General features: G+C 61.7%; 67 protein-coding genes. 39 read left to right on the plus strand and 28 right to left on the minus strand.

What is annotated here, in order from left to right; all coding sequences use genetic code 11:
- The 28 genes from Q7C30_RS04245 to Q7C30_RS04380 all read right to left on the minus strand — a co-directional run.
- Positions 1-351, minus strand: a 351-nt coding sequence (locus Q7C30_RS04245) for a phage protein NinX family protein (protein ID WP_317870771.1), incomplete at its 3' end; no start/stop codon positions are given.
- Complete coding sequence (locus tag Q7C30_RS04250; RefSeq protein WP_317870772.1) at positions 348-860, minus strand: helix-turn-helix domain-containing protein; 513 nt, start codon at positions 858-860, stop codon at positions 348-350. The genes Q7C30_RS04250 and Q7C30_RS04245, both read right to left, overlap by 4 nt.
- On the minus strand, positions 857-1108 hold the full coding sequence (locus Q7C30_RS04255; RefSeq protein ID WP_317870773.1) for a hypothetical protein: 252 nt from the start codon (positions 1106-1108) through the stop codon (positions 857-859). The genes Q7C30_RS04250 and Q7C30_RS04255 overlap by 4 nt, the downstream gene beginning before the upstream one ends.
- The gene (locus tag Q7C30_RS04260) at positions 1105-1599 is read right to left on the minus strand and encodes a hypothetical protein (protein WP_317870774.1); all 495 of its coding nucleotides are present in this window, start codon (positions 1597-1599) and stop codon (positions 1105-1107) included. Before Q7C30_RS04260 ends, Q7C30_RS04255 begins: the two co-directional genes overlap by 4 nt.
- An 85-nt stretch (positions 1600-1684) precedes the next feature.
- Positions 1685-1909: a hypothetical protein gene (locus Q7C30_RS04265; protein ID WP_317870775.1), complete on the minus strand. Its 225-nt coding sequence runs from the start codon at positions 1907-1909 to the stop codon at positions 1685-1687.
- Positions 1906-3063, minus strand: a complete 1158-nt coding sequence (locus Q7C30_RS04270) for a hypothetical protein (RefSeq protein WP_317870776.1) — start codon at positions 3061-3063, stop codon at positions 1906-1908. The genes Q7C30_RS04265 and Q7C30_RS04270 overlap by 4 nt, the downstream gene beginning before the upstream one ends.
- 18 nt (positions 3064-3081) lie before the next feature.
- A complete protein-coding gene (locus tag Q7C30_RS04275; RefSeq protein ID WP_317870777.1) occupies positions 3082-4092 on the minus strand; it encodes a DNA cytosine methyltransferase in 1011 nt (336 codons plus the stop codon).
- A 54-nt stretch (positions 4093-4146) separates the two neighbouring features.
- Positions 4147-4716 carry a hypothetical protein gene (locus Q7C30_RS04280; RefSeq protein ID WP_317870778.1) on the minus strand — a complete coding sequence of 190 codons (570 nt, stop codon included), beginning with the start codon at positions 4714-4716 and terminating at the stop codon, positions 4147-4149.
- A gap of 90 nt (positions 4717-4806) precedes the next feature.
- Positions 4807-5016 carry a hypothetical protein gene (locus tag Q7C30_RS04285; RefSeq protein ID WP_317870779.1) on the minus strand — a complete coding sequence of 70 codons (210 nt, stop codon included), beginning with the start codon at positions 5014-5016 and terminating at the stop codon, positions 4807-4809.
- A gap of 82 nt (positions 5017-5098) precedes the next feature.
- The gene (locus tag Q7C30_RS04290; RefSeq protein ID WP_317870780.1) at positions 5099-5710 is read right to left on the minus strand and encodes a hypothetical protein; all 612 of its coding nucleotides are present in this window, start codon (positions 5708-5710) and stop codon (positions 5099-5101) included.
- 57 nt (positions 5711-5767) lie between these two features.
- Entirely contained in the window at positions 5768-6127 is a 360-nt protein-coding gene (locus tag Q7C30_RS04295) for a hypothetical protein (RefSeq protein ID WP_317870781.1), read from the minus strand.
- The gene (locus Q7C30_RS04300) at positions 6102-6467 is read right to left on the minus strand and encodes a hypothetical protein (protein ID WP_317870782.1); all 366 of its coding nucleotides are present in this window, start codon (positions 6465-6467) and stop codon (positions 6102-6104) included. Before Q7C30_RS04300 ends, Q7C30_RS04295 begins: the two co-directional genes overlap by 26 nt.
- A gap of 81 nt (positions 6468-6548) precedes the next feature.
- Positions 6549-6737 carry a hypothetical protein gene (locus Q7C30_RS04305; RefSeq protein WP_144188858.1) on the minus strand — a complete coding sequence of 63 codons (189 nt, stop codon included), beginning with the start codon at positions 6735-6737 and terminating at the stop codon, positions 6549-6551.
- Between the two features lie 8 nt (positions 6738-6745).
- Positions 6746-7231 (minus strand): single-stranded DNA-binding protein, encoded by a 486-nt coding sequence (locus Q7C30_RS04310; protein WP_317870783.1) that lies wholly within the window; start codon positions 7229-7231, stop codon positions 6746-6748.
- A gap of 8 nt (positions 7232-7239) precedes the next feature.
- On the minus strand, positions 7240-7857 hold the full coding sequence (locus Q7C30_RS04315; RefSeq protein WP_317870784.1) for a YqaJ viral recombinase family protein: 618 nt from the start codon (positions 7855-7857) through the stop codon (positions 7240-7242).
- Complete coding sequence (locus Q7C30_RS04320; RefSeq protein ID WP_317870785.1) at positions 7841-8614, minus strand: ERF family protein; 774 nt, start codon at positions 8612-8614, stop codon at positions 7841-7843. The genes Q7C30_RS04315 and Q7C30_RS04320 overlap by 17 nt, the downstream gene beginning before the upstream one ends.
- Before the next feature lie 9 nt (positions 8615-8623).
- Complete coding sequence (locus Q7C30_RS04325) at positions 8624-9700, minus strand: hypothetical protein (protein WP_317870786.1); 1077 nt, start codon at positions 9698-9700, stop codon at positions 8624-8626.
- 158 nt (positions 9701-9858) lie between these two features.
- Positions 9859-10038, minus strand: coding sequence for a hypothetical protein (locus tag Q7C30_RS04330; protein WP_317870787.1), 180 nt, complete (start codon positions 10036-10038; stop codon positions 9859-9861).
- Positions 10035-10256 (minus strand): hypothetical protein, encoded by a 222-nt coding sequence (locus Q7C30_RS04335; RefSeq protein WP_317870788.1) that lies wholly within the window; start codon positions 10254-10256, stop codon positions 10035-10037. Before Q7C30_RS04335 ends, Q7C30_RS04330 begins: the two co-directional genes overlap by 4 nt.
- Positions 10253-10444 carry a hypothetical protein gene (locus Q7C30_RS04340; protein WP_317870789.1) on the minus strand — a complete coding sequence of 64 codons (192 nt, stop codon included), beginning with the start codon at positions 10442-10444 and terminating at the stop codon, positions 10253-10255. Before Q7C30_RS04340 ends, Q7C30_RS04335 begins: the two co-directional genes overlap by 4 nt.
- Positions 10441-10848 (minus strand): hypothetical protein, encoded by a 408-nt coding sequence (locus Q7C30_RS04345; RefSeq protein WP_317870790.1) that lies wholly within the window; start codon positions 10846-10848, stop codon positions 10441-10443. Before Q7C30_RS04345 ends, Q7C30_RS04340 begins: the two co-directional genes overlap by 4 nt.
- 20 nt (positions 10849-10868) lie before the next feature.
- Positions 10869-11075: a DUF551 domain-containing protein gene (locus tag Q7C30_RS04350; RefSeq protein ID WP_317870791.1), complete on the minus strand. Its 207-nt coding sequence runs from the start codon at positions 11073-11075 to the stop codon at positions 10869-10871.
- A complete protein-coding gene (locus Q7C30_RS04355) occupies positions 11072-11332 on the minus strand; it encodes a hypothetical protein (protein ID WP_317870792.1) in 261 nt (86 codons plus the stop codon). Before Q7C30_RS04355 ends, Q7C30_RS04350 begins: the two co-directional genes overlap by 4 nt.
- A gap of 401 nt (positions 11333-11733) precedes the next feature.
- The gene (locus Q7C30_RS04360) at positions 11734-12000 is read right to left on the minus strand and encodes a hypothetical protein (RefSeq protein ID WP_317870793.1); all 267 of its coding nucleotides are present in this window, start codon (positions 11998-12000) and stop codon (positions 11734-11736) included.
- A 719-nt stretch (positions 12001-12719) separates the two neighbouring features.
- Positions 12720-12974, minus strand: coding sequence for a DUF1654 domain-containing protein (locus tag Q7C30_RS04365; protein ID WP_317870794.1), 255 nt, complete (start codon positions 12972-12974; stop codon positions 12720-12722).
- 159 nt (positions 12975-13133) lie between these two features.
- Complete coding sequence (locus tag Q7C30_RS04370) at positions 13134-13898, minus strand: DUF1828 domain-containing protein (protein ID WP_317870795.1); 765 nt, start codon at positions 13896-13898, stop codon at positions 13134-13136.
- Positions 13895-14416 carry a hypothetical protein gene (locus Q7C30_RS04375; protein ID WP_317870796.1) on the minus strand — a complete coding sequence of 174 codons (522 nt, stop codon included), beginning with the start codon at positions 14414-14416 and terminating at the stop codon, positions 13895-13897. Before Q7C30_RS04375 ends, Q7C30_RS04370 begins: the two co-directional genes overlap by 4 nt.
- A 79-nt stretch (positions 14417-14495) precedes the next feature.
- Positions 14496-15230, minus strand: a complete 735-nt coding sequence (locus Q7C30_RS04380) for a S24 family peptidase (RefSeq protein ID WP_317870797.1) — start codon at positions 15228-15230, stop codon at positions 14496-14498.
- Positions 15231-15333: 103 nt separating this feature from the next.
- Here Q7C30_RS04380 and Q7C30_RS04385 point away from each other — a divergent pair, with 103 nt between their 5' ends.
- From Q7C30_RS04385 to Q7C30_RS04575, 39 genes are all read left to right on the plus strand, one after another.
- Positions 15334-15567 (plus strand): hypothetical protein, encoded by a 234-nt coding sequence (locus Q7C30_RS04385; protein WP_317870798.1) that lies wholly within the window; start codon positions 15334-15336, stop codon positions 15565-15567.
- Between the two features lie 2 nt (positions 15568-15569).
- Positions 15570-15881 carry a transposase family protein gene (locus Q7C30_RS04390; RefSeq protein WP_140174336.1) on the plus strand — a complete coding sequence of 104 codons (312 nt, stop codon included), beginning with the start codon at positions 15570-15572 and terminating at the stop codon, positions 15879-15881.
- 1 nt (position 15882) lies between these two features.
- Positions 15883-16866: a phage replication protein gene (locus Q7C30_RS04395; protein WP_317870799.1), complete on the plus strand. Its 984-nt coding sequence runs from the start codon at positions 15883-15885 to the stop codon at positions 16864-16866.
- Positions 16856-17659 (plus strand): hypothetical protein, encoded by an 804-nt coding sequence (locus tag Q7C30_RS04400; protein ID WP_317870800.1) that lies wholly within the window; start codon positions 16856-16858, stop codon positions 17657-17659. Before Q7C30_RS04395 ends, Q7C30_RS04400 begins: the two co-directional genes overlap by 11 nt.
- On the plus strand, positions 17659-17853 hold the full coding sequence (locus Q7C30_RS04405) for a hypothetical protein (RefSeq protein ID WP_317870801.1): 195 nt from the start codon (positions 17659-17661) through the stop codon (positions 17851-17853). Before Q7C30_RS04400 ends, Q7C30_RS04405 begins: the two co-directional genes overlap by 1 nt.
- On the plus strand, positions 17853-18260 hold the full coding sequence (locus Q7C30_RS04410) for a hypothetical protein (protein ID WP_317870802.1): 408 nt from the start codon (positions 17853-17855) through the stop codon (positions 18258-18260). Before Q7C30_RS04405 ends, Q7C30_RS04410 begins: the two co-directional genes overlap by 1 nt.
- A complete protein-coding gene (locus tag Q7C30_RS04415; protein ID WP_317870803.1) occupies positions 18257-18388 on the plus strand; it encodes a hypothetical protein in 132 nt (43 codons plus the stop codon). The genes Q7C30_RS04410 and Q7C30_RS04415 overlap by 4 nt, the downstream gene beginning before the upstream one ends.
- Positions 18385-18579, plus strand: coding sequence for a hypothetical protein (locus Q7C30_RS04420; protein ID WP_317870804.1), 195 nt, complete (start codon positions 18385-18387; stop codon positions 18577-18579). The genes Q7C30_RS04415 and Q7C30_RS04420 overlap by 4 nt, the downstream gene beginning before the upstream one ends.
- Positions 18576-19046, plus strand: a complete 471-nt coding sequence (locus tag Q7C30_RS04425; protein ID WP_317870805.1) for a hypothetical protein — start codon at positions 18576-18578, stop codon at positions 19044-19046. Before Q7C30_RS04420 ends, Q7C30_RS04425 begins: the two co-directional genes overlap by 4 nt.
- Positions 19043-19345 (plus strand): nuclease domain-containing protein, encoded by a 303-nt coding sequence (locus Q7C30_RS04430; protein ID WP_317870806.1) that lies wholly within the window; start codon positions 19043-19045, stop codon positions 19343-19345. The genes Q7C30_RS04425 and Q7C30_RS04430 overlap by 4 nt, the downstream gene beginning before the upstream one ends.
- Positions 19342-19701, plus strand: a complete 360-nt coding sequence (locus tag Q7C30_RS04435) for an endodeoxyribonuclease RusA (RefSeq protein WP_317870807.1) — start codon at positions 19342-19344, stop codon at positions 19699-19701. The genes Q7C30_RS04430 and Q7C30_RS04435 overlap by 4 nt, the downstream gene beginning before the upstream one ends.
- Positions 19698-20288, plus strand: coding sequence for a hypothetical protein (locus tag Q7C30_RS04440; protein ID WP_317870808.1), 591 nt, complete (start codon positions 19698-19700; stop codon positions 20286-20288). Before Q7C30_RS04435 ends, Q7C30_RS04440 begins: the two co-directional genes overlap by 4 nt.
- 159 nt (positions 20289-20447) lie before the next feature.
- The gene (locus tag Q7C30_RS04445) at positions 20448-20696 is read left to right on the plus strand and encodes a hypothetical protein (protein WP_317870809.1); all 249 of its coding nucleotides are present in this window, start codon (positions 20448-20450) and stop codon (positions 20694-20696) included.
- 186 nt (positions 20697-20882) lie between these two features.
- The gene (locus Q7C30_RS04450; RefSeq protein WP_317870810.1) at positions 20883-21485 is read left to right on the plus strand and encodes a hypothetical protein; all 603 of its coding nucleotides are present in this window, start codon (positions 20883-20885) and stop codon (positions 21483-21485) included.
- Positions 21486-21534: 49 nt separating this feature from the next.
- Positions 21535-21909: a putative holin gene (locus Q7C30_RS04455; RefSeq protein WP_317870811.1), complete on the plus strand. Its 375-nt coding sequence runs from the start codon at positions 21535-21537 to the stop codon at positions 21907-21909.
- Positions 21910-22191, plus strand: a complete 282-nt coding sequence (locus Q7C30_RS04460) for a phage holin family protein (RefSeq protein ID WP_317870812.1) — start codon at positions 21910-21912, stop codon at positions 22189-22191. It abuts the gene before it with no gap.
- 48 nt (positions 22192-22239) lie between these two features.
- Positions 22240-22848 carry a putative metallopeptidase gene (locus tag Q7C30_RS04465; RefSeq protein ID WP_317870813.1) on the plus strand — a complete coding sequence of 203 codons (609 nt, stop codon included), beginning with the start codon at positions 22240-22242 and terminating at the stop codon, positions 22846-22848.
- A gap of 31 nt (positions 22849-22879) precedes the next feature.
- A complete protein-coding gene (locus Q7C30_RS04470) occupies positions 22880-23401 on the plus strand; it encodes a DUF2280 domain-containing protein (RefSeq protein ID WP_317870814.1) in 522 nt (173 codons plus the stop codon).
- Positions 23376-24656: a terminase family protein gene (locus Q7C30_RS04475; protein ID WP_317870815.1), complete on the plus strand. Its 1281-nt coding sequence runs from the start codon at positions 23376-23378 to the stop codon at positions 24654-24656. Before Q7C30_RS04470 ends, Q7C30_RS04475 begins: the two co-directional genes overlap by 26 nt.
- Positions 24653-26452 carry a phage portal protein gene (locus tag Q7C30_RS04480; protein ID WP_317870816.1) on the plus strand — a complete coding sequence of 600 codons (1800 nt, stop codon included), beginning with the start codon at positions 24653-24655 and terminating at the stop codon, positions 26450-26452. Before Q7C30_RS04475 ends, Q7C30_RS04480 begins: the two co-directional genes overlap by 4 nt.
- A 7-nt stretch (positions 26453-26459) precedes the next feature.
- Entirely contained in the window at positions 26460-27587 is a 1128-nt protein-coding gene (locus Q7C30_RS04485) for a DUF2213 domain-containing protein (RefSeq protein ID WP_317870817.1), read from the plus strand.
- A gap of 9 nt (positions 27588-27596) precedes the next feature.
- Entirely contained in the window at positions 27597-28076 is a 480-nt protein-coding gene (locus tag Q7C30_RS04490; RefSeq protein ID WP_317870818.1) for a hypothetical protein, read from the plus strand.
- A gap of 1 nt (position 28077) precedes the next feature.
- The gene (locus Q7C30_RS04495; protein WP_317870819.1) at positions 28078-29037 is read left to right on the plus strand and encodes a DUF2184 domain-containing protein; all 960 of its coding nucleotides are present in this window, start codon (positions 28078-28080) and stop codon (positions 29035-29037) included.
- A gap of 10 nt (positions 29038-29047) precedes the next feature.
- A complete protein-coding gene (locus Q7C30_RS04500) occupies positions 29048-29431 on the plus strand; it encodes a hypothetical protein (protein ID WP_317870820.1) in 384 nt (127 codons plus the stop codon).
- Between the two features lie 43 nt (positions 29432-29474).
- Entirely contained in the window at positions 29475-29633 is a 159-nt protein-coding gene (locus tag Q7C30_RS04505) for a hypothetical protein (RefSeq protein ID WP_317870821.1), read from the plus strand.
- 36 nt (positions 29634-29669) lie between these two features.
- Positions 29670-30191: a DnaT-like ssDNA-binding protein gene (locus tag Q7C30_RS04510; RefSeq protein ID WP_317870822.1), complete on the plus strand. Its 522-nt coding sequence runs from the start codon at positions 29670-29672 to the stop codon at positions 30189-30191.
- On the plus strand, positions 30188-31189 hold the full coding sequence (locus Q7C30_RS04515) for a phage minor head protein (RefSeq protein ID WP_317870823.1): 1002 nt from the start codon (positions 30188-30190) through the stop codon (positions 31187-31189). Before Q7C30_RS04510 ends, Q7C30_RS04515 begins: the two co-directional genes overlap by 4 nt.
- Position 31190: 1 nt before the next feature.
- Positions 31191-31574 (plus strand): hypothetical protein, encoded by a 384-nt coding sequence (locus Q7C30_RS04520; protein ID WP_317870824.1) that lies wholly within the window; start codon positions 31191-31193, stop codon positions 31572-31574.
- On the plus strand, positions 31574-31993 hold the full coding sequence (locus tag Q7C30_RS04525; RefSeq protein ID WP_317870825.1) for an HK97 gp10 family phage protein: 420 nt from the start codon (positions 31574-31576) through the stop codon (positions 31991-31993). The genes Q7C30_RS04520 and Q7C30_RS04525 overlap by 1 nt, the downstream gene beginning before the upstream one ends.
- Entirely contained in the window at positions 31990-32403 is a 414-nt protein-coding gene (locus tag Q7C30_RS04530) for a phage tail terminator-like protein (protein WP_317870826.1), read from the plus strand. Before Q7C30_RS04525 ends, Q7C30_RS04530 begins: the two co-directional genes overlap by 4 nt.
- A 65-nt stretch (positions 32404-32468) precedes the next feature.
- Positions 32469-33632 (plus strand): phage tail tube protein, encoded by a 1164-nt coding sequence (locus Q7C30_RS04535; RefSeq protein ID WP_317870827.1) that lies wholly within the window; start codon positions 32469-32471, stop codon positions 33630-33632.
- A gap of 70 nt (positions 33633-33702) precedes the next feature.
- The gene (locus tag Q7C30_RS04540; RefSeq protein WP_317870828.1) at positions 33703-34176 is read left to right on the plus strand and encodes a hypothetical protein; all 474 of its coding nucleotides are present in this window, start codon (positions 33703-33705) and stop codon (positions 34174-34176) included.
- Positions 34177-34307: 131 nt separating this feature from the next.
- Positions 34308-34436: a hypothetical protein gene (locus Q7C30_RS04545; RefSeq protein ID WP_317870829.1), complete on the plus strand. Its 129-nt coding sequence runs from the start codon at positions 34308-34310 to the stop codon at positions 34434-34436.
- Between the two features lie 78 nt (positions 34437-34514).
- Positions 34515-34919, plus strand: a complete 405-nt coding sequence (locus Q7C30_RS04550) for a superinfection immunity protein (RefSeq protein WP_317870830.1) — start codon at positions 34515-34517, stop codon at positions 34917-34919.
- 59 nt (positions 34920-34978) lie between these two features.
- A complete protein-coding gene (locus tag Q7C30_RS04555) occupies positions 34979-38383 on the plus strand; it encodes a phage tail tape measure protein (protein WP_317870831.1) in 3405 nt (1134 codons plus the stop codon).
- Positions 38384-38402: 19 nt separating this feature from the next.
- Positions 38403-38987, plus strand: coding sequence for a hypothetical protein (locus tag Q7C30_RS04560; protein ID WP_317870832.1), 585 nt, complete (start codon positions 38403-38405; stop codon positions 38985-38987).
- A complete protein-coding gene (locus Q7C30_RS04565) occupies positions 38987-39589 on the plus strand; it encodes a hypothetical protein (RefSeq protein WP_317870833.1) in 603 nt (200 codons plus the stop codon). The genes Q7C30_RS04560 and Q7C30_RS04565 overlap by 1 nt, the downstream gene beginning before the upstream one ends.
- Positions 39590-39591: 2 nt before the next feature.
- Positions 39592-39990 carry a hypothetical protein gene (locus Q7C30_RS04570; RefSeq protein ID WP_317870834.1) on the plus strand — a complete coding sequence of 133 codons (399 nt, stop codon included), beginning with the start codon at positions 39592-39594 and terminating at the stop codon, positions 39988-39990.
- Positions 39987-42629: phage tail protein (locus tag Q7C30_RS04575; protein ID WP_317870835.1), on the plus strand; the 2643-nt coding region annotated here is incomplete at its 3' end. The genes Q7C30_RS04570 and Q7C30_RS04575, both read left to right, overlap by 4 nt.

Below are 42629 nucleotides of genomic sequence, written 5' to 3' on the forward strand. Positions count from 1 at the left end.
AGCCATGAGAGCGCTGTCGCAATGCTCCGTGGTGTATTGATCTCCCCCCTTGAAGTAGACATCTGCGTACCATCGCTCAGAGCATTCAGTTCCCTCATGGCCATCGTGAGCCTCGGGAACAAGCGCCACCTGGTACTTCGACATCAGCGGCCCGCCCAGCGCCCAGGCTTCCCACGGGTTGTACCGCTTGCGGCGCTCCGTCACTTCGCCCCGGTAGATGGAGAACACGAGCCAGCCGTTGCCGTAGTGGGGCGGTTCGAGGTGCAATTCCAGACCTTCAGCTATGCCCACCGCCCAGCCCAGGGCCTCGCCGGTCAGGTCGGCTGTCTTTACTTCGATCAGGTCGGTCATGGCTGCACCGCCTGCCAGAATGGCCCCTTGTTGGTAACCAGGCCCTTACGCTTAAGGCGCTGGCATGCCTTGCTGATCGCCTCTCGAGATTCGCGAATTGCCCCGCACATGGCGTGCGCCGTCGAGCCCTCGATGCCAAGCAGGTGCACCAGTACACGCTCATCAGGCCCGCCATCGATCATGTTTTCGGCGTACTTGGCTGCCACTGTGGCGATAGCTAGGCGCAGAGCATCGCGGCGTGCCGATGGCTCATCAGCATGCGGAATCTCGCACGCCTTGTACCCGGTGTATGGCACGAAGGCAGTTGCGCGAGCGAGGCTGTGAAGGGAGCAGATGTCTACCTTCAGCTTCGAGATGATGAGCATCGTCTGCCGATCATCCTGCATAGGCAGCCAAACTTCCCGGCCTGTCTCAGGGTCGTCGTAATAGAAGGTGTCGCTACCGCGCCGGTACTCCAGCTCGAAGCCCATGGCCTTGGCCGACAGCTTGATGATGTCGTCTTCTTTCACAGCTCATACCTCTCATCAATCCAGCGCCCAGGCGCCAGAGCGGGTGTAGGTTCGGGTTGGGTTTCGTGCGGGGAGAGCTGGCGCTCGTTGCCGGCCTGCAGTTGGCTGTCGGGGATGCAGCTGATGCCGACCCCATTCAGCAGGTAGCAGGTGACGCCGCGCTTGCTGTCGTGCTGCACGTCGATGACGTTCTCGATTGCGCTGGCGCCGGTGGCCAGCAGCAGGAGGCAGAGGGCGAGGCGGGTCATTTGCGCAGGCCCTCGTCCGGGTCAAAGCCGAAGCGGCGGCAGAGCGCGTGCGCCACGCCAGAACCGCAGCAGAAAGCATCCTTCATGAGCACCCATCGTGGCTGCTTCATTCTGGTGGTGCCCCGCACCATGCGCACCGCAGTGCGGAGCAGGTCGTCTTCGGTGAACTCGCAGCCAGAGAGCGTGATTGTGCGGCTCTTCCCGTTCAGATGCTCGAGCGCTGCCCGGAACTGCTCGATGTACTCTTCCTGGGTTGATCCCCACCGGTTGACCAGGCATTCATCATCAACCGGGAAGCCTTCATCTTCCGGCTCATCAGACGGCGTGCCCGGTACCATCAGGAACTCACTCTCGACAGCTTGGAGCAGGTCGGAGAACCGTTTTGTGTTCCGGACATTGGTCTCCAGCACGCTGACCGGGTGAGAGTGGTGCAGGCCGAATACGTCGTAGATTCGCGCCAAGTCGGGATGCAGTTGGCTTTTTTCAGGCATGACTTCGTCCTTTGCCGCCATATCGCGGCAGTGAAGAGGGGAGAGGGGTTACAGCGGGGTGGAGTACAGATGTGCTCTTGGGCAGTTAGGCTTGTGCACGCATGAATGCCGCCATGTCGCCCATCTGCTCGACAATGAAGCGCTCTTCATCAGCGGCGGCTGCGGTGATTCTGTCCTTGCGTTTACGGCAGAGCAGGCAGTCGACTTTGGACCAGTCGCCTGACAGCTCAGGGGATTCGCCCAGCCAGGTACCGCATGGGGCCTGTTCGATATCTTCCAGGTCGGTGAATGGAGCGAAGTGTGTTTTCACGGCTTCACCTGCGGCTTGCGCTCCAGGGCGGCTCGGGCTTGCCAGGCCTCCCAGCGATCCTGAGTCGCCTGCCACACATAGCGGTCGCCATCCATTTCAAAGTCTGCGCTCTCGAAAACGTGGTCAACTAGGTAGTGAGCCTCAAACTCCGCCCGCTCGTCGATCTCAACCGGCGCGCTCGGCTCTGCTCTTTCGCGTAGGGCGGAATCTGTTCGCTCGTTGAGGCTGGCGCACTGCCTGAGCGTCATGTTTTTGCCATGCCGCCATTCGCGCAGCAGCGCATCCCGCTCGGCCAGCTCGGCTTTCAGTTTCTGATTAGCCTTGTCCCAGTTGGAAATGTTGATATTTGCGTTATCCAGCCCTTCGCGCAGGCGATCACGGTCTGTCGTAATGCCCGACAGCTCAGCGCGCAGCCTCTCAATCTCGCCAGGCTCTGCGCTGGCGGATAGTGCGGAGTCATACTGCTCAAGCAAGGCGCCCAAGCCTCGATACAAGCGATGTTCTACATTCTGGGTGCCCTTAGCAAAAGCCTGCTTATCAATCGCCCTGGCCTGCTCAACCACGTACTTCGCGTTTTGCAGCAGCGCATGCGCCTCGGCCAGCTTGCGCTCAAGGTTTGCGCCCGCCTTGATAGCTTCTTCCCACTTCGCGGCCCAGCTATTTGCTTGCTCGCGCAGTCTCTCAACCTCGGCAGGGTCGCCGTGGGTGAACAGTGGGGTTAGGTCGCGAACACCCACTTCTTTCTGGTTTGGTGCCTCAGTTTCGATAACCTCTCGCCAAACATGCCCAAGCGCTTGCACATACACTCGGGTTTTGTAGCGCCAAGCCACCGGATCGCCCCGACCTGCTGGCGCTGGGCGGGTGTACAGCGGCCCCAGCTTGGCGATCTCGTCGAGGCAGGCATTCCAGCCATAACCCCTTGCTGCATCCATTGGGAGTGGATAAGCCGATGGGTTTTTCCGCGCAGGCAGCACCACCGGCTCGCCCTGGTGCTGCTGGGCCGCTTCATAACCAGCACTGAACAGCTGGAATTCAAGCGCGGTCGCCGGCTCTGCAAAGCTCAAGCTGTCTGTGACGAGCTCGCTTGAGTCGAGACCGCTGGGATTGAGCCTGATGAACAAGTCGCGCAGGGTGGATCGGTTTTCTGTGGGCATGGGGATACCTCGCCGGAGTTATAGAGATTCGAGATAGGCGGCTATGAAGTGCGCCGCCGCTTCAACATTGATGGCGTTTCCGTAGGCGCGCAGTCGTCCCACTCTGCCGGCAGCCCCATGAGCCAGCGGGAATGTGCTGGGTTCAACTGGCCGCCACTTTCCATCCCGGCAGAAGAGCCAGTCAGCATCTGCCCACAGGCCGTTAACCGGGCCGGGCCACAGGTTGCAGCTGTGTCTTGCAGCCTCTCCTGAATCTTCGTGCCGTTCTGGCGATACCAGCTCAGAGAATCCTGCGGCCTGGGCTGGCGATCGTTGCATGTGTTCGGCGTCGGCCAGCCGCTTAGCACTGCTGCGTGATTCAGCGTGATGTTCTGCGTCGTGAAGTCCTGCGACGGCTTCCTGTTCGAATCGCATGCCGTTGGGCTTGGCCAGCCCACCAACATTGCGAAGTCGTTCAGATTCGACCCGTGACGCGTCTCGCCCATGGCTCGAGCAGCTTGTCCGCCACCTGTGCTGTCGCTGATCTGCGGCGTTGGCCACCCAGTACGATCGGTCTCGGATGTGCGGAGCACCGACGCCCGCAGACGGGAACGCAATAGCCCCGAAGGCATAAGCCATGGCTTCCAAGTCAGCTTGTACAAGGTCGAGCCAAGGCTCTGCGTCCTTGCTTGCAACCTGCTCTCCAAAGACGATTGCAGGCTGGCGCTCGCTGATGAGCCAATGGAAGTGCGGCCACAAGTGCCGCTGGTCATCAAACCCAGCTCCCGCGCCTGCCGCGCTGAAAGGTTGGCACGGACAGGAACCGGTCCAAACAGGTCGATCATCTGGCCAGCCGGCTCGGCGAAGGGCGTAGGACCAAACGCCGACGCCGGCGAAGAAGTGGCATTGGGTGTAGGGCTTGAGGTCATCGGGGTGTACGTCCTCGATCGAGCGTTCGTCAACGTCGCCTGGCGCGATGTGGCCTGCGGCAATGAGGTTGCGGAGCCACTGCGCGGCATACGGGTCGATCTCGTTGTAGTACGCTCGCATGGGCGTTCCTCGCCGGGGTGGCGTGACTGAGTGAGAAGGGGCGGGGGAAGCGGCTCAATCGCCGCAGAAGCAGTCGATGAGGTCTGCGTCTTCAGCGAAATCCAGGTCCAGGGTTATCTGTCGGCCAAGCTGGTCGGCCATCCAGGCCAGCGTTTTGTAGTTTGGGCGGTCACGGCGGAACACTTGGCCGGTGCGCTCTTCCGCCTCGATCCACCAGCGGGCCGCGTCAGGATTCTCGATGATGGTCCGGATGATCTTCTCGGGTGACTTGAGGAAGCAGAGATCGCAGTTGCCCAGGTCGGAGTCTATGCCCAGGTCGAACAGTTGGCGCGCCCAGAAACTGTTCACATCGGCCTTTAGCACGCCGGCGTGGTACATGGGTGTCACGTTCTCCCACCGGTTACCGCCTTTCTCGTTCGCCGCCATCATGCGGTGGTAGCGCCGCGGCTCGTCTGCCCGGATGCCGATGATCGCGTCCCAAGAATTCAGGCCCAGCACATCACGCATGTACCAGGTGCTTGCCTTGATCTTCATCCGGTCGGTGCACATCCGGTTGACCGGGTTCGGCAAGATGGGTGGCTCGCCTTTTTCCTCGCGGCGGTAGTCGGTGTAGTACTGCAGCATGAGGTCGAAAGGCTCGCCATTACGGCTGGCCGTCTCATGGCTGATGACTTTCCAGCTCAAGCCTTGGCCATAAACACCGTCGAACTCCAGTCAGGTGATTGGCACATTCCAGTGGAGCTGGCACTCTCGGATGAAGTCGAGCGTTTCATCGCGCTCCTTGCCAGTGTTTTGAAAGGTGACGTGAACCCCTTCGGGCAGCTGGCCGCCGTTCGCTTCGAGGATGTGGTACAGCATGTACCCGGAACTGCGTCCGCCACTGAAGCCGATCTGCGCCGGCCCAGTGATCTGGTAGGGGTTCATGGGCAATCTCCATTGCAGGCGCCGCCCTCGCCGGGCAGGCGTTATCGTTGAATAGGGGAAGGCGCTGGAGTGCAGCGCGGGGTTAGGGGCGGTTGTCGTGATCGCAGTGACGGCAGTCTTTGTAGGATGGCGAAGGCACAAATCGACCGCATCCTCCACAGTTCTGGACGCTTGCCGGTGGCCGCCGCTTCACCTTGGTTAGGACAATGCCGGTGCCCGTCAGGGCCTCTCTGATATCAACGTCCCGCTTGTGCACCAGGCGCCGGGCCTTTGCCTGGAGGTAAGCCACTGGCCAGATCACTGCTTCCTCTGGGGTGTTGCCGATCGCCTGGGCAGCCTCAAGTGTGAGGCGGTGGGCTTTCTCGAATCGGTAGGTATGGCCAATGGGCCACCTGGCCAGGGCAATGTCGTTCCCGTTCCAGTGCCCAGGGATCTGCAGGACAACAGTGCAATCCCGGCGTAACTGCTCACGGGCTTCGTCCAGGCTGATGTACTGATGGTCTACACCGAGGTGCGCGCGGGCGTCGACGTAGTCCTTCGGCCATGGAATGTCGGTATCGCGGTGGCTGCAGGCCTGCTCCTGGGTGAAAAGCTCGGCCTTGTCGAGGCTGGTGGTGTACCCGCCGCCCAAAGCCCAGAACATCAGACCATCGCCAACATCGGTGCGACTGTCCTGCAGGTAGAACTGGGTCATGGCTTTCTCCATGCATGCGCCGCCCTCCGTGGCCGGATGCGGCAAGATTCGGTGGGTTCAGCCGTTGCCGAGCAGCAACAGGCCGGTGTCGTCTGGGTCGTCGCCCAGCATCAGGTCGGGCGCCCGTAGCTCGCGCCCGATACGGAACTGGTCGAGCCGCCGCGCCACAAAATCCGAAACAACGATTGCGTGGCGCGGCGCGCTGAGGAAGTGGCGGGCCGCTTCAGGCCCTAATTCATGGATGCGGTGGATCAGCAGCGTCATGGCCTCGCCGTTTTCCTCCACTTCGGCCCAAGCCTTGATCTCGGTCAGCGCCTGCTTGGTTCCTGGCCGGACCTTTAGGCGAAGATCCTCGACCTGAGCCCTCGCTTCCTTGTCGCGCCGCACGTAGTCACGCTGCTGCTGAGTCTTTGCCATCATCGCCTCCATTGCGCACGAACGCGGTGCCCGGGGCGTACTCCAGCAGGTCGCACACCCGGTTGATGATCTTGAGCGCGGCGTCGAACACTTTGGCGTCGTCCGGCTCGCGGGCCAGGCGCTTCATGTTCGGCTGGTGCTCCAGGCACACCTTGTCGACCAGGCGCCGGGACAGCCTGCGCAGGTGGTCGGCGCTGTCGTGGATGCGAAGGCTCAGCGCGAAGGCCAGAGCCACATCGTCAGGCCGGTACTGGCCGCCGCTGCGCGTGTTGTACAGCTTCTTCACCGGGCGATTCAGCCAGCCCGGCAGGGTTACCACTCCGGAAGGTGCTTTTTTCATGTGGGTGCTCTGTGAGGCCGCTGCGCGGCAAGTGGAACTGCTCTTGCCGCCGGCGCTGGCGGACCAAGGTGATGATGCGCTTCATGCGGCGCGCGCCGAGGCCAGTTGGTCGTCGATCTCCACTACCTGCTGAGTGAGGTTTTCGATGGTCGCGGCGCCGCGTTTGCGCTGGGCGCTGCTCCACTGGCTGCTGCGGTAGAAGAGCAGAGCGAGGTGGCGCTGCAGTTCCTGGCGTCGGCTGATGAGCGCCATGGCTTTGGTAATGGTCATGGCTCCCCCTAGAATGGAATGTCGTCGTCGAAGCTGTCGAAGTCTTGGGCTTGCTGGCGATGCTGTTGCGCCTGCTGGCTCTGCCGACTGTCCTGGCGCTGCTGCTGTGGCTGGGGTTGGCGCTGTTGCTGACCGCCACCCTGATTGTCTGGTCGGCCTCCCAGCAGCTGCATCGTGCCGTTGATGTCGACATGCACCTCGGTGCTGTACCGCTTGATGCCGTCCTTCTCCCACTCGCGCGTCTTGAGCTTGCCCTCGATGTAGCACTGCGAGCCTTTACGAATGTACTCGCAGGCGATCTCGGCGACCTTGCCGAACAGTACGACCCGGTGCCATTCGGTTTTCTCAACCTTCTGGCCGGTCTGCTTATCGGTCCAGGCCTCGCTGGTGGCCAGGCTCAGGTTGGTGACCGCGTTGCCGTTGGGCAGGTAGCGGGTCTGGGGGTCCTGGCCGCAGGTGCCGACCAGAATGACTTTGTTTATTCCGCGGGCCATGAAGCCTCCTATGCAGCGATGCCGAGAACACGGTTCATGCGTTCTTCGAGGATTTCGTAAAAGGTCTTCACGCGCTCCGAGAGCTTGCGAATCATCGGTTCGTCCCGGTAAGCGCGCTTTACGAAAAGCGGCATGCCGGGCCAGTAGCAGATGAAGTCGATCCACTCGCGCTCCGAGACCCACAGACCGCCTTGGCACTGGGCGACATGCTCTTTCGGGATCTCGCCACCCAAGATCACATCGACCTGAAGCTTCGGCAGCTTAGTCTTGATCTCGGTCAGGCCCTTATCGCCGACCAGGGCATCTGGTGAGTAGCCGATGCCGTGGTTGAGGATGATCCCTACCTCAGTCGTTTCGACCTCTTCGCTGTCGCGGTAGAGGTTTCGGGCGACTCCCTCCAGTTCATGGCCTCGCTCGGTGTGCCGGTTTCCGCTGAACGGGTCTGCTGCTTCACCAGTGATGCGCTCGCCGATCAAGGTGTTCATGTAGGTGAAAGCGCCTGCGCCAAAGCCTGCTTCGCCCTTGCCGTTCACCAGCAGGCAGTCCAGCTCGCTGCAGGTGATGATGCCAAGGCGCAGGTCAAGCCAAGCTTGGGAGCCTTGTTCTACGTCACTGATGATTTGCATCGGGCGCCCCCTGTGCGGTCTCGTTCTGCTTGGCTGACTTGGAAAGCATGCCAAGAACTTGATCGAACGCTGACTTCTCGACCTCTGCAGGTGAGCCGTGGATGTTGGCGAATGCCGCCTTGGCTCGGTCGCTGCATCGCTCCAGCAGATTTGCCAACTGAGTAGCTTGCAAGGAGGTCACAGTGGCTTTAGGGACTGCGGCGTGCCCGTCGTCGTCTTCGCCACGTGTAGTGAGATTGAGAAGGGCGCTCATGACGTAGCGCTTCCCGTAGCTGGTAGACGATCCAACAGCCTGGACGGCGTTCTTGCTGCCGCTGGTGTCAAGCGGCAGCAGCATGGTGGTGCTTTCGCGATGCCCGGCCCTGTGCATCAGAATGCCGGTGACGCTCAAACCGCCTGGTGTGTTCTCGACCTTGAACGTGATCGCGAACCCATGGATTTGCAGAATCGGCTTGATGACATCGTTGATGTCTTCGAAGGTGGCGTAGTCGCTGCGCTTCTGACCGTTCACAACGATGGCACCGCGCTCGGCGATGCTTGGGATATCGCTCTGCATGGCCGCCATTGCGGCGTTGAACTCAGCCTCTGCATCGCGGGCCTGCATGCGCTCATGCATGGCCATGAGGCGCTCAAGTTTGTCGATGTCGCAGGTAGGGTCGGTAGCGGCCCGGCTGATGACGGCCAAGATGCTGCTATCGGCCGGGACCGGCGCGGCCACCTGGCGGCGCTGCTCCGGCAGAATTATCGTGCTGCTCATGGGAATGCCTCAGTAGGTGATGGTGATGTTCGGGATCTTGCGCTCAGCGATCAGCGTGATGGCCTGCTTGGCGCATTCCTCGGTCATGCCGCCGGCGATGAAGGCATCCAGTGCTGCGCGGTTGATATTGCGGCGGTGGTTCTTGTCGCGCTCGCGGGCCTCTTGCTGGCGGACGATCTCGGCAGCGGCGGCATCGGCCCGGCGGCGCTCGTCCTGGAGTGCACGCTCGGCGGCCTCCTGGGCCCGCCGCTCGGCGTCCTGGCGCTCTTGCTCCGCGCGCTGCTCGGCGGCGATGCGATCTGCTTCGGCTTGCTCAAGGGCGCGTCGCTGGGCGGCGGCTTGGTTGATCAGTTCCTGCTCACGGCGGGCGGCGGCATCGCGCTCGGCTTGCTGCTGCTGGGCAACCCGTTGGCGCTCAGCCTCCACGGCCGCTTCCTGCGCCAGGCGGATGCGGTCTTGCTCGGCGCGCTCGTCGGCCTCGCGGCGCAGCCGAGTCAGCTCGGCTTGCTCGGCTTCGTACTTCTGCCGCGCCACCAACGCTTCACGCAGCGCGGCCAGCACCTGGTCTTTCACCTGGCCAGCCTCGGCGGCGAACTCTTCCCAGGTGTCGCCCAAGACCACAGCTTCAACGCGGCCGATCCGCGCCAGCAGCTCCTCAGCGTCCAGCATGCCCATCTCGACGCCCTGAGCCTTGATGGCCGCAACGCCTTGCTCATGCCGAGCAACCCGTGCGTCTTCTGCCGCCTGCCAATCATCCAGAGGCTTGCGCACTTCCTTTTGCCAGGATTCGAGAATGTCCCAAACCCGCTTACGCTCAGCATCGATGCGGGCCGGCACCTTCTTCTGCTCGGCAGACAACTCCTTGCCCTTGTTTTCGATTGCCGTCTTGGTGCGCGCAACCTCGTAGGCCATGGATGCGATTTCCTTGCGGCCCTTGACTGTCTTCAGGTCGGGCACCACGGCCAGGAACTCGTCGATCTTCACGCGAATCTTGTTCAGCCAAGGCTCAAGGCCTTTTTCGGCGCTGTACACCGCCAGAGCTGTTTCCTGCGGAGGGGCGACGATCAGTTCTTTTTCTACGGACATGCGAATCTCCCGCGCCATCCTTGCGGTGGGCGCTGATGTGTTGGTCTACTGAGTGATGCGCTCAGCCAGAGCGCTGGCGAGCATGAAGGCGGTACAGAAGGCGAGGGTGAGGAACGATCCGCGTCAGGCGGCGATGCGGCTGGCGCGCTGGTAGCGGGTCATTGCTGAGTCACCCATGGATGCTTAGAAAGGTGGGTCATGACCTCTTTCTGCATGATCTCCGCAAGAGCATCATCAGAAGGCAGGCAACCAGTCGTGGCTATGTTGATAGCCAACGACTCGCGCACAGCGTCATCGCGCAAGAAATCAATATGAAGAAGCAGGCGGACCTCGCTCATGCCCGCACCTCATATCCAACCGTCCACTCGCCGCACATCCACCAGCTACGGCTTACCGCTTCGGGGTTTTCAATGAAGGCCTCGGCTGCCGCTCGCTTTGCTTCGAACAGAGTCGGCCCTTTGAACAGCATCAGGACGCGGTCGCTTGGTAGCGCCATCGCCTCGGGCAGCTCGGCGACCTGCTCATCGATGAGCGTTGGGAAAAGTGGAGTAGTCACGCAGCCTCCTTGCGCCCAGCAACAATCTTGTTGAGGCGCCCGCAGTAGTGGTTGAACTCTTCGATGGTGATGCGTCCGTCGCGGAGCATTTCCGTCAGCTGATGGCTGATGATTGTCGAGTAGCTGATTGGCGTACCCGGGTGCACCAAGGCATCCAGCTGCTGATCAATCAAGACGTGCGGACTCATGGCTCGCATGCCTCGTAGGCCTGGGCCTGTACTCCGGCGGCGGCGAATGGCGTCAGCAGATCGCGCGCCAGCCGCTCTAGTACTGCGTCAGGGCAGGGCGCGGCCATAACCTCGTGGTACACGTTGTGCGAATCGCTCGCATCGCGGCGCCGTGCGGCCAGCAGAAGCCTGCCCACGGCGCTAGGACTCGTGATGCCTGGCGATGCGTGCTCGTCCACGGCCTGAGCGAAGCGCTCGTATGTGACTCCGCGAGTCTCGCTGCCAACCTGGAACGTTGCATCGGCGCCACGCAGAAGCTGGTGGAACATGTCCTGAATCCAGATCTCCCGAGCCCCGGCCCGATCGCTCACCGCTGGAGGCATCCGGTTGTCGTACTCAAACTGTGCTGCTCGAAGTGCGCCCATGGTCGCCTCCAGGTGGTGGGTTACTCGGTGGGAAGGTCAGGCAATTCATGCCAGTGAGTGATCGAGATATCGCAGCGGTCGCCGTCGATATAGCGCCACGGGCGAATCTCGTTACCGCAGGTCATCGCAAAGAAAGGGCCGTAGTTGCGCTTCTTGCCTATCCGGCAGGCCAGGACGTGCTTGCGAATCGGTGGGAGCGAGTCTTTCACGCTGATCCAGCCGCTCATGGCTTCACCCGGGCGGCGAGCATGGCGTCGGCCAGTTCGTAGGCAGCTTGGGCAATCTCGTTAGTCTGGCGCCCCCAGGTGTCCGGGTGAGCACAGATGCCCTGCAGGGCCTTGGATGCGAAGTGGTCGCGGAGGGTCAGGCCGAAGAAGGTGCCGTGGCCGCCATACTCGCTGGCCGAAACTGGGAAGGCAGGATTCTCCCCGTCCTCAAGAGCGGCGTTGTATCGCTGTTCGGCGCTTTCAATCTGGCGATCCATTTGAGCTGCCATGTAGTCCATATTCTGAGCCTCGGTACGACCGCATTGGCCAGGAGCCAGGCGCGGGTGACCAAACCCACCGTGAAAGGTGGCCTGGCGCCTGCCAATGCGGTCGTATGTGAAGGGAAGGGGATGCGGGGTGTATCGGTGATGCGATTTGGTAGACGGGCTCACTAGAGCGACCTCCATCCTCCACGGATGGCGAGCTAAGCCTCAATGCCAGCTAAATAGTAGGGCGGTGTCGACCCCGCCTTCCGTTCACATGGCACTTACGCAACCCCTGGCGCCATCGCGAATGACCGCTTTAGGGTTAACACTGCTCCACCGTCTACCAAATCGCATCCCGATGCACCCTGCGATGGGGTGCAGGGCATCGGGCCGTCTTTCCTGCTGTCAGGGAGTCAGGCAGAGAGGCCAGTCGGAATCTTTGCCAAGGCCTCAACTACCAAAATGCGTGCCTTGTCTTGATCGATCATGACGAACGCTTTTTCAGCCTTCGCCCAGCTGTCATCCTGCTCATCAGGCTTGAAGGTCACCGCGATAGAGCAAACGCCGAACCCGTCAGGCAAAAAGTAGGTCCGAACCTCTGGCCCTTCATCGCCATCGTCGAGCTTGACCAGCACCTGGCCCAGGTCTTCAAACTCAAAGAGCTTTGCAAACTGGCTCATCTATCTGCCCTCCAGGGCGGTTGATTTCCCGGATACCACTCGCTGAATGGCACCTGGTGAAATCCCGGCCTCGCTACTGGCGACAGGCCGGGGTGTTGCGTCAGCGGTGATCGTCGTTTCGGTTGGGCCTACCTTTCGGCCAATGCGCGGTGACATCGACGGCCCTGCTTTCCGCTGCCTGTCATGGGACGGGCGCAGCCTTCAGGCTTGCTGCGCCTCACGGGTGAATCTCTTGGTTACTTCATGAGTTAAACCTCCGTTGCTCGCTCACTGGGCAGGCAGTGGCCACCTATCAGAAATTGGTGTTGCTCCCATTACCGCCGGGGTGGCGGGGCGCATTGCATGCCCGGGTCGTTCTCACGGTTAAGGCGTTTCACCTTCGTCAGCCGTACAGGGTTGTCCCTGTCGTGGGCAGCCTTTCGGGGCTGTCTGATCGCCGGTCGCCGGTAGAGGCAATGCGGTCTGTTCACCAGTTCCAGAGCTGGCATGGAGATCGAAATTTATTGCTCGCGCTGTACCGTTGCCGGGATCGATCTGCGAGGTTCCCATCGATGTGAAAGAGCGGTCGGCTCGAGGGCCTGGCGAGGGGCTGTGTGGCTTGCCGTCTCGATGGATTAAAGTTACCGCACGGTAATAATTCAGGTCAACACCTTTTGGTAATAAATTTCACGCGCCCACAAAAAAGCCCGCGCTAGGCGGGCAAAAGAGGGAGCCTGAAATCAGTCTTCGGCAGGCACAGTCCAGCTCAGCAGCACCGATCCGTCAGCGCGGTTCTCCAGCGCAACGTTGTCATTCTCGCCAACCTCATCCAAGAAGCGCTCCCAGTCCTGGGTGGACTCGTGCTGCTCCCTGCCGATCAGGACCGATCGATCTTTTTGCGCGGCAGGCGAGTTGATGATCTTCTGGATGCGCGCGCCCATCATTTCGTAGTGCGTCGGCGGGTCAGGGGCTTTGGATTTTGCTTGCTTGGCCATGGCTGAGCCTCCATTTTACTGTATGTATAGACAGTAATTTATCTGGAGGTAGCTGGCAATACTGGGTTGAGTACATTTGTGCTCCTTGAGCGAGCAGGCATAAAAAAAGCCCGCTGATGCGGGCTGGTGTACGTAGACCGAAAGCGTATCGGAACTCTTTCAGGCGGCAAGAGAATTTATGTCATCGACAAGCTGTGCAGGAGTCCTAAAGACCACCACGCTAGCGCTCTCAGCCAATGCTGACGCGGCTCTACCCAAGTCCTCTGGATTGGCCGACTCGAGAATCACAAGACGCCGGGCAGAAGGAGCAGCGTTTTTGAGATCGACCATTTTGCCGAGAGTGCTGTAAACGGAAAGCCAATGAGGTCGGTCATCCTGCGCACTAACCGTCTGGATGATACGAGGGCTTCCCGATTCAACATCAAGGGCAAACTGAAATTTCAGCTCATGCCCGCTTGCCCCAACCACCTCATAGTCGCGCTTCACGCGCTTCGGGAAACCGGCGCGCAGCGCCTTGGAGACAATCTTTTCGAACTTAGAAACGGGAGCCGGACGCCAACCATCGCAGGCTTGGCTTATCTGGCTGGCGGCCTCGATGAAGCGAGCCATGTAGTATGGCACCTCATGTTCGGAGCAAGAGACGTGCAGCTCTCCCTGATCAGACAGCGCGATGTGGCAATCTGCAGCTATGGCTGCCAGCTTCGCTGCTTTGTTCGCGTTAGGACTCACGCCCATTGTCATCGCATGGAATATGGTGTCGGCGTTATCCGTGATTCTCACGCGTCCCTGACCCATGTCCTGCACGTAAGCCCCTATTAAAGTGCCATCGAAAGCAAGAGAAATAGGGCTCTCCAGGTAGATGAGGCCGCCATTGATATGCGTACACGACAGCCCAAAAGCCTCCGTCATTTGTGTGCAGTTCATATCAGCCTCATCTGTTGTGGATTCTGCTCGACTTTCGGATGGTTCAGCACCTCAGGCGCACCTTTGATATTGGCACGCTTGAGAAAGGCCTGCCACAGATCGGAGACGGGCTGCTCATCAATCGGCTCAATGTACCCATAGGATGCTTCCGGCACAGGCAAGTGAATGTGAGGATGGGATACTCTCTGCATGAAATAGGGTCTGCCCACTCCCACCTTGTTGACATGACCGGCAATGCCGTTCACGTCAAGGCCGAAGATTCTCGAATTGTTTACCAGTAACGTCATGTAAAACTTGTCGGGGACGTCCTCAATCAAGCTCATTTTGTAGTCAAGCTGAAGGAACAGGCCCTCCGGACGGACGCTCCCCACCCTGAGTGCGGCCCTAAATTTGAAGCTTGCTGGGGTCTGCTTGACCGTGGTCATGACCCATTTTATTGAGTCTCCCGACTCCCAGTGTTTTTCAGCTACGAGTCCAGCCATGGCTTCGTCGTAGGAGATCTTCGATGGCTTACCCATTCACGCTAAGCTCCGCACAACCATTCCTTTGACGCCCATCTGAGCGCGGTGTTAAGCGTCCATGACGCGGGCAAACTTTTCAGAAGCTCCGGCCGGTCCACCAGTAGATGATCTGAGCCAGTACAGTGATGTCCGCCTCGCGGTCCCCAGGCACCTCAATCGGCGGGTACTGCCCGTTGTCCGAGATGATCGTCAGGCCGTCCAGGCCCCGCTGTATCCGCTTGATCTGCAGCTTTCCGCGCATGAGGAAGAAGTAGATGGCGTCGTCCTCGACGGTGGTGACCCCAGCATCGACCAGCACGGCATCGCCACTGCGGATCGTCGGCGCCATGCTGTCGCCCCGGCCTGAGATCAGCTTCAGGTTCTCCAGCTTGGTGTAGGTCAGGTTCTGCCGTACCCAGTTCGCATCCAGGCTCATGTGCTCAACAACCATGTTGATGTCAGGCGGCTCCGAGCCTGGGCCCATGGAGCCCTCTACGTCGTAACGGGGAACGTCCACCAGGTTGCGGTAGCTCTTGATCTTTTGTGCCAGCGGCGCGGGTAGGCCTTCGATACTGATAGTGTCCGTAGCCAGATCAAGCGGCGCGTCCAGCGCATACCTGGACAAACCGAAAGTCTCTTCAATATCCCTGGCGAAGCTCTCGCCAATCGTCTTGGCGCCTGGGCTTTCGGGCTGCGCCAAGCAGCGAGAAATGAAGTTTTGGGGCTTGCCAAGCTTGGTCGCCAGGCGCGATTGCGCCCCACGGACGCCAGCTCCGTACTCTTTGTCCATCAGCTTCTGCAGGTTGTGCCTGCGCACATCACGTAATTCCATTGCGCGATTCTCTATGGCCATTACTTTTCGGTAAATGACCATCCGGTGTTGATTTAAAGGTTACCGAGCGGTAATAATCTGCGCATCACAGAGGAGATTCGTGATGCGAACCAAGCACACCAAGTTGTTGGAGTGGCTGAAAACCGCCTCGGACGCGGATGTCGAGCAGACTGGCACCAGCCGGGGCTACCTGAAGCAAATTGCGTATGGCAACAAGCAGGCGTCGGCGATGCTGGCCTCTTCCCTTGAGCGAGTGAGTAACGGGATTCTGACCCGTAAATCCCTGCGCCCAGAGGATTGGGACGTCATCTGGCCTGAGTTGCAGTGGGTGGCCTGATCATGTCTGAGAGCCAATTAAGCCTCAGCGAAGGCGATATCGCCCGAGAGATCGAGACCCTGATCTTGCAGCGGGTTGCACAGGTCAGCCAAAAGCGCATTGCCCTGGAAACGGGTTGCAGTGAGTCGACCGTTTCCCGCTGGAATGACGGCGAGTACCAGCGCTGGGCGAAAGTCCAGGCGATGCTTGGGCTGCGCGTTGTTCCGCAGACAGCCGTGGTTGTAACGGCTGAGTACCTGTCCGCATTGGAAACCATGGCCAGGATCGGGCTGAAGGCTGAGAAGAAGCGGCCAGGCCCGCTGGGGTGGGACTGACATGCAATTCACCGTCACGATCAACCAGGCGAAAGCGCTGGACTGGGGATTGAATGCCCAGCAAGCGTTGCTGTTCGCGTTCGTCTACGAGTGCCCAAGCTGGGCCAAGTTGGTCAAGACGGACAAAGGCGATTTCTACGCCTTGAGCAAGGCAAAAATCGTCGAAGAGCTGCCGCTGCTCACCGACAAGCCGGATACCGCTTACCGCCTGCTGAAGGCGATAGCAGGGGCCGGCCTGATCAATCTCTCCAGCACCAACAACATCACGCTGGTGCAGCTCACAGCGAAGGGTAAGGAGTGGAACAAAAAGCTGGACGGGTCGGAAAAATATCCGATCAAAAAAAAGAAGGTCGGAAAAAAATCCGAGCCAGCACCTCGGAAAAAAATCCGAGCAGGGTCGGAAAAATCTCCGAGCAAGGTCGGAAAAAAATCCGAGCCTGGGTCGGAAAAATCTCCGACAAATCAGGATACCAGTAATCAGGATACCAATCAGGGTACCAGTCACAGTGTGCAGGAGGCCCCGGCTGCGCCGTCGCAACCTGCCGCGCTGACGCTGGTTTCATCGGCCGCGCCGCGCTGCGAAATTCCAGCCGACATGCCAGGGCCGAAAGATCCGTCCTGCAAAACCTTCAAGGCCTGGGCCAACTACGCCATGGCCTACCGCAGCCGCCACGGCGCATGGCCGGTGTGGAACGCCAAGGCCGGCGGGCAGATTGGTCAATTGGTCGACCGCCTGGGTGTCGATGTCGCCCACCACGTCGCGGCGTACTTCGTCCGGATCAACGACAGCAAGCTGGTCAACCGCATGCACAGCCTTGGTGACCTGCTTCAGAACGCCGAGGCCTACCACACCCAGTGGGTGACCAATCGCCAGATGACTGGGACCACTGCCCGTCAGATCGAGAAAACCCAAGCCAACGTCAGCGCTGCCGAGCAGGCGCTGCAAGCGCAGCGAGCCAAGAGGGCTGCAAGCCATGCTGAGTGAAGACCAGCAAGACCAACTGCTGCTGTCCCTGTTCGCCACTGCCGAGGTGATGGGGCAGCAGCTCACCCAGGGCGCAGCACTGCTGATGGTCGAAGACCTACGCGAGTACAGCGAACCCGTTCTGAGCGGTGCGCTCCGCAACTGCCGCCGCGACGGTGGCCGGCTGACGGTAGCCGCGATCCTCAAGCACGCCCAGGCGGCTGACGGCCATCCGGGCAAAGACGAGGCCTGGGCCATTGCTCTATCGGCCAGCGACGAAAGCGAGACCGTGGTGATGACCGCCGAGATTCGCCAGGCAATGACTGCGTCCAGCCCGGTGCTTGAGGCTGGCGACAAGGTCGGCGCTCGGATGGCCTTCATGAGCGCCTACGAGCGCTTGGTCATCGCCGCAAGGGCTGACGCGACTCCAGCCAAGTGGGAAGTCTCCCTGGGTTACGACCCTGCACGTCGCGTAACCGCTATCGAATCCGCTGTGCGCTCGAAACTGATCAGCCATGAGGCTGGCGCGAAGCATCTGGCTCACCTGCAGATCGCGCCACCCAGCGAAGACGGATTAGCCATTGCCGGGCTGATCACTGGGCAGGTTCGGGCAAAGGCCAGCCCCGAATTACGGCAAAAGCTCGCCGAGGTCCGCTGCATCATCGAGGCCGCACAGGCGAAGAAAGACCGGGAGCGCGGCAAGGATGCACAGCGCCGTCGGGTCGACACCTATTTGCGGAAGCGTCAGACGCGTGCCGCCATCGCTCAGTTAAAAATCAAGCGCGGGCCTGTGGCCGGCAAGGAGTGCAAGTAATGCGCAAGTTCAATCCTCGCGGCATCAAGCCCTGGATGATCCGCCACCCAATGCTGGCCCGCATCTACCTGCTGGCGCTGCTGCCGGTGATGCCAATTCTGTTTGCCGCGGTTGTGCTCTGGCAGAACCGCAGTGACTTTTCTGAAATTTCCCGCGCCTGCGAAGCGATCTTCCTTCCTTGGGAGAAGCACTGATGGACACCAACAAGATGCGCGAGCAGTTCGAAGCGGCGTTCGTGGCCAAGTACGGTTTCGGGCGCCTGGCAGCCTCGGCCAACGCTGATGCGCACGCCATGTACGAGGCCGCGAAGTGGGCCTGGCAGGCCTCCCGCGCCGCTACCGGCTGGCAGCCGATGGATTCCTGCCCCAAGCATGTAGAGGTTCTGTTCTACCGCGAGGATTGCGGCGTGATCTGCGGGCAGCTCACCTGCGTCGACACGTTCATGACGGACAACGATCGAGAAAGCGGGGATTACAGCGAGGAGGAGCAGTACAGCGAAGACGCATGGTGCTACGGCCCAGATGGCGTTGAGCGACTGGATGGTGATCTTGTGCCAACGCATTGGATGCCTTACCCGACAGAGCCTGAGGTGACCCCATGAAGCGCGTATGGACCGTAATCGTAGGCCCCAAGGCATTCCAGATGGTGCTGATGGAGCAGAGCCTGGACCAGGCAGGTGCGCTGCGTGAGGCGCAGTTGATCTGGCCTGAGTGTGAGGTGCAGCCATGAGCATCGACAAAGCCAAAATCATTAAGGCGTTGACCGGCAAGGATCAGCCATACAAATCGCCATTTGCAGAGGGTCTTGAGGCCGCTTCATTCGGCACGGCATGGACCCAATGCCCGTACGCCGGCGCGAACCAGGGCTATGAGCGTGGCGAATGGCTGCGTGGGCATGGCGCTCACGGGAGGTTCGCATGAGCGAGAAGATCAGCGTCAACAGCCAGTCCAAGCTGTCCGAAGCCGTGACCATGCTCACCCGCATGTTCCGCGACAAGAAGTTCGTGGTGGTCAGCCTGCGCCCGGGCAAGGACCGCACCCTGGATCAGAACGCGCTGTGGTTTGCGTTTTACAAGCGCATCGCGGAGATGACCCAGATCGGCGATGCGGCCGACGCCCGGCGCTACTGCAAGCTGCACATCGGCGTGCAGATCCTGCTCAACGAAGACGCCGAGTTCCAGCAGGCCTGGTACCGGGTCATGCGCCACCTGCCATACGAGGAGAAGCTGGCGATGATGGGGGAGTGCAAGCTCTTCGGCCCGGATGGGTTCCCGGTGACCAGTCTGTTCAACCGCGCCCAGGGCGTGGCGTACACCGACCGCATCCTGGCCGAGTTCACGCCTAAGGGTGTTTTCTTTGGCGACCTGGTGGGCGAGGTGGCGGCATGAGGGTCGTGAGCAAGAAGGTTCGCGAAAGCGCCCGCGGCCAGGACTGCACAGTCCGCATCCCCGGCATCTGCAACTTCAACCCCGAAACTACCGTGCTGGCGCACCTGCCATGCGGCCAGAAGGGCATGGGCATGAAGGGCTTCGACACTGTGGCGGTCTACGCGTGCTCGGCCTGTCACGACGTGCTCGACGGGCGCGGGCGGGGCGAGGTGGATTGGTCGGACATGCCCAGGGCCATCGCGGAGACGCATGAGGCCCTGATCAGCGCCGGGCTGATGACAGTCAAGGGGGCGGCATGAGCGATCTGACGCTTCCATGGCCACCGGCCGCATGCAGTCCCAACGCGCGCGTGCACTGGTCGAAGAAGAGCAGGGCAGCCAAGGCCTACCGCGCGGCTTGCCATGCTCTCGCCAAGCAGGCCGGCCTACATCCGCCCGAAGGCCAGGCGCTGCTGGTGGTCGAGTTCGTGCCGCCCGACCGGCGCCGGCGAGACGACGACAACCTGCTGGCCATGTTCAAGGCTGGCCGCGACGGACTGGCAGACGCCCTAGGCATCGACGATAACGTCTTCACCACAATTTTCAGGGTGAGCAAGGAAACCACCAAGGGCGGCGCTGTGCGCGTCCGTATCGAGCCGATGGAGGCCGCAGCATGAAATTGAACAGTGCACGTCAGGCCTGGCACGACTGCTACTACTCGGCCTGGGACAGCCAGGGCGCCTTTATCGAAAACCTGGGCCTGCTGGGCGCCATGGTCCAGACCACGGAGAAGCAGCGCAAAGCGAGCCACGCAGTTCACCAGGCGCTGGCCGGGGGAGTGCAGGCCGCAATCTTCAAGCTGCCCGGCAGCCTTCGCGCCTTCGGCAATTTCATGTACGCCCCGCAGAGCAGTGATAACGAGCGCGAGATCGCGGAGGAATGCGTCTTCTCGCTGGCGGCGGCCAGGGCGGGACGCATGACTGCCGCCAAGCGTGAGCGGTGCGAGTACGTGGCCAAGGGCGTGATGTTCCGGTACCGCCGGATGCATCAAGGCGGGCAGTCGTCGGCGCAAGATCCGTTCGAGAGCCCCGAGTGGTTCAAGCGGTGGATCGATGAGGTTTATGGGGTGGCTCTGCCGTCCTGTGCCTGGGCCAGGGATTGGGAGCCTTTCGTGCAGATCTGTTTCGAGGTTTGCGAAGACCTGGACAAGCGAGCTTTGTCGCCAGTAGCGGGGGCGATCTACCGGATGAATGAGGCCGCTTGAGGGCCTATTGCGTTCCCGCACGCCTAGTGATACCGTATCGCCATTGTTAGAGTTTTGCCTACGGCAAACAACCACTAAACCCGGCCCTTGCGCCGGGTTTTTTCGTTACAGCAGGCGCAAGACTGATAGGCCCAACCTGCACAATCCAGAGGACCAATCATGTCGAACCGCATGCGCTGCAAAATGATCTGCCACGAGGTAACCGCTAACGAACACAGTCAGGGCAAGCTCTGCACTGTTGGTCTAGGTGCTGTGTATTCCAGCGAGCCAGATACTGAGGATTCGATCTACGGCAAGCACACGCCGTACGGCCACTTCCGTGCTGGAATCGTTACCGAGGTGGCCGAGAAGATGGTGGTAGGTAAGGCCTACTACGTCGACATCTTCCCGGCAGATTCAGAGGGCTAGTCAATTCAGCATGCCGGAGATCAGCACCGGCCATCTGCACCAGAGCATGGCGCGTCGAGCGTCTGCGAAGCCTGGCCCACTTGAGGGCCGCAGCGCTTCAAAAAGACTCGACCGAACTGGGGGAGGAGCCCGGTGCCAATTCCTGAGCCTCGGCACATGCCGGGGCTTTTTTCGTCCGGAGAAATCATGAAAACTTGGCCCGAACTTTTCCGCACCGTCGAAGAGCTCCGCGCTGAGCTGATGTCGGTCAGGGCGGCCACCGCCAAGCTCGAAGCCGCCCTCGCCGAACGCACTGACAGGATCAGTAAGCTGTTCAGCGGAAATGGCGCTTTGGAGGTGAATCTCAAGACTGGCGAGCTCAAGCTAGCCAGCGTCGAGGCCTCTGCTCCCGAAGCAGGCGAGCTATGCATTGATCCAGGCCAATCGGTTCCGCCACTGCGTATGGGCAAGGTCACCTTCTACGGTGAGACCGCCCGCCAGATCCGCGAGGCTCAGGAAGTTCTCCGGGTCGCTGGTGCTGGCCAGCTCGAAGTGGTGAAGCGGGCGAACGAGCGAGACGAGCCGTTCGTTGTGGTTGATGATCAGGTGTTCCTCGGCCAAGCGTCGATCAAGACCGCGACCATCGAATCCGGCAAGAAGGTCATGGCCGGGCTGATCGGCGAGAGCGACCTCGTCGATCAACTGCTCAAGGAGATCGAGGCCATCAGCGCGGGCCGTGACCATGCCGAATGCTGCCGCCAGGTCATCCGCGAAGAGCTCAAGCCTGGCGGCATGTTGCATCGCGGCTGACGCTGCGCACCCGCCCCGGCGGGTTTCTTTTTTCACTGGAGCACCCCCTATGGCCGAACCGAGTACCGGCGCCCTTGCAGTGACCGGCGTACTTGCCAGCGTCGGCCTGGGTGCTGCCTTCCCGCAGTTGGATCTGGCCACCCTGGTCGGGTCGTTCGGCGGGGCTTTCTTCTACGTTGTCTTCGCCAAGGACATGAGCACCTGGCGCCGCGTCAGCTACCTGCTGACGGGTTGGATTGGTGGCTACTTTGGCGCCGCCGAGTTGATGGGCTGGGCTTGGACGAAGACAGCAGGTTTCAGCGCCTTCGTGTGTGGCGCTCTGTGCGTAATCACATTCTCTGGCCTCATCGAGTGGATGCAGACCGGCCAGCCGCCTCGGTGGTGGGCCTGGTTCTTCCGCCTCCGGGCCAGGAAGGAGGGTTGAATGGCTGCTGTTATCCAGGCCGCATTGTGCGCCGTCATCTTCGTGTCGATCGGCCTTCGCTACCGGCCCTATCCCGACGCTCGATACAAGCTGGGAGTGTCCCTGATGGCCTGGGCCGCATGCGCGGTCACCGGCATGCAGTGCGTGAGCCTGATCGGACGCATGGTGCTACATGACGAGTTCGCCGACGTGTCCTGGTTCAACACCGCGTTCTACCTGCTGGCCGCCATGCTGGTGTGCCGGGCGAAGGGGAACGTGGCCAAGATCGTGCGGGTTGATTGATCCGCGCCACAAAATCGACATGCGCCGTTTCGTGGCGCGGGAGTGAGCATGAGCAGACCGACCCCTCCGGCTGATCTGCTCGACCACGTCTTCCTCACCTTGCGACCGGCACCAGAGGTCTGGGATTGGATCAACGCCGAGATCCTGGCCGACACCGGCAGCCTGCATAACCCCGACCATGCCCATCTGCTGGATGCCAACGTGCAGGTGCTGTGGGCATCCCAGTCATTCGCCAAGCAAGGGCGCACAGTGCTGGGTCAAGCCGAGCAGGTGATGTTCCGGGCCGGTGGATGGCAGAAGGCACGCCAGGAACAGCAGATGCGGGAGTGGTTCGGCGAAGAGCCTCAGTTCCTCATCACCCTGGCGGCGGACTACTGCGCCCAGTGCACCGATGCCGAGTTCTGCGCCCTGGTCGAGCATGAGCTCTACCACATCGCACACAAGACCGATAAGTACGGCGCACCGGCCTTCGGTGAAGACGGCATGCCGAAGCTGGAGATGCGCGGACACGACGTCGAGGAGTTCATCGGCGTGGTTCGCCGCTACGGTGCAAGCCACGACGTACAGCAGCTCATCGACGCTGCAAGCCGGCCGCCTGAGGTGGCCAAGATCAACATTTCGAGGGCCTGCGGAACCTGTCTGCTCAAGTCGGCCTGATGTGAGACAGGCATGAGACGGAATCCAACCTATGGCAGCCCTGAAAAGCGATGTGAAAGCCTTCATCGTTCAGGCTTTGGCGTGCTTTGACACGCCCACCCAGGTCTCACAAGCCGTTAAGCAAGAATTCAACATCGATGTGACCCGCCAACAGGTGGAGCAGCACGACCCAACAAAGCGAGCTGGCGCCAACCTGGCAGCCAAGTGGCGGACCCTGTTCGAGGACACCCGCAAGCGTTTCCGCGAGGAGACGGCAGAGATACCAATCGCCAATCGCGCCTACCGCCTCCGCACCTTGGGCAGGATGGCGGAGAAGGCTGAGAACATGCGCAACCTTGCCCTGACTGCCCAGCTGCTGGAGCAGGCAGCCAAGGAGGTCGGCGACGCCTACGTCAACCGCAAGGTCGAACCAGACAAGTCACTGGACGACGAGATCAAGCGGCTGAACATCCAAAAGCTTCAACGCGAACTGGCCGACCCCGACAAGGATGTGCCAGAGCCTAAGCAGGTAATCATTGGGGTTGAAGATGCAAGCGACCCTGAAGCTGAATAAGCCCCAGTTCGATTTCATTAGTCACCCGAAGAAGTTCTCTGCGTTCGTGGGTGGCTACCGTAGCGGCAAGACCTTTGTCGGCTGCGTGCGGCTGTGTATCAACGCTCTGGAACACCCGAGAATTCCTCAAGGCTACTTCGCGCCGACCTACCCGCACATCGCGGACATCTTCTACGACACCATTCCTGTCGTTGCTGAGGCGTTCGGGCTTGTGGCGGACATCGTGCCCAGCAACAAGCGCGTGCATCTGAGGGACCGTCGCGGCCGCTTACTGTCCACGATCATCTGCAAGAGCATGGAGCACCCGCACAAGATCGTGGGCTTCAACATCGCTCATGCCCTGGTCGACGAAATCGACTGCATGCCGATCAAGAAGGCTGACAGCGCGTGGAAAAAGATCATTGCGCGTATGTCGACGGTCTGGCCCAGCAGGACCGAGAACACCATCGACGTGACCACCACGCCGGAGGGTTTCAACTGGGTCTATCGCAAGTTCGTCAAGGAGTTGGCTGCTGACCCGGCACAGAAAGAGTTCTACGGCATCGTGCACGCTTCCACGCGGCAGAACGCCAAGAACCTTCCGAAGGACTACATCCCATCGCTGCGCAGGTCTTACCCGGCCAACTTGGTCGACGCCTACATCGACGGCCTGTTCGTCAACCTGACCTCGGGCAGCGTCTACCCGAACTTCTGCCGGCACAAGAATCACACCAACGCCACGATCCGGCCTGGTGAGCAGCTGCATGTGGGTATGGACTTCAACATCAATCGGATGGCGGCAACGATCCACGTTATCCGCGATGGCCTGCCCCTGCTGCTGGAGGAAGCCACAAGCCTATTCGACACCCCGACGATGATCGCCGAACTCAAGCGGCGCTTCCCCGGCCACAGCATCACGGTTTACCCCGATGCCAGCGGCAAGAACCGCAAGTCGGTCAACGGCAGTGAATCCGACCATGCGCTGCTGCGCGCGGCCGGCTTTCTGGTGATGGTGAACCCATCCAACCCGGCGGTCCGTGATCGCGTGCTGGCCGTTAATGCCATGCTCCTCAACGGGGAAGAGCAGCGCCGCTATCGGGTGAACACCGACAACTGCCCTGTCACCACCCAGGTGCTCGAGCAGCAGGCCTACACCGACAAAGGCGAGCCAAACAAAGACGGCACTGAAGACCCTGTAGATGCATTGGGCTACTTCATTGTCCAGCGCTTCCCGATTGCGGGCGGCTACACACTCGCCAACGTGAGCAACCAATGAGCGCATACACCTTCATCAAGGACAGCCTGCAGAACCTTGTCGCTGGACTGGGTACTGCGCGCGACAAGGCATCCCACTCGCACTATGCGATTCCGGAGATGGACGACCAGCAGTTGCTCAACGCCTTTCGCGGCTCGTGGACTGCGCAGAAGGGCGTCAGTATACCGGCCATTGATGCGTGCCGTAACTGGCGCAGCTGGCAGGCAAAGAACGAGCAGATTCAACTCATCGAGGCCGAGGAAGAGAGGCTGAACGTCAAGGGCAAGATCCTTGAGGCCATGCTCAAGGGTCGACTGTTTGGCGGCGCAGCGGTCTTTATTGGAACCGGTGACCGGAATACGGCCGACGAGCTCAAGCCGGACACCATCCGCAAAGGCGGAATCAAGTACCTAGCGGTGATGACTCGCCGGCAGCTGACCGCCACCGAGATCGAGCAGGACCCGCAGAGCCCGCGTTACGGCAAGCCGAAGGCCTACCGTCTACCGGGATCCACCGTCGAGATTCACCCGTCCCGCCTAGCGATCTTCATGGGCACCCCGCATCCAGACCCTGAACTGGCAATCGGCAATGGATTCGGCTGGAGTGATTCGGTGCTTCTGGCCGCACTTCCCGCCGTGCGCCGATACGACGAGACGGTTGCCAACGTGGTCAGCCTGGTCTACGAGGCGAAGATTGACGTCATCAACATCCCGAACCTGATGACGAGCTTGGCAGACAAGAACTACGAGCGAACCCTGCTTGAGCGTCTTCGCATGGCCGCTACTGCAAAGGGTATCAATGGCACGTTGATCTTGGATGGAGGCGAGACGCACAGCTCCAAATCGGCCAGTTTCAGCACCCTGCCGGACATCATCGCAAAGACAGAGCAGGGCGTTTCAGGCGCATTCGACGTGCCCATCACGCGGATGTTTGGCCAGCCGTCAAGCGGCCTTGGCGCTAACGGCGAAGAGAACACCCGCAACTACTACGACAACGTGGCTTCTCGGCAGAAGCTGGACATGAAGCCGGCCATGGGCGTGCTGGACGAGTGTCTGATCCGGTCCGCGCTGGGCGACCGCCCCAAGGAGATCCACTACACCTGGGCGCCCCTCTGGCAGCCAACCGCCAAGGAGCGAGCCGACATCGGCAAGACCACGGCGGACACCATCAAGGTGCTCAAGGACGCTGGCTTGTTCCCCGACGATGCGCTATCGCAAGCATCGGTAAACCTGCTGGTCGAGCAAAGCGTCATGCCTGGGCTGGAGGCGGCCATCAAGAAGTTTGGCGCCGAGCTGCCTGACGAGGAGGATGTCGATGACGAGGGTGGCGATGGCGAAAAGCTCTCGGCGCGCTCCACCAACATCGGCGATGCCGCACCTCGGCCGCTCTACGTGCAGCGCAAGGTCACCAACGGGGCCGACATCCTGGCATGGGCCAAGGACCAAGGTTTCGAGGCCACAGTTCCAGCAGATGAACTGCACGTCACCATCGCATACAGCCGGCAGCCGCTGGACTGGATGAAGGTTGGCGGCGACTGGAATAGTCGGCAGGACGGCGGGCTGACCGTTGCGCCTGGTGGTGCACGCCTGGTCGAACCGCTGGGCGGAGAGGGCGCGGTCGTTCTGCTGTTCAACTCGTCCGAACTGGCATGGCGTCACATGCAGATTCGTGAAGCAGGTGCCTCTTGGGATTACGAGGAGTACCAGCCGCACGTAACCATCACCTACGCCGCCGGCGACCTCGACCTGAGCAAGGTTGAGCCGTACCGGGGCAAGATCGAGTTCGGGCCGGAAATCTTCGAAGACCTGAACCCCTGAGGTAACCATGATCCTTCAAGACTCTGTCACCGCCTCCAATGTGCGGCGGACGGCTGACGGCTATCTTGTGGCCGAGGCCAGGGTCGCGCGCACCGGCATTCAGGACTACCTCGGCACCGAGATCGATCCTGACAACGAGCACGGCCTTCGCGACAAGCCCATCGTCAAGGTGTATCGGCCTGAAAGCTCGGTATTCCACAAGGACGCCATGCAGTCCTATGCCTACCGGCCAATGACCAACGGTCACCCTGGTGGTGAGGGCGTGAACTCCAAGAACTGGAAAGACCACGCCATCGGCCAGACCGGTGGCGAGGTGATTCGCGACGGCGAGTTCATCAAGGTCCCGCTGGTGTTGATGGATGCAAAGGCCATCGACGACTACGAGAAAGGCAAGCGCGAGCTCTCCATGGGCTACGGCGCCGAGGTCGTGTTCCAGGATGGCCAGACGCCCGAGGGCGAGCACTACGACGTGTACCTCGGCCCCATGAAGATGAATCACCTGAGCCTTGAGCATCGCGCTCGAGGCGGCGAGCAGCTACGCATCGGTGACAACCAAACCCAACCCCCACAAGGAGGCCATCAAATGGCTGATTCCCTGCGCACGGTCATTGTTGATGGCCTGTCCGTTCAAACCACCGACCAGGGCGCCCAGGCGATCGACAAGCTGACCCGTCAGCTGTCCGACTCGGCGACCACCATCCAGCAGCTTAAGGACGCCCACGCCACCGCCATGGCCGGCAAGGACAGCGAGTTGGCCAAGAAAGATGCCGAGATCACCAAGCTGAACGCTGCGGTTCTCAGCGATGCCGACATCGACAAGCGCGTCCAGGCGCGAGCCGATCTGGTGGGCAAGGCCAAGTCGATCCAGGACGCCGACTACTCCGGCAAAAGCGAGGACGAGATCCGCAAGTCGGTCGTCATCGCGAAGCTGGGCGATGCGGCCATTGCCGGCCAATCCGACGCCTACATCAAGGCTCGCTTCGACATCATGGTCGAGGACGCCGCCAAAGGCCCGACCAGCGATCCATTCCGCCAATACATGACCCAGCAGGACGCCAGCACCACCGGCAACCCTGCCGCCGAAGCCCGCGCCAAGATGCTGGCCGACTTCAACTCTACCCAGCCAGCCAAGTAAGGAGCCACCATGGCCACCTATCAAACGACCTACCCGGACCGCCCGGCCAAGGGCCTCCATGGCGCCTCTGCGAACGAAGAACTGAAGAACGACATCAGCCGCACCATCGAGAACGCGGCGGGCGTGCGCTTCGGTGAGCCTGTGCAGCGCGGCGCTGGCGACCATGGCGTCGTGCCATTCGCGGCTGGCGGCAAGTTCGTCGGCATCGCCAAGCTCACCCCTGCGGTGCCAGCGGTTAAGCAGGGCTCCACCCTGGTGGACGGCTATCCGCAGTACTTCACCGCCGCCATCCGTGAGCGCGGCCAGATGTACGTGCAGGTGAGCACCGCCGTGGCCGATGGCGATCCCGTCTACTACGTCACCGCCGCCAACAAATATACCAACGCCGCCGGCGACGGCATTGTCGGCCCGTTCCCCAATGTCTTCTTCGATACCAGCGGCGCCGCCGACTCGATCGTCGAAATCTCCATCAAGAACCGGAGCGCATAACATGCGACAAGCATTCCAAGACGCTCAAGCAGCGTTGCCGTTCGTTGTGGCTCAGGGCCGCAACATCGAGACCGCCATCTACGAGGCTCGCTACCCCGAGTACTCGTACCGCGATCTGATGCCCGTGGTAACCGAGGGCAACCAGTGGGCCATTGGCACCCAGTTCTACAGCATGCAACTGGCGGGCGAGGCGAAGTTCCTGTCCGGCGCCGCGAATGACATGCCGTTCAACAACGTGTCCTGGGGCGAAGGCTCGCACGACTTCGCCATGATCGGCTCGGGCTGGGAGTGGAACCTGGAGGAGGTGAACCAGGCCGCCCTCTACGGTCGCCCGCTCAACGACCTCAAGGCCATGTCCGCCAGCCGCTCGACCGAGCGCCTGCTGTACGACATCGCCACCGTGGGCAGCACCGAGAAGAACTGGCGCGGCTTCACCAACCAGTCGAACGTGCAGATCATCGTCGCATCGGCCAGCGGCACCGGCGGCTCCACCCTGTTCGCCAACAAGACCCCGCAGCAGATCCTTTTCGACCTGAACGCACTGTTGAAGCTGGTGCCCCAGGCGTCGAACAACGTGGAGCTGGCCGAAACCCTGGCCCTGCCGCTGGAGGTGATGGACTACATCTCCACCGTATTCGTCGGCACCGAGGCCAACAGCCCCACCATCCTCGAGCGCTTCCGCACCTCGAACGTCTACACCGCGCGCACCGGTCGGCCGCTGACCATCCTCACCAACAGCTCGCTGTCCACCGCAGCCGCTGACGGTGGTGGCCGCATCGTGGCTTACCGCAAGGCGCTGGACGTGATCCGCTTCCACCTGCCGATGCCGCGCATGGTCCTCCCGGTGCACCAGAAGACCATCATGGGCTTCGAGACCGGCATCATCGCGCGTACCGGTGGTGTTGAAGTTCGACTGCCCGGCGCCATGGCCTACATGGACGGCGTGTCCGAGCCTGCATAAGGGGAACAGCATGAAAGTCATCGTAACCAATGGCGGGCCGTGCCCGCGCGGCATCTGGGCCCTTGGCGTGATCAAGGTGGTGGGTGCCGGCGCCAAGCGTGAGCTGAGCCTGACCCAGGACGAGCTCGACGAAGCGAAGAAGATCGAAGCGCTCAGCTTCGAAGTGATCGAAGGTGCACCGGCTGACGAAAAGGCCGACCTGATCGCCAAGCTGAAAGCCCTCGGGATCGACGTGGGCGGCAATGCCAAGGTCGAGACCCTGCAAAAGCGCCTGGCGGAAGCCGAGGGCAAGGCCAAGGCCGACGCCATCGCCAAGCTCAAGGAAAAGGGCATCCAGGTCGGCGACGACGTGACCCTGGAAGAGCTGCAGGCCGAGTTGGCCAAGCACGCGTAACAACCTCGGGCGGTTCGCCGCCCACTCATTCGAGGATCAGGCTATGGCCCATATCAATGCACAGCGCGTAGGCGAGCTCGCCGTGGTCACCGGGCCAGGGTTCGAGTTCCACAAGGCCGGCGACCAAGCCGTATTCAAGCAGGTCGGCAAGGTTCCTTCGCTTCGAGCGGCCAAGGTCTTCTGCAAGATGTTCACCTCCTGATTCACGGCCTGCGGGCCACCCATTCGAGACATCCCGATGCCAGAATTCTACGGATCCGTCGCAGGTGCTGACGCCTACCACGCTGCGCGGGCAAATGCTGCCTGGGCTGGCAGCGATGAGGCGAAACAGGCCGCGCTCATCCGGGCATCGGCCTACATCGACGGAAAGTACCAGCGACTGGATAGCTGCGGTCGCTGGGTGTCGATGTTCTCCGGCGTGAAGGCCGGCGGCCGCACGCAGGAGCTGCAGTGGCCAAGGACCGGCGCTACTGACAACGAAGGCATGGCCATTCCGCCCGGCGAGGTGCCGGCCGAGATCGAGCGGGCCACCTACGAGGCGGCGCTTCGCGAGATCGTCGCTCCGGGCAGTCTCAGTCCCGACTACGTAGCCTCCGAGTCCATCAAGCGACAGAAGGTCGACGTGCTGGAGATTGAGTACCAGGCCCCGGCCACATCCGACGGCGTTCCTACTCGGCCCGTGCTGACCGTGGTCGATGAACTGGTGGCGCCGCTCCTGAGCAGCAACCGTGCGTGCGGCATCGCGGTGTTCGTCGTATGAAGGCCTCCGAGGTCGAGGCCGAAATCAAGCGGCTGGAGGGTGAGGCCAAGCAGGCCTATCTCGAGCAGGTAGCACAGACCGTTCGCTACATCAGCCTCGCGCAGCTTGAGCAGGCCGTGGCCGACAACGACGAGGACCGCACTGCCGATATCCTGTCGCTTGGCCTGCTGGCGGTGCTGCTGGAGCGCCTGCGCGCCGCCTATGCTCGCGGGGCCAGCAAGGAGCTGGTGGCGATCATCATCCCCGGCGTGCGCCGCGAGATCGACATGGGCGACCGCAGCGTGAACGACTTCCTGAGCGCCCAAGCAGCCGCACTGCGCGACCAAGTGGCTCGCGACCAAGCGGACGCGGTGCGTGTCGTGCTGTCGATGGGCCGTGACCGTGGCGACTCGGCCCGCACCGCTGCGCTGAACCTGGCGGGGCGCCTGAGCCGGCAGACCGGTCGACGCACTGGCGGTGTGGTGGGTCTCAATGGCGCATCGGCAGAAGCGATCGAGCGCGCCCGCGACCAGCTCGCCAGTGGCGACCCAGTCCAGATGCGTAGCTACCTGACCAGGGTGCGCCGCGATCCCTCGTTCGATGCCGCAGTTCGCGAGGCGATAGAGGCAGGCAAGCCGCTCGCCAAAGTCACAATCGAACGAGCCACAACGGCCTACGCCCAGCGCTTGCTCAGTACCTATGCCGAGGCCCTGGCACAGACCAGCACCGCCGAGGCGTACAACAAGGGCAGGGAGGAGGGCTGGCAGCAGCTCACCGCGCGCAGCAACGGCCAGTACACCTTCGCGAAGAAGTGGAAGACCACGATGGACGGCCGGGAGCGGCGCACCCACGGCGAGATGAACGGACAGACCGTCATGGCCGGGCAGGCGTTTACCTCCCCGACCGGGGCGATGCTGATGTTCCCCTGCGACACATCGCTGGGGGCGCCTCTCAACGAGCGAATCCGCTGCCGGTGCGTGGCTGAATACTCACTCAGGAAGATCCCTCAGGCGGTGTGACATGCCGATCAAGAGCACCATGCAGTCGTCCTTTGGCCGGCTGTTCGACATCGCGTTTGCCGAAGCGGTCAGGACGTTCAGCGGCAGCTATCCGGGCCCTGGCGTCTGGGATCCTGTGGAAGAGAAGACGACCGGCCAGCAGGTCACCTACACCGGCCGGGGCGTCCTCACGCGCTACAAGGCAGAGCAGATCGACGGCCTGCGCATCCAGGCCACGGATGTTCGACTCGTTGCGCTGGTGAACGAGGTCACAGACCGGCCTGAGGCCGGCCACCACATCACGGCGCCCGATCTGGTGACTGGCAAGCCAACACGTCACGAGGTCGTTGCAGCGACAACAGATCCTGTTGGCGTCCACTACCAGATCCAGTTGAGGGCGACCTGATGGCTGGATGGTCGCTTTCCCCGGCTCTGTTCGCTGACCAGATTGAGAAAGACCTGACCGAGATGCAGCGGCAGATCGTCGTAGAGCTGGTGGACGAGATCGTCATCAACTCGCCGATCGACAGCGGCAACTACATGGGCAACCACATCGTGTCCATTGGCGCCGAAGACTACAGCGTCAATGCCCGCTTGGATGTGCTCGGCACGGAAACCAAATCCTCCGCGCGCGCGGCGCTGGCCAACCTCAAACCGTTCAGCGCAGTGTTCATCCAGAACAACAGCGCCTACGGCGAGGTGATTGAGTTCGGCGGCTACCCTGGCGCGCCGAGCGTGAAGCTCACGCCTGACGGCTACAGCCGCATGTCGCCGAAAGGCGTGTACGGCATCTCATTCATTGCTGTCACCGAGAAGTGGATATGACCGTACCCTTCGAGACCGTCCGCAAGACGCTGACGGCCCGCATGGCCAGCTTCGGCGGCATTGATCAGGCTCGAATCGAGTATGCCAACAGTCCGAACCCTAGCGGCGGCACATTCCAGCCGCCGGCGGACGGGCTCTGGTGCGCATTCGAGATTCAGTATGCCACTGCTGTGTTCGCCGGGATGGCCGACCGACCGCACTTCAGGCGCCCAGGCCAGGTCGTGATCCAGTGCTTCTGCCGCAAGGGGGCCGGGCTGTCCGCCATCAATGTTCTGGCAGACAGCCTGTCCGACCACTTCCAGGCCTGGCAGCAGGGCGACATCGAGTGCTTGGAGGTATCCCCGCACGTCGTGGGCACCTTCAACAACTACTACCAGATCAACGTGAACATCCGGTTCCGCGCCGGCTGAACTCAATCCATTCACCGTGCCCGCCTTTGCGGGCTTTTTTATGCCCGCACAAAGGAGACATCCGCATGTCGTCTGGCGCCAAGCAAATCAGCTACCTCATCCCCGAGGTAACCCCCGGCATCACTCCCACCACAGGCAACTGGGACACCCTGCGCCTGACCAGCAACACGCTGTCGCCGACCGTGAACACCCAGGTCAGCGACGAAATCACCGAGTCGCGCATCAGCCAGGGCTCGGTGGCCACCAGCGCCGATATCCAGGGTGACCTGGTGGGCGAACTGTCCTATGGATCGTTCGACAAGCTGCTCGAGGCTGCCTTCTACGGCACTTGGGGCAACGACGGCGTGCTGACCGTGGGCGACACCCGCCGTACCTTCACCATCGCCAAGAACTTCAGCGACGTGGGCGTCTTCACCCTGTTCCTGGGCATGCACGTCTCGACGTTCGCCCTGGAAGTGCCGTCCGACGGCAAGATCACCGTCACCTTCGGCATGGCCGGCCTGGACTACGCCGATGGCGAGAGCAACACCGTCGCCGCGACCAATCCGCCGACCACCAGCCCGTTCATGTCGAACATCAATCTGGGCACCCTGACCATTGATGGTCAATCCCTGGAGGGCATCGCCTGCGTATCGGCGCTGACCATGAACCTGGACAACAACCTGCAGGTTCAACGCTGCCTTGGCACCAGTCGGCTGGGGCCTGGCGCTCAGATCGCCACCGAGGCGGCTATCACCGGCACCATCACGCTGGCCTGGTCCAAGCGCGCCTGGCAGATCTGGAAGAACACCTTCACCCGCCTGCCGATCGCTCTGTCGTTCCCGATCACCGACAGCCTGGGCAACCGCTACACCCTGAACTTCCCGGCGCTGGAAGTGGACGGCGAGCTGCCGAACGGTGGCAAGCGCGACCTGATCGAGGTGTCGTTGAACTACACCGTGGCCAAGGTGGCACCGACCATTACCCGCGTGCAGGCCGCGCCGGTCGCAAGCATCGATGTCACCCCGGCCACCGCCACCCTGGACGTGGGCGACACCCAGCAGATGAGCAAGACCGTTTCTCCGGCGGGCGCGCCGCAGAACGTGACGTGGTCCACCAGTGCCCCAGGCGTGGCCACCGTCAGCAGCAGCGGCCTGGTGACCGCCATCAGCTCCGGCACCGCGATCATCACCGCGACCAGCGCTGTAGACGGCACCAAGACCGACACCGCGACCATCACCGTTTCCTGATCCTTTTTGGCTGCCCCGGCTACAACGCCGGCCGGGGCGGTCCTTTTATGGCGTGGCGTGAGGAATACCCATGGCTCTCAAACGACAGAAGATCGACACCACCAAGAGCGCCGAGACGCGCTGGGAAGAGTTCGACAAAGACACCAAGGTACTGCTGCTCCCGCTGGACAACCAGCAGTACCAGATCGCCCTGGAGCGCATGCGCCGCCGACTGGCACGCAACGATGCCCAGTTCGGCGAAGGCGCCATCGGCGTGCTCGACGGCGAGAAGTCTGAGCACGACAACCATTGCCTGCTCCTGGCATCCTTCATCGTGAAGGACTGGGAGGGCGCCCAGGACGAACAAGGCAATCCTCTTGAGTACAGTGAGCCGGTCTGTGCCGAGATGCTCCAAGCCAGCCAGGAGTTCTTCTATTTCGTGCTGAGCCGAGCGTCCCGCATCGCCGCCGAGAACCGCGAGGAGCTCGAGGAAGTGAAGGGAAAGCCATCGCCCGCTTCGAATGGGAGCGGGAATGGGGCCAGGCGTCGGAAAAGCGGAGCCTGATCTACCAGAAGCTGGGCATTGCGGTCCCCGAGGAGCCCTCCCTGGACGCCATCACCGGTAGCCTGCTCAGCGCTTTCCGCAATGCGGCGCGCGGACGGCGCTACCTGGTGGGCGCGGCATCGGTACACCCGTTGCGCCTGTCCGTCAGGGAGATCAGCGACTGGCTGGAGGCTCACCCGCTGCCACTTCCTCGCCGGCTGGTGGATGAGGTGCTGTTTGCGCTGGATGAACTGGCGCTTGAGGAAGATGAGGATGATTAAAAAACGCGGCAGGCATGTCGATTGATCGACCTGAAACCGTGGTAAATTGCTCGAAATTCAGGTGATTTGGAGTCAGGGATGTTCTTCGTCAGGTTCGCCGTCTTGGCCTTTCTCAGCGCGTTCAGTATCTCCATGGGGCGCGAGCCTGCCCTCAATGCGATAGGCGTCGTGATTGCCATGAGCGCATTTATCTTCGTTCCAGCTCTCTATATGCTTCCGACCTACGAGGCATGGATACGCAAGAAACCGAACCTCCAATCCATCGCGGCCCTTAACTTTTTCCTGGGTTGGTCGGCTCTCGGCTGGGTCGCGGCCTTGGTGTGGGCTTTCAAAAAGCCTGAGAGCAGCATCCATCAAGAACCCGCTGGCGAGCCTTTGAAATCCGAGCAGCAAAGTTTCAAGCTGTGCCCATTCTGCGCAGAGAAAATTCAGTCTGCGGCGATCAAGTGCAAGCATTGCGGTAGCGACCTTTCCGCCGTTTAAAACCAGATTGTTTCCCATGCGCCCGCCTAGTGCGGGCTTTTTTGTGCCCGGAGAAAGCCATGGCTCTGAAATCCCGTCTTGAACTTGAAGTCGATGGCCGGAGCGCCGAGCAGCAGGTGAATGACATTCGCGCCGCACTGGAAGCGCTCGAGCAGGCCGGTGTCCGCGCCTCTTCGACGCTGCGCAAGTCAGGTGGAGAATTCACGAATCTGGCAATGTCACTGGCCAAGGTTCAGGCGGCCAACGACAGAACGGCAACCGCCACGGATACCGCAGCGAAGAGCGCCGATGCCGCAGCCAAGTCGGCCGCGAGCCAGCGCAAGGAGCTGGATGCGCTACTGGGCAAGATCGATCCGTTGACCAAGAAGCTCAACGAGCTCGCGGCACAAGAAGCTGCTCTCGCGCAGGCCCGCAACACGGGGCAGATCAATACTGCGACCTTTGATGCCTACAGCCTGAAGCTTCAGGACTCGTTGAATGCGTTGGCAGGTGTATCAAGGGCGCAAACTGCCGTGGGTGAGACCGCCGATCAGGCCCGGCAAAGAATCCTCGGCGTTGCAGACGCGGCTGTCAAAGCGGCCCAGGAGCAGCGCAACCTTGCCAATGTGGCCACCGGGCTCTCTGAGGCCGAGCAGGGGCTTCTGTCCGGGAACATGGTGCTCGCCGCGAACCAGGGAAAACTGGCTCAATCCAGCCAGAAGGTTGCTGAGGCAAACCGCCAGGCGCAAGCAGCCATTGGCGGCCAAGCAGATAGCCTGCAAGAGCTCCTGGCAAGTATCGATCCGACCACGCGAGCGCTGAACAGGCTTGATGAGCAGGAGCGAAAGCTGGCCCAGCAGAAGAAGATCGGCGCGCTCGGCGCCGAAACCTTCGCTCAGTATCAGGGGAAGATCAATCAGGCGCGCTCGGCGCTCTCAAGCTTCGATGACAGCCTGAACCGGACCGGTAACACCGCGAAGCAGAACGCCGCTGCGCTGAGGATGCTTCCGGCGCAGTTCTCCGACATTTTCATCAGCCTCCAGGGAGGTCAGGCCCCGCTCACCGTCTTCCTTCAGCAGGGCTCGCAGATCAAGGACTCGTTTGGCGGTATCGGAGCCGCTGCCAAGGCGATGGGCGGATACGTGCTCAGTCTGGTAACCCCATTCAGCTTGGCGGCTGCCGCAGGAGTCGCGCTGGGATATGCCTTCTACAAGGGCTCTCAGGAGGCCGACCGATTCAATGATTCACTGACCCTAACAGGCGGCGCAGCAGGCTTGACCTCCGATCAACTCGGGGCAATGGCCAAGCAGGTCAGCGCAGTTGTCGGCTCTACTGGTGCGGCGGCATCCGCGCTTGCCCAGATATCAGGTGGTGGCAAGATCGCTGGTGAAAGCTTCCAGCAGGTGGCGTTGGCCGCGGTGTCCATGAAAGAGGCAACCGGAAAAGCCGTATCGGATACGATCGCAGAGTTTGTCAAAATCGCTGACGAACCCGTCAAGGCTTCGGCCGCACTGAACTCCCAGTACCACTACCTCACAGGCTCGATCTACAGCCAGATTACAGCGCTTGAGGAGCAGGGGAAGCACGCAGATGCTGTGAAGCTTGCTACAGACGCCTTCGCGGATGCGATCAACAACAGAACTCCCAAGATCATTGAGAACCTCAGCTTCTGGGAGAGGGGATACAACGCTGTTGCAAAGGCTGCGGACCGCCTGAAGGATATAGGTCGGTCGAATGTCGATGACGACATTGCGCAAGCTGAAGCTGACCTCGCCAGGGCGCAGAAGGGCGATGTCGGGTTTTTCCAGGACAAAGACAAAATGGTCGAATTCTATACCGATCAGCTCAACTTCCTGAAAGACACCAAAGCGGCGCAAGAGGATCTTGCTCAATACGATAAAGACCAGGCCGAAGCGAATGAGCGGTCGGTCAAGGCCATGGAGTATGTGGATTCTGCAGAGAAGTCCGCTCGCACCAATGCCGAAAAGCGCGCTGACGCCCTGAAGAAATACGAGCAGGCCCTGGACCGTATCCGCGCGAAGAATCCTGAAGATCCTCGCCTTTCAGCGGATCGCGTGGCAAGGGTGAAGTCCAACATCGCAGAGCAGTACAAGGACCCCAAGACTCCAAAGGCGCCGAAGTACAGGGAAGACGCCGGCCAGAAGATGCTCGATAACGCCCGCCAGCGCTACGCCGTACTCCAGCAGCAGACCCTGGCTATCTCCGGCGAACTGGGCCAGACCCAGAAGCTCGGCGTCGAGGCGCGCAAGCTGGTTGAGCTGGAGACCGAGATCGCCAACCTCAAGGAGAAGAAGACCCTAACCACGTCGCAGAAGCAGATCTTGGCCATGGCCGAGATGAACCTGGCCCAGCAGAAGCAGAATGCGGAACTGGAGCGGGCGAACGAGCTGACCAAGGAGCGATACGAGACCGAGGCAAAGCTCAGGGCCTTCCGCGAGAACCTTCAATCTCAACTCAGCACCGCCCGCGAGGGCCAGGCCGTCGAGCTTGAGGGGTATGGCCAGGGCGACAAGCTGCGCCAGCGCCTGCAGGAAGACCTGAAGATTCGCCAGGAGTACCAGCGCGAGCTCGACAAGGTCACCCGCGACTACAACCGCATCAGCAACCCCACGGCAAGCGACACGGCGCTGTATCAGGGCCAGACTGAAGCGCTGCGTTCTGCGCTGTCCACTCGACTGTCCGACCAGCAGGCTTACTACGCCCAGGTCGACAAGCTGCAATCCGACTGGACTGTGGGCGCCACCCAGGCCATGAACACCTACGCCGAGCAGGCCGCTGACGTGGCTTCGCAGACGCGCAACCTGTTTTCGAGCGCCTTCGGCAACATGGAAGACGCGGTCGTCAACTTCGTGAAGACCGGGAAGCTGTCGTTCAAGGACTTCGCCGACCAGGTGGTCGCTGACCTCATCCGCATTCAGGTGCGGCAGGCGGCGGCGGGCTTCCTCAATATGGCGATCGGCGCAGGCATCAGCGCGTTCGGCGGCGGAGCTGGTGCAGCGTCGAGCGCGTTTGCGCCTGGCAGTGCTGGCGCCATCTCCTCGAAGCTTGGGGCCTCGGCCGCTGGGTACTCGGCCAAGTACGGGTTTTCCGAGGGCGGCTACACCGGCCCAGGCGGCATCAATGAGCCGGCAGGCATCGTTCACAAGGGCGAGGTGGTGTGGTCGCAAGACGACGTGCGCCGCTTTGGTGGCGTGCAGGCTGTCGAGGGGCTGCGCACCGGCAACGTGTCGCCGACCGGCAGCGGAAAAACCACAGCGTCAAGCCTGGCCGCCGGCGCATCAACTGGGGGGCAGTCCGGTGGACTGGTGATTAAGCAAGAGATCACCGTGCAGGGCACCGCCGACGAGGCAACCCTGGCTCGCATCCAGCAGGCTGCACAGAAAGGTGCCCAGGATGGCTACAACCTTGTCCTCCGGGACTTCAAACAGAACGGCCCAGCCCGTCAGCTCATCGCCCGTAGGTGATAGATCAAGGAGTCACTGCATGGCACTCGAATGGCCGGCATCCCTGTGCCCATCTGAAATGACGTGGGGCATCGTCAACAACAGCCGGGCTTTCACTTCCTCGCTGTCCAACGCCCAGCAGATCGTCGGCCAACCTGGCGCCTACTGGCAGTGCACCTTGACCTTCGGCCTGCTCACTCGGATGCAGGAGCGCGAGCTTTCGGCATTCCTGGGTGATCTCGACGGGATGTTCGGCACCTTCAACATGCCGGCGATCACCCGTAGGCGGGCGAACAGCGTGGGCAATCTCACCGTCGTGGCCGGGGTAGCCCAGTCACGGTCGCTGCAGGTGGCCGGGGCAGCGCCGGGATCCCAAGTGTTCGCGCCGGGCGACTACCTGACCGTGGCGGGCGAGATGTTTGAGGTGGTCCGGGCGGTCGCAGCGAATGCCCAGGGCCAGGCCGTGGTGCCGCTCAACAAACGGATCAGGCGCACGCTGGCGGCTGGCGCCGCGATCGAGTACCTCAACCCATATTCCGAGATGCGGATGACCCAGGACACCTGGGCCATGACCGTGCGCCAGGTCGTGTCCAGCGGCAGCTACCAGTTCAGGGAGGCTTTCTGATGCCCTCATCGTTCCCGTTTAGCCAGAGCGTGGTCGACATCATCGCCACCGGCCGATTCCTGACGGTGTATGCCTGCCAGCTCGACTTCGAGGATGGTCCGGTCTACGCCCATACGGGCACCGGGGATCTGGTGATCGACGGCATCACCTATCTGGGTGTCAGCCAGTTCGGCGAGGTCGGCCAGTCGCAAGAGAGCGACAACTCGAACTCGCCAATGTCGGTGGAGCTCAGCCTGAACGGCTTGGACAGCTACATCATCACCGAGACGAACATCCGGGGCTGTCGAGGCCGATCGGGAAAGCTGCTGTTCGTGGTGTTCGACGAAGACGGCAATTACGCCGTCGACATCCTGTTCAGCGGACGCATGGACGCGGCCACCTTCTCCTACGCCGGCAATGGCCAGGACGGCAATAAGATCACCGTGCCGATCGTGGATCGCATGGCCGAGTGGAGCCGCACCGGCACCGAGCGCTTCACCGACGAGAACCACCGGGCGCGCCATGACGGCGACCGCTTCTTCTACGCCGTCGCCCAGCTTTCCGAGTGGCCGATCTACTGGGGCTCCAGCAAGGACGCGCCGACCTTCAACTACGAGAAATAGCCATGCGAAACAGGGACTGGACGATACGTCTATGCGAAGTGATCAAGGCCGCCTCCGAGCGGCCTTTTTCGTGGGGCGAATTCGACTGCTGCCTGTTCGCTGCTGACTGCGCTGTGGCGGTGTGCGGCGTTGATCCAGCGGCAGTGTACCGGGGCACATACAAGACCGAGGCCGGGGCCAAGCGGGCGCTGAAGAAGAACCACGGCAGCCTGGAGGCGGCGTGGGATGCGTGCTTTGCCCGCGTGGCACCGGCGTTCATCCAGCGCGGCGACGTGGCCATGTACGACGGCCCGAACGGCCGAGCGGTCGCGGTGTTCTGGGCTGGCGAGTACTGGTCAACGACCGATGACGGCGTTGCGCGCGTGGATTGTCAGCCTTCGGCTGTTTGGAGAGTGGAATGAGCAACGGGGTCAGGAAGGTTGCACAAGTCGCCATCGGCGCCGTTATTGGCTTCGTGCAGGGCGGCCCGATTGGTGCCGCCATTGGCGCGGGCCTGGCGTTCTACGCATCCGAGCAACAGGAAAAGCTGAACACCAAGTCGCCGCTGCGCGACAACGAGCCATCTGCGCAGACTGTCCGCTCGTCAAAGGCCCCGGCGCGCTTCATCTTGGGAAAAGTCAGTACCGGCGGTGTGCTGGTGTGGGCGCAGGAGGAGGCTGGCGCCCAGCGAGATGGCGAGTGGCTGCACCTTGTGTACGTCCTCTGTGAAGGCGCGGTCGATGCGCTGGAGGAGATCTACCTGGGCGAAGAGGTCATCAACACATACGGCACCGATGCCTCCTACGAACTGGTGGTGAACCCTACCCAGGTGAACGCCTTCCTGAAGGCTAACTGCCCGGACTGGAAAGACAGCCAGATCGGCCGAGGCCTGTCCTTTGTGCGCCTGTCGCTGCGCTACAACGCCGAGAAATTCCCGTCCGGCATTCCCGACGCGCGCTTCGTCGTGCGCGGGCGCAACGATCTCTACGACCCGCGCACCGGCATGTCTGGCTACAGCGAGAACACCGCGCTGCACATCCTCTGGTTCCTGCGCAACCGCTGCAACGTGCCTGACGACGAGATCGTCTTCGAGACCTTCGCCAGCGGCGCCAACGTGTGCGACGAGTCGGTCGGCAACGCAGACGGCACAGTCAGCCCGCGCTACCGCAGCAGCTGTGTGATCGGCGCCGACGAGCAGCGCACAAACGTGCTGCAGAAGCTGGAGGCTGCGTGCGGCGGAAAGGTCATTCGGGTGGGCGGCCGCTGGATGTTCCAGGCCGGCGCATACTACGGCCCGTGGGACTTCGAAATCACCGAAGATATGGTGATCGGCACCATCACCGGCAGCACAGAACCCACGAACGACGCAGCCATCAACACGATTCGCGGCACCTTCATCGACAAGACCCAGTCGTGGACCGAGACCGACTATCCAGAGGTCAGTGTTGCGTCGTGGGTAGTGGCCGATGGCGGCGAGTCAGCGGAGACCCTGACCTTCTCCTACATCACGGACCCGTACCAGGCCCAGCGCCTGGCCAACATCGAACTGCGCCGCCGGCGCGCGGGCGGCGTGATCAACGTGCCGCTCAACCTGCTGGGCTACAACTGCCGGCCGGGCCGCGTGGTGCGCGCGAACCTACCTTCGCTCAACATCCTGGGCGAGTTCATCGTGACCAACTGGTCGATGGGCACCAGTGAAGGCTGCACGGCCTCGTTGCAGGTATACGATCCGGCGATCTACGACGACGCCGTGGGCCAGCCGTACAACCCTATCGGCTTCATCAGCTTGCCGGCCGGCGGCCTGGGCAGCCCTACGGGGCTTACCTGGGTGGCTGACGACACCGCCGAAGTGACCCAGGGAGTTCTAAGCTGGTCGGCGCCCACCGGCATTGTGTCCGGCTATGCCATCACCGTGCGCCAGGCTGGCGCCGCAGTGCAGGCCCTGCAGGTGCCGGAGACGACGCTGCAGGTGCCGCTGGCCGGCCTGACCGCAGGCAACTACACGATGAGCGTTGCGGCGCTCGGCCCGCAAGCGCGTTCTGGTGAAGCCACCATCACCGTCAACGTCGACGGACCGCCAGTGCCTGAAGGCTGCATCGTGCAGACCTCGCTCGACACGATCACCTTGACGCCCACGAACAACCAGCACCGCTTGAACGGGGGCACCTACGAGTATTTCTACACCCGCGACGGCACGGCCCCGGTCGGCCAGGCCGAGTACCTGGGCCAGGGCCTGACCTTCACGCACACTGGGCTGGCGTTCTTCGCCAACTACTTCTACTTCATCCGCGCTCGCAACGCGTACGGCGTGAGCGGGTACCTGAAAGTGCCGGTGGCCACATCCAACGACGTCACCACTTTCCTGAAGGGGCTGGCGGGGAAGATCGAGAAGAGCGAACTCGGACAGAACCTGCTGAAGGAAATCGAGCTTATCTCCGGAGATGGAGAGGGTTCAGTCAACGACCGGCTCGACAAAGCCAAGGAGGAGCTATACGAGCGCATCGACGAGCTGACCGATGCACTCGCTTACAAGTCAGATCAAGCCTATGCCACCGGGGACGTGGTCAGGCAGGGGCAGCGCTTGTACCAGGCGATCGGCGATGTGCCGGTTGGGGCCGCGCCGCCGGATGAACGCTACTGGCTGGATATCGGCACGATCCTAGAAACCGCCAATGCCCTGGCAAGCCAAGTGCAGCGCAACACCGCTGACATCACGAACCTCGATGGCAAGGTTACGGCTTCTGCCAGCCAGCTCACTGCACTCCAGGCCGCATACCGCGATGACAACGGCGAGGGCGAACTGGCCGACGCCATGAAAAGCTGGGATGCGACGGCAAAGTTTGCAGACGAAGTCCGCGTCCGCGCAACGCAGAACGAGGCAACAGTCACGCGACTTACGACCCTCGACGCGCAAGTCGCAGACAACAAGTCCAGCATCAGCCAACTCGATCAGGTGGTGGTCACAAACGAGCAGGCCACGGCACAGCGCTTCGGCCAGGTGTCGACCGCGCTCGGGGCGAACACGACGCGAATTCAGGAAGTCAGCGACTCGCTGTCCGAC

The organism is Pseudomonas sp. RAC1, assembly GCF_030658255.1.
In the GTDB taxonomy this organism is placed as follows: domain Bacteria; phylum Pseudomonadota; class Gammaproteobacteria; order Pseudomonadales; family Pseudomonadaceae; genus Aquipseudomonas; species Aquipseudomonas boreofloridensis.

Bases quoted from the DNA above. Each gene is read 5' to 3' on its own strand.
- Q7C30_RS04485 (WP_317870817.1), top strand. From the start codon at position 26,460: ATGATCCTTCAAGACTCTGTCACCGCCTCCAATGTGCGGCGGACGGCT.
- Q7C30_RS04570 (WP_317870834.1), top strand. From the start codon at position 39,592: ATGCGAAACAGGGACTGGACGATACGTCTATGCGAAGTGATCAAGGCC.
- Q7C30_RS04425 (WP_317870805.1), top strand. From the start codon at position 18,576: ATGAGCGAGAAGATCAGCGTCAACAGCCAGTCCAAGCTGTCCGAAGCC.
- Q7C30_RS04530 (WP_317870826.1), top strand. From the start codon at position 31,990: ATGACCGTACCCTTCGAGACCGTCCGCAAGACGCTGACGGCCCGCATG.
- Q7C30_RS04370 (WP_317870795.1), bottom strand. From the start codon at position 13,898: ATGAACTGCACACAAATGACGGAGGCTTTTGGGCTGTCGTGTACGCAT.
- Q7C30_RS04350 (WP_317870791.1), bottom strand. From the start codon at position 11,075: ATGAGCGGCTGGATCAGCGTGAAAGACTCGCTCCCACCGATTCGCAAG.
- Q7C30_RS04270 (WP_317870776.1), bottom strand. From the start codon at position 3,063: ATGCCCACAGAAAACCGATCCACCCTGCGCGACTTGTTCATCAGGCTC.
- Q7C30_RS04505 (WP_317870821.1), top strand. From the start codon at position 29,475: ATGGCCCATATCAATGCACAGCGCGTAGGCGAGCTCGCCGTGGTCACC.
- Q7C30_RS04495 (WP_317870819.1), top strand. From the start codon at position 28,078: ATGCGACAAGCATTCCAAGACGCTCAAGCAGCGTTGCCGTTCGTTGTG.
- Q7C30_RS04330 (WP_317870787.1), bottom strand. From the start codon at position 10,038: ATGAGCGAGGTCCGCCTGCTTCTTCATATTGATTTCTTGCGCGATGAC.
- Q7C30_RS04360 (WP_317870793.1), bottom strand. From the start codon at position 12,000: ATGAGCCAGTTTGCAAAGCTCTTTGAGTTTGAAGACCTGGGCCAGGTG.
- Q7C30_RS04300 (WP_317870782.1), bottom strand. From the start codon at position 6,467: ATGAAAAAAGCACCTTCCGGAGTGGTAACCCTGCCGGGCTGGCTGAAT.
- Q7C30_RS04285 (WP_317870779.1), bottom strand. From the start codon at position 5,016: ATGAACCCCTACCAGATCACTGGGCCGGCGCAGATCGGCTTCAGTGGC.
- Q7C30_RS04400 (WP_317870800.1), top strand. From the start codon at position 16,856: ATGCTGAGTGAAGACCAGCAAGACCAACTGCTGCTGTCCCTGTTCGCC.
- Q7C30_RS04535 (WP_317870827.1), top strand. From the start codon at position 32,469: ATGTCGTCTGGCGCCAAGCAAATCAGCTACCTCATCCCCGAGGTAACC.
- Q7C30_RS04555 (WP_317870831.1), top strand. From the start codon at position 34,979: ATGGCTCTGAAATCCCGTCTTGAACTTGAAGTCGATGGCCGGAGCGCC.
- Q7C30_RS04430 (WP_317870806.1), top strand. From the start codon at position 19,043: ATGAGGGTCGTGAGCAAGAAGGTTCGCGAAAGCGCCCGCGGCCAGGAC.
- Q7C30_RS04355 (WP_317870792.1), bottom strand. From the start codon at position 11,332: ATGGATCGCCAGATTGAAAGCGCCGAACAGCGATACAACGCCGCTCTT.
- Q7C30_RS04390 (WP_140174336.1), top strand. From the start codon at position 15,570: ATGTCTGAGAGCCAATTAAGCCTCAGCGAAGGCGATATCGCCCGAGAG.
- Q7C30_RS04410 (WP_317870802.1), top strand. From the start codon at position 17,853: ATGGACACCAACAAGATGCGCGAGCAGTTCGAAGCGGCGTTCGTGGCC.
- Q7C30_RS04340 (WP_317870789.1), bottom strand. From the start codon at position 10,444: ATGAGTCCGCACGTCTTGATTGATCAGCAGCTGGATGCCTTGGTGCAC.
- Q7C30_RS04255 (WP_317870773.1), bottom strand. From the start codon at position 1,108: ATGACCCGCCTCGCCCTCTGCCTCCTGCTGCTGGCCACCGGCGCCAGC.
- Q7C30_RS04450 (WP_317870810.1), top strand. From the start codon at position 20,883: ATGAAAACTTGGCCCGAACTTTTCCGCACCGTCGAAGAGCTCCGCGCT.
- Q7C30_RS04515 (WP_317870823.1), top strand. From the start codon at position 30,188: ATGAAGGCCTCCGAGGTCGAGGCCGAAATCAAGCGGCTGGAGGGTGAG.
- Q7C30_RS04375 (WP_317870796.1), bottom strand. From the start codon at position 14,416: ATGGGTAAGCCATCGAAGATCTCCTACGACGAAGCCATGGCTGGACTC.
- Q7C30_RS04345 (WP_317870790.1), bottom strand. From the start codon at position 10,848: ATGGGCGCACTTCGAGCAGCACAGTTTGAGTACGACAACCGGATGCCT.
- Q7C30_RS04525 (WP_317870825.1), top strand. From the start codon at position 31,574: ATGGCTGGATGGTCGCTTTCCCCGGCTCTGTTCGCTGACCAGATTGAG.
- Q7C30_RS04480 (WP_317870816.1), top strand. From the start codon at position 24,653: ATGAGCGCATACACCTTCATCAAGGACAGCCTGCAGAACCTTGTCGCT.
- Q7C30_RS04465 (WP_317870813.1), top strand. From the start codon at position 22,240: ATGAGCAGACCGACCCCTCCGGCTGATCTGCTCGACCACGTCTTCCTC.
- Q7C30_RS04460 (WP_317870812.1), top strand. From the start codon at position 21,910: ATGGCTGCTGTTATCCAGGCCGCATTGTGCGCCGTCATCTTCGTGTCG.
- Q7C30_RS04560 (WP_317870832.1), top strand. From the start codon at position 38,403: ATGGCACTCGAATGGCCGGCATCCCTGTGCCCATCTGAAATGACGTGG.
- Q7C30_RS04490 (WP_317870818.1), top strand. From the start codon at position 27,597: ATGGCCACCTATCAAACGACCTACCCGGACCGCCCGGCCAAGGGCCTC.
- Q7C30_RS04320 (WP_317870785.1), bottom strand. From the start codon at position 8,614: ATGAGCAGCACGATAATTCTGCCGGAGCAGCGCCGCCAGGTGGCCGCG.
- Q7C30_RS04280 (WP_317870778.1), bottom strand. From the start codon at position 4,716: ATGCTGCAGTACTACACCGACTACCGCCGCGAGGAAAAAGGCGAGCCA.
- Q7C30_RS04510 (WP_317870822.1), top strand. From the start codon at position 29,670: ATGCCAGAATTCTACGGATCCGTCGCAGGTGCTGACGCCTACCACGCT.
- Q7C30_RS04440 (WP_317870808.1), top strand. From the start codon at position 19,698: ATGAAATTGAACAGTGCACGTCAGGCCTGGCACGACTGCTACTACTCG.
- Q7C30_RS04420 (WP_317870804.1), top strand. From the start codon at position 18,385: ATGAGCATCGACAAAGCCAAAATCATTAAGGCGTTGACCGGCAAGGAT.
- Q7C30_RS04500 (WP_317870820.1), top strand. From the start codon at position 29,048: ATGAAAGTCATCGTAACCAATGGCGGGCCGTGCCCGCGCGGCATCTGG.
- Q7C30_RS04550 (WP_317870830.1), top strand. From the start codon at position 34,515: ATGTTCTTCGTCAGGTTCGCCGTCTTGGCCTTTCTCAGCGCGTTCAGT.
- Q7C30_RS04295 (WP_317870781.1), bottom strand. From the start codon at position 6,127: ATGGCAAAGACTCAGCAGCAGCGTGACTACGTGCGGCGCGACAAGGAA.
- Q7C30_RS04405 (WP_317870801.1), top strand. From the start codon at position 17,659: ATGCGCAAGTTCAATCCTCGCGGCATCAAGCCCTGGATGATCCGCCAC.
- Q7C30_RS04540 (WP_317870828.1), top strand. From the start codon at position 33,703: ATGGCTCTCAAACGACAGAAGATCGACACCACCAAGAGCGCCGAGACG.
- Q7C30_RS04315 (WP_317870784.1), bottom strand. From the start codon at position 7,857: ATGCAAATCATCAGTGACGTAGAACAAGGCTCCCAAGCTTGGCTTGAC.
- Q7C30_RS04455 (WP_317870811.1), top strand. From the start codon at position 21,535: ATGGCCGAACCGAGTACCGGCGCCCTTGCAGTGACCGGCGTACTTGCC.
- Q7C30_RS04275 (WP_317870777.1), bottom strand. From the start codon at position 4,092: ATGCGAGCGTACTACAACGAGATCGACCCGTATGCCGCGCAGTGGCTC.
- Q7C30_RS04565 (WP_317870833.1), top strand. From the start codon at position 38,987: ATGCCCTCATCGTTCCCGTTTAGCCAGAGCGTGGTCGACATCATCGCC.
- Q7C30_RS04310 (WP_317870783.1), bottom strand. From the start codon at position 7,231: ATGGCCCGCGGAATAAACAAAGTCATTCTGGTCGGCACCTGCGGCCAG.
- Q7C30_RS04365 (WP_317870794.1), bottom strand. From the start codon at position 12,974: ATGGCCAAGCAAGCAAAATCCAAAGCCCCTGACCCGCCGACGCACTAC.
- Q7C30_RS04290 (WP_317870780.1), bottom strand. From the start codon at position 5,710: ATGACCCAGTTCTACCTGCAGGACAGTCGCACCGATGTTGGCGATGGT.
- Q7C30_RS04395 (WP_317870799.1), top strand. From the start codon at position 15,883: ATGCAATTCACCGTCACGATCAACCAGGCGAAAGCGCTGGACTGGGGA.
- Q7C30_RS04260 (WP_317870774.1), bottom strand. From the start codon at position 1,599: ATGCCTGAAAAAAGCCAACTGCATCCCGACTTGGCGCGAATCTACGAC.
- Q7C30_RS04380 (WP_317870797.1), bottom strand. From the start codon at position 15,230: ATGGAATTACGTGATGTGCGCAGGCACAACCTGCAGAAGCTGATGGAC.
- Q7C30_RS04475 (WP_317870815.1), top strand. From the start codon at position 23,376: ATGCAAGCGACCCTGAAGCTGAATAAGCCCCAGTTCGATTTCATTAGT.
- Q7C30_RS04470 (WP_317870814.1), top strand. From the start codon at position 22,880: ATGGCAGCCCTGAAAAGCGATGTGAAAGCCTTCATCGTTCAGGCTTTG.
- Q7C30_RS04415 (WP_317870803.1), top strand. From the start codon at position 18,257: ATGAAGCGCGTATGGACCGTAATCGTAGGCCCCAAGGCATTCCAGATG.
- Q7C30_RS04435 (WP_317870807.1), top strand. From the start codon at position 19,342: ATGAGCGATCTGACGCTTCCATGGCCACCGGCCGCATGCAGTCCCAAC.
- Q7C30_RS04445 (WP_317870809.1), top strand. From the start codon at position 20,448: ATGTCGAACCGCATGCGCTGCAAAATGATCTGCCACGAGGTAACCGCT.
- Q7C30_RS04305 (WP_144188858.1), bottom strand. From the start codon at position 6,737: ATGACCATTACCAAAGCCATGGCGCTCATCAGCCGACGCCAGGAACTG.
- Q7C30_RS04325 (WP_317870786.1), bottom strand. From the start codon at position 9,700: ATGTCCGTAGAAAAAGAACTGATCGTCGCCCCTCCGCAGGAAACAGCT.
- Q7C30_RS04520 (WP_317870824.1), top strand. From the start codon at position 31,191: ATGCCGATCAAGAGCACCATGCAGTCGTCCTTTGGCCGGCTGTTCGAC.
- Q7C30_RS04385 (WP_317870798.1), top strand. From the start codon at position 15,334: ATGCGAACCAAGCACACCAAGTTGTTGGAGTGGCTGAAAACCGCCTCG.